Source organism: Flavobacterium azizsancarii, from assembly GCF_027980145.1.
In the GTDB taxonomy this organism is placed as follows: Bacteria; Bacteroidota; Bacteroidia; order Flavobacteriales; family Flavobacteriaceae; genus Flavobacterium; species Flavobacterium azizsancarii.
This window is the reverse complement of sequence record NZ_JAMZNK010000027.1, coordinates 1-57671: the sequence shown is the minus strand read 5'-3', so window position 1 is coordinate 57671 and position 57671 is coordinate 1. Positions and strand designations below refer to the sequence as shown.

Annotated in this window: 44 protein-coding genes and 1 pseudogene (1 of these 45 running past the window's edge); 24 read left to right on the top strand and 21 right to left on the bottom strand. The window is 35.2% G+C overall.

Going from position 1 to position 57671, the window contains the following annotated elements:
* From NJT12_RS15680 to NJT12_RS15665, 4 genes are all read right to left on the bottom strand, one after another.
* On the bottom strand, positions 1-3759 hold the 5' portion of the coding sequence (locus NJT12_RS15680; protein WP_271336863.1) for a tail fiber domain-containing protein. The gene continues 192 nt to the left of window position 1, outside the view; the window shows 3759 of its 3951 coding nt (coding positions 1-3759); its start codon is at positions 3757-3759; its stop codon lies beyond the left edge, outside the window.
* Between the two features lie 752 nt (positions 3760-4511).
* Positions 4512-5507: a helix-turn-helix domain-containing protein gene (locus tag NJT12_RS15675; protein WP_271336862.1), complete on the bottom strand. Its 996-nt coding sequence runs from the start codon at positions 5505-5507 to the stop codon at positions 4512-4514.
* Positions 5508-6007: 500 nt separating this feature from the next.
* Positions 6008-7003, bottom strand: coding sequence for a helix-turn-helix domain-containing protein (locus NJT12_RS15670; protein ID WP_271336861.1), 996 nt, complete (start codon positions 7001-7003; stop codon positions 6008-6010).
* Positions 7003-7986 carry a helix-turn-helix transcriptional regulator gene (locus NJT12_RS15665; protein WP_271336860.1) on the bottom strand — a complete coding sequence of 328 codons (984 nt, stop codon included), beginning with the start codon at positions 7984-7986 and terminating at the stop codon, positions 7003-7005. The genes NJT12_RS15670 and NJT12_RS15665 overlap by 1 nt, the downstream gene beginning before the upstream one ends.
* Positions 7987-8670: 684 nt before the next feature.
* Here NJT12_RS15665 and chrA point away from each other — a divergent pair.
* On the top strand, positions 8671-10002 hold the full coding sequence (chrA, locus tag NJT12_RS15660) for a chromate efflux transporter (RefSeq protein ID WP_271336858.1): 1332 nt from the start codon (positions 8671-8673) through the stop codon (positions 10000-10002).
* A 26-nt stretch (positions 10003-10028) separates the two neighbouring features.
* Here the strand turns inward: chrA and NJT12_RS15655 are convergent, their stop codons facing one another.
* Positions 10029-10880 carry an AraC family transcriptional regulator gene (locus tag NJT12_RS15655; RefSeq protein ID WP_271336857.1) on the bottom strand — a complete coding sequence of 284 codons (852 nt, stop codon included), beginning with the start codon at positions 10878-10880 and terminating at the stop codon, positions 10029-10031.
* A 98-nt stretch (positions 10881-10978) separates the two neighbouring features.
* Between NJT12_RS15655 and NJT12_RS15650 the strand changes: the two genes are divergently transcribed.
* From NJT12_RS15650 to NJT12_RS15635, 4 genes are all read left to right on the top strand, one after another.
* A complete protein-coding gene (locus NJT12_RS15650; protein ID WP_271336856.1) occupies positions 10979-12145 on the top strand; it encodes an MFS transporter in 1167 nt (388 codons plus the stop codon).
* Between the two features lie 64 nt (positions 12146-12209).
* Entirely contained in the window at positions 12210-12938 is a 729-nt protein-coding gene (locus NJT12_RS15645) for a metallophosphoesterase family protein (protein WP_271336855.1), read from the top strand.
* Positions 12939-13062: 124 nt separating this feature from the next.
* Entirely contained in the window at positions 13063-13686 is a 624-nt protein-coding gene (locus tag NJT12_RS15640; protein ID WP_271336854.1) for a carbonic anhydrase family protein, read from the top strand.
* Between the two features lie 109 nt (positions 13687-13795).
* Positions 13796-15328 (top strand): MFS transporter, encoded by a 1533-nt coding sequence (locus NJT12_RS15635; protein ID WP_271336853.1) that lies wholly within the window; start codon positions 13796-13798, stop codon positions 15326-15328.
* Here the strand turns inward: NJT12_RS15635 and NJT12_RS15630 are convergent.
* A complete protein-coding gene (locus tag NJT12_RS15630; protein WP_271336852.1) occupies positions 15317-16090 on the bottom strand; it encodes a response regulator transcription factor in 774 nt (257 codons plus the stop codon). The two genes, NJT12_RS15635 and NJT12_RS15630, sit on opposite strands and share 12 nt — an antisense overlap.
* Before the next feature lie 164 nt (positions 16091-16254).
* Here NJT12_RS15630 and NJT12_RS15625 point away from each other — a divergent pair, with 164 nt between their 5' ends.
* The 4 genes from NJT12_RS15625 (at position 16255) to NJT12_RS15610 (ending at position 18978) form a co-directional block, all read left to right on the top strand.
* Positions 16255-16905, top strand: coding sequence for a DUF1349 domain-containing protein (locus NJT12_RS15625; protein ID WP_271336851.1), 651 nt, complete (start codon positions 16255-16257; stop codon positions 16903-16905).
* Between the two features lie 89 nt (positions 16906-16994).
* Positions 16995-17207 (top strand): hypothetical protein, encoded by a 213-nt coding sequence (locus NJT12_RS15620; protein WP_271336850.1) that lies wholly within the window; start codon positions 16995-16997, stop codon positions 17205-17207.
* Between the two features lie 10 nt (positions 17208-17217).
* Entirely contained in the window at positions 17218-17502 is a 285-nt protein-coding gene (locus NJT12_RS15615; protein WP_271336849.1) for a hypothetical protein, read from the top strand.
* A gap of 255 nt (positions 17503-17757) precedes the next feature.
* Positions 17758-18978, top strand: coding sequence for a DUF763 domain-containing protein (locus NJT12_RS15610; RefSeq protein ID WP_271336848.1), 1221 nt, complete (start codon positions 17758-17760; stop codon positions 18976-18978).
* A gap of 136 nt (positions 18979-19114) precedes the next feature.
* Here NJT12_RS15610 and NJT12_RS15605 read toward each other — a convergent pair whose 3' ends face one another.
* The 3 genes from NJT12_RS15605 to NJT12_RS15595 form a co-directional block, all read right to left on the bottom strand.
* On the bottom strand, positions 19115-19933 hold the full coding sequence (locus NJT12_RS15605) for a 1-acyl-sn-glycerol-3-phosphate acyltransferase (RefSeq protein ID WP_271336847.1): 819 nt from the start codon (positions 19931-19933) through the stop codon (positions 19115-19117).
* Between the two features lie 389 nt (positions 19934-20322).
* Positions 20323-20775: a hypothetical protein gene (locus NJT12_RS15600; RefSeq protein WP_271336846.1), complete on the bottom strand. Its 453-nt coding sequence runs from the start codon at positions 20773-20775 to the stop codon at positions 20323-20325.
* A 160-nt stretch (positions 20776-20935) separates the two neighbouring features.
* Positions 20936-21571, bottom strand: a complete 636-nt coding sequence (locus NJT12_RS15595; protein ID WP_271336845.1) for a hypothetical protein — start codon at positions 21569-21571, stop codon at positions 20936-20938.
* Between the two features lie 290 nt (positions 21572-21861).
* Between NJT12_RS15595 and NJT12_RS15590 the strand changes: the two genes are divergently transcribed.
* Positions 21862-23853 (top strand): ATP-binding protein, encoded by a 1992-nt coding sequence (locus NJT12_RS15590; protein ID WP_271336844.1) that lies wholly within the window; start codon positions 21862-21864, stop codon positions 23851-23853.
* A 234-nt stretch (positions 23854-24087) separates the two neighbouring features.
* Here the strand turns inward: NJT12_RS15590 and NJT12_RS15585 are convergent, their stop codons facing one another.
* Positions 24088-24738 carry a GNAT family N-acetyltransferase gene (locus NJT12_RS15585; RefSeq protein WP_271336843.1) on the bottom strand — a complete coding sequence of 217 codons (651 nt, stop codon included), beginning with the start codon at positions 24736-24738 and terminating at the stop codon, positions 24088-24090.
* 387 nt (positions 24739-25125) lie between these two features.
* Here NJT12_RS15585 and NJT12_RS15580 point away from each other — a divergent pair, with 387 nt between their 5' ends.
* The 3 genes and pseudogenes from NJT12_RS15580 to NJT12_RS15570 all read left to right on the top strand — a co-directional run.
* The gene (locus tag NJT12_RS15580; protein WP_271336842.1) at positions 25126-25536 is read left to right on the top strand and encodes a hypothetical protein; all 411 of its coding nucleotides are present in this window, start codon (positions 25126-25128) and stop codon (positions 25534-25536) included.
* A 9-nt stretch (positions 25537-25545) separates the two neighbouring features.
* A complete protein-coding gene (locus tag NJT12_RS15575) occupies positions 25546-26340 on the top strand; it encodes a glycoside hydrolase family 88 protein (protein ID WP_271336841.1) in 795 nt (264 codons plus the stop codon).
* A gap of 126 nt (positions 26341-26466) precedes the next feature.
* A pseudogene (locus NJT12_RS15570) lies at positions 26467-26933 on the top strand (glucosamine-6-phosphate deaminase); the annotation flags it as partial.
* A gap of 261 nt (positions 26934-27194) precedes the next feature.
* Here the strand turns inward: NJT12_RS15570 and NJT12_RS15565 are convergent.
* The 9 genes from NJT12_RS15565 to NJT12_RS15525 all read right to left on the bottom strand — a co-directional run bounded on the left by NJT12_RS15565 (position 27195) and on the right by NJT12_RS15525 (position 39143).
* A complete protein-coding gene (locus NJT12_RS15565) occupies positions 27195-27971 on the bottom strand; it encodes a carbonic anhydrase family protein (RefSeq protein ID WP_271336840.1) in 777 nt (258 codons plus the stop codon).
* Between the two features lie 154 nt (positions 27972-28125).
* Positions 28126-29535: an efflux transporter outer membrane subunit gene (locus NJT12_RS15560; RefSeq protein ID WP_271336839.1), complete on the bottom strand. Its 1410-nt coding sequence runs from the start codon at positions 29533-29535 to the stop codon at positions 28126-28128.
* Positions 29535-32690 carry an efflux RND transporter permease subunit gene (locus NJT12_RS15555; protein WP_271336838.1) on the bottom strand — a complete coding sequence of 1052 codons (3156 nt, stop codon included), beginning with the start codon at positions 32688-32690 and terminating at the stop codon, positions 29535-29537. Before NJT12_RS15555 ends, NJT12_RS15560 begins: the two co-directional genes overlap by 1 nt.
* A gap of 32 nt (positions 32691-32722) precedes the next feature.
* Complete coding sequence (locus NJT12_RS15550) at positions 32723-33862, bottom strand: efflux RND transporter periplasmic adaptor subunit (RefSeq protein WP_271336837.1); 1140 nt, start codon at positions 33860-33862, stop codon at positions 32723-32725.
* A gap of 170 nt (positions 33863-34032) precedes the next feature.
* A complete protein-coding gene (locus tag NJT12_RS15545; RefSeq protein ID WP_271336836.1) occupies positions 34033-35103 on the bottom strand; it encodes a hypothetical protein in 1071 nt (356 codons plus the stop codon).
* 172 nt (positions 35104-35275) lie between these two features.
* Entirely contained in the window at positions 35276-36031 is a 756-nt protein-coding gene (locus tag NJT12_RS15540; RefSeq protein WP_271336835.1) for a LytR/AlgR family response regulator transcription factor, read from the bottom strand.
* Positions 36032-36035: 4 nt separating this feature from the next.
* Entirely contained in the window at positions 36036-37130 is a 1095-nt protein-coding gene (locus NJT12_RS15535) for a sensor histidine kinase (RefSeq protein WP_271336833.1), read from the bottom strand.
* A gap of 54 nt (positions 37131-37184) precedes the next feature.
* Positions 37185-38234 carry a beta-ketoacyl-ACP synthase III gene (locus NJT12_RS15530; RefSeq protein WP_271336832.1) on the bottom strand — a complete coding sequence of 350 codons (1050 nt, stop codon included), beginning with the start codon at positions 38232-38234 and terminating at the stop codon, positions 37185-37187.
* Between the two features lie 75 nt (positions 38235-38309).
* Positions 38310-39143 carry a universal stress protein gene (locus tag NJT12_RS15525; protein ID WP_271336831.1) on the bottom strand — a complete coding sequence of 278 codons (834 nt, stop codon included), beginning with the start codon at positions 39141-39143 and terminating at the stop codon, positions 38310-38312.
* A gap of 331 nt (positions 39144-39474) precedes the next feature.
* On the opposite strand from NJT12_RS15525, the gene NJT12_RS15520 reads away from it, so the two are divergent.
* The 7 genes from NJT12_RS15520 (at position 39475) to NJT12_RS15490 (ending at position 48810) form a co-directional block, all read left to right on the top strand.
* A complete protein-coding gene (locus tag NJT12_RS15520; RefSeq protein ID WP_271336830.1) occupies positions 39475-40155 on the top strand; it encodes a response regulator transcription factor in 681 nt (226 codons plus the stop codon).
* Positions 40152-41537, top strand: a complete 1386-nt coding sequence (locus NJT12_RS15515; protein WP_271336829.1) for a sensor histidine kinase — start codon at positions 40152-40154, stop codon at positions 41535-41537. Before NJT12_RS15520 ends, NJT12_RS15515 begins: the two co-directional genes overlap by 4 nt.
* Positions 41538-42512: 975 nt before the next feature.
* Complete coding sequence (locus tag NJT12_RS15510) at positions 42513-43685, top strand: efflux RND transporter periplasmic adaptor subunit (protein ID WP_271336828.1); 1173 nt, start codon at positions 42513-42515, stop codon at positions 43683-43685.
* Positions 43686-43799: 114 nt separating this feature from the next.
* On the top strand, positions 43800-46928 hold the full coding sequence (locus tag NJT12_RS15505) for an efflux RND transporter permease subunit (RefSeq protein WP_271336827.1): 3129 nt from the start codon (positions 43800-43802) through the stop codon (positions 46926-46928).
* Positions 46925-48217, top strand: a complete 1293-nt coding sequence (locus NJT12_RS15500; RefSeq protein ID WP_271336826.1) for a TolC family protein — start codon at positions 46925-46927, stop codon at positions 48215-48217. The genes NJT12_RS15505 and NJT12_RS15500 overlap by 4 nt, the downstream gene beginning before the upstream one ends.
* Before the next feature lie 15 nt (positions 48218-48232).
* Positions 48233-48652: a hypothetical protein gene (locus NJT12_RS15495; protein WP_271336825.1), complete on the top strand. Its 420-nt coding sequence runs from the start codon at positions 48233-48235 to the stop codon at positions 48650-48652.
* On the top strand, positions 48634-48810 hold the full coding sequence (locus tag NJT12_RS15490) for a hypothetical protein (protein ID WP_271336824.1): 177 nt from the start codon (positions 48634-48636) through the stop codon (positions 48808-48810). The genes NJT12_RS15495 and NJT12_RS15490 overlap by 19 nt, the downstream gene beginning before the upstream one ends.
* Before the next feature lie 147 nt (positions 48811-48957).
* Here the strand turns inward: NJT12_RS15490 and NJT12_RS15485 are convergent, their stop codons facing one another.
* The gene (locus NJT12_RS15485) at positions 48958-49986 is read right to left on the bottom strand and encodes a rod shape-determining protein (RefSeq protein ID WP_271336823.1); all 1029 of its coding nucleotides are present in this window, start codon (positions 49984-49986) and stop codon (positions 48958-48960) included.
* 423 nt (positions 49987-50409) lie between these two features.
* On the opposite strand from NJT12_RS15485, the gene NJT12_RS15480 reads away from it, so the two are divergent.
* The 4 genes from NJT12_RS15480 to NJT12_RS15465 all read left to right on the top strand — a co-directional run bounded on the left by NJT12_RS15480 (position 50410) and on the right by NJT12_RS15465 (position 56759).
* The gene (locus tag NJT12_RS15480; RefSeq protein ID WP_271336822.1) at positions 50410-50772 is read left to right on the top strand and encodes a hypothetical protein; all 363 of its coding nucleotides are present in this window, start codon (positions 50410-50412) and stop codon (positions 50770-50772) included.
* A gap of 226 nt (positions 50773-50998) precedes the next feature.
* Entirely contained in the window at positions 50999-52105 is a 1107-nt protein-coding gene (locus NJT12_RS15475) for an efflux RND transporter periplasmic adaptor subunit (RefSeq protein ID WP_271336821.1), read from the top strand.
* 25 nt (positions 52106-52130) lie between these two features.
* Complete coding sequence (locus NJT12_RS15470; protein WP_271336820.1) at positions 52131-55244, top strand: efflux RND transporter permease subunit; 3114 nt, start codon at positions 52131-52133, stop codon at positions 55242-55244.
* A 9-nt stretch (positions 55245-55253) separates the two neighbouring features.
* Positions 55254-56759 (top strand): TolC family protein, encoded by a 1506-nt coding sequence (locus NJT12_RS15465; RefSeq protein ID WP_271336819.1) that lies wholly within the window; start codon positions 55254-55256, stop codon positions 56757-56759.
* Positions 56760-56990: 231 nt separating this feature from the next.
* Here NJT12_RS15465 and NJT12_RS15460 read toward each other — a convergent pair.
* Positions 56991-57671 (bottom strand): transposase (locus NJT12_RS15460; RefSeq protein WP_271336818.1); only part of this gene is annotated, 681 nt, incomplete at its 5' end.

Sequence of the window (57671 nt, the reverse complement as noted above, 5' to 3'; positions counted from 1 at the left end):
GACTGTTACTGCCTCTGGTAAAACTGTTTCAATATCCTGAGCAATAACACCCAATTGGTGTTTGTTATCAAAAGTCATATCTTTAAATTCATCAGCTCTCCAGTTATAACCAACTCCATTTATTTTCATGATTTTATCTAACGCATTTACAATTGGCGTTATATCTTTTTTATATCTTCTGTCAGAAGTGGAATTCCAGGCAGATGTTCCGCCCGCAGCGCCGTTTACATAAAATCTATATGAATCATTTGTATCTGCCTGATTAATTGCCATACTATTATTAGTCCTGTTATAAACAAGGACTCTATTGGTAAAAATACCTCCACCACTTATGTGAGCCAGTTCGAAAAAATCATTGCCTCTTCCATTAAGTGATGATCCCATAACCCATCTGTCATTTGCTGCACTTCGAATAAAGTTTAATTCAGTTGTTCCACCGTAATTTCCTGATATGCTTCCACTATTAATATGCATAACAGTTCCTCTAATTACTCCTGCAACGTCTAATTTTTGACCTGCATCGAGCCTGCCAATACCTACATTACCATTATTAAGTACAGACACACGTTTATTATTTCCAGCCCAGAAATCTAATCCGCTTACATTACCATTAGCAGAAGTTGTTCTGTTAGAAGTTATACCTTCTCCGGAGGTACCAGGTCCAAAAAACAATCCTGTTCTTACGGTTCCGTCTCCTGTGGCTGTACCATCAATTTGTAACGTATTCGAAAACAAACCACTTCCTACTACAGATAATTCTTTTCCTGGAGTGGTTGTCCCAATTCCTAATCTGCCACTTTGCACGTCAAAAGTTGCAATAGTACTTTTTACGCCGGCAGTTACTCCATATATATCTAATCTGTTATTACCTGATGCTGCGGGGCTATTAAATTCCAATCCGCCTCCCCAGGTATTTTCTGCTCCAGCTTCCCAAAAACTGATTGCTCCTTGCGCATTAGCATTTGTATTACCTGTACCATTGCTAAGAAAATTCAATGTTGGTGTAACTGATCCTCCGATTAATTGATTACCACCAGAAACATTTAATCTATAGGTCGATGCAGCAGTAGTTCCGATACCGATATTCCCCATTTGATATATACTTTGAGTATTTGCGTTGGCTTCATTTATAGTTCCGGCTACCCTCCATGGTTCGTTAAGTGCTATAGTTGCAGGCGACCAATTTGTACCATTCCACGCTAAAACCTGATTAGAAGTTGGAGCGGCTGTATTTATTGGTCTGCCTTGTAATTGATTCGCATTCCATAGATTTGTTGTGTTTTGAGCTGATATTACATGATTTGTATTGTCAACGACTATACCTGTTCCGGCTGTATAAACCGGCGCAGAATTACCAGCGTCTCCTTTTGCTCCTGCCGGACCAGTTAATCCTATAGCACCAACATCTCCTTTGGGACCTTGAGTTCCAGTAGTTCCGGCTAATCCTGTCGCACCAACATCTCCTTTGGGACCAGCGGCTCCTGTCAATCCTATTGGACCTTGAGTTCCGGTAGTTCCAGGTAATCCTGTTGCGCCAACATCTCCTATTGGACCTTGAGCTCCTGCAGTTCCAGGTAATCCTGTTGCACCAACATCTCCTTTGGGACCTTGAGCTCCTGCAGTTCCAGCTAATCCTGTCGCGCCAACATCTCCTTTGGGACCTTGTGCTCCTGCAGTTCCAGCTAATCCTGTCGCGCCAACATCTCCTTTGGGACCAGCGGCTCCTGTCAATCCTATTGGACCTTGAGTTCCGGTAGCTCCAACATCACCTTTTGGGCCTGCAACTCCGTCAGTTCCGGCTAGACCTTGTGGTCCAACTGCTCCATCTGTTCCAGCAATTCCTTGAGGTCCAACTGCCCCATCAATACCATTTGTTCCGTCAACTCCAGGTAATCCCTGAGATCCTGTAGCTCCATCAACTCCATTTGTTCCTGCAATTCCCTGCGGTCCAACTGCCCCATCAATACCATTTGTTCCTGCAATTCCTTGTGGTCCAGTTAATCCAACTAATTGTTCTGGTGTAAAATCTTCATATTTAAAATCTTTTCCATCAATACCATTTGATCCGTCAGTTCCGGCTAGACCTTGTGGTCCAACTGCTCCATCTGTTCCTGCAATTCCTTGAGGTCCTGCAGCTCCATCAATACCATTTGTTCCTGCAATTCCTTGCGGTCCAACTGCTCCATCTGTTCCAGCAATTCCTTGAGGTCCAACTGCCCCATCAATACCATTTGTTCCGTCAACTCCAGGTAATCCCTGAGATCCTGTAGCTCCATCAACTCCATTTGTTCCTGCAATTCCCTGCGGTCCAGTTAATCCAACTAATTGTTCTGGTGTAAAATCTTCATACTTAAAATCTTTTCCATCAATACCGTTTGTTCCATTTGATCCGTCAACTCCGGCTAGACCTTGTGGTCCAACTGCCCCATCTGTTCCTGCGATTCCTTGTGGTCCTGCAACTCCATCAATACCATTTGTTCCGTCAACTCCTGCTAATCCTTGAGATCCTCTCGCTCCATCAATACCATTTGTTCCTGCAATTCCTTGTGGTCCTGTTAAACCAACTAATTGTTCTGGTGTAAAATCTTCATATTTGAAATCTTTTCCATCAAGACCGTTTGTTCCATTTGATCCAGCTACACCTTGTGCTCCATCTGTTCCTGCGATTCCTTGTGGTCCTGCAACTCCATCAACTCCATTTGTTCCGTCAACTCCAGGTAATCCCTGAGATCCTCTCGCTCCATCAATACCATTTGTTCCTGCAATTCCCTGAGGTCCAACTGCTCCATCAATACCATTTGTTCCTGCAATTCCTTGTGGTCCCGTTAAACCAACTAATTGTTCTGGTGTAAAATCTTCATACTTAAAATCTTTTCCATCAAGACCGTTTGTTCCACTTGATCCGTCAACTCCGGCTAGACCTTGCGGTCCAACTGCTCCATCTGTTCCTGCGATTCCTTGTGGTCCTGCAGCTCCATCAATACCATTTGTTCCTGCAATTCCTTGAGGTCCCGTTAATCCAACTAATTGTTCTGGTGTAAAATCTTCATATTTAAAATCTTTTCCATCAAGACCATTTGCGCCATTTGATCCGTCAGTTCCTGCAATTCCCTGAGGTCCTGCAGCTCCATCAATACCATTTGTTCCGTCAACTCCGGGTAATCCCTGAGATCCTGTAGCTCCATCAACTCCATTTGTTCCTGCAATTCCTTGTGGTCCTGTAGCTCCATCAACTCCATTTGTTCCTGCAATTCCCTGCGGTCCAGTTAATCCAACTAATTGTTCTGGTGTAAAATCCTCATACTTAAAATCTTTTCCATCAATACCGTTTGTTCCACTTGATCCGTCAACTCCGGCTAGACCTTGCGGTCCAACTGCTCCATCTGTTCCTGCGATTCCTTGTGGTCCTGCAGCTCCATCAATACCATTTGTTCCGTCAACTCCGGGTAATCCCTGAGATCCTGTAGCTCCATCAATACCATTTGTTCCTGCAATTCCTTGAGGTCCTACAGCTCCATCAAGACCATTTGTTCCCGAGATTCCTTGTGGTCCCGTTAATCCAACTAATTGTTCTGGTGTAAAATCTTCATATTTAAAATCTTTTCCATCAAGACCGTTTGTTCCATTTGATCCGTCAGTTCCGGTTAGACCTTGTGGTCCTGTTAAACCAACTAATTGTTCTGGTGTAAAATCTTCATACTTAAAATCTTTTCCATCAAGACCATTTGTACCATCAACTCCAGGATTTCTTATTTGCATAGTATTAGCCATTAATTATTAAAATGAAATATTAATTCTCAAAACCAATATGTTAAAGCACTTAATACCTTCAAAATCGTTAAAGAAATGATAGATATTTATAACATACTTAGCTTTAATGCATAACATAAATAATTTATGGTACAAAGGAAATTAATCCGCTATCCACTAAACGTCAAAAAAATAACACATTAAGACATAATTACAGTTTATGATAGATAATTGCTAACCGAAAAGAAAAGCAGCATTTGTAAAATGTGAATTATTTAACATTATAAACAAGTATTACCTATAGTATGTCTAGCAGAAAAAGAAAAGCACATTAGAAGGCTTTATATTTTGCTATTTCTTTTTTCTAAAAAATACAATTAGCAGTAGAAAATCAGTAAAACCACCATAGGCTACTTATACAAATCATTGACATACAAGACAAAAAAACAAAAAACTTGTCGTTTCAATCACCTGACAAAAAAATTAAAGTATTATTCTTATCTCTAAACTTCTATCATTTTACCTTAACAGAAAAAACCTAATAGCTAAATTTATTTAGTTATTAGGTTTTGTTGATTTCTCCAAAAATCTCAAGAACAATAATAGCAACACTTTTTAATTCATAATAAGGAATACTTGTTTAGGTTATAATTTCGATTAAACAGATAACAAAGTAAGGTGATTTTTTTATCCATCGAGGTCATATAAATACCATATTAAGACACATTATTATTCAGATTTTAATTGGTTTTTCTCAATTTTCAATAATTTGAGCTTATAAAATCTTCACACGGTTTTCTTTTAAACTGTTGAAAGTACACCATAGTAAGTAAACTTGTCTTTGTATACCCTAATTCCCTTGCTATATCTGATATTTTTTCAAAATTTTCGCTTTTAAGGAGCTCGTTGGCTAAAATCATTTTTTCTCTCAAAAAAAAGTGTTTAGGAGTACTAACAAACATCTTTTTAAATAAAAATTTAAACTTTGTAACTGACATTCCAGCAATTTCGGCCAAAAACACAACTCCGGGAAATGCACTAAATAAATTATTCAATAAATATTCCTTAGCCAGATTTAAAGCCTCAACTTCTTTTTCGGAAATGTGATGAAGCATTGGAGTAAGGTTAGAATATCGATCAATAAACTTTGCAAGCAATCTTAAACTTACTCCTTTTAAATAAATTTCGAATGCAGGATCTAAGAATGATTTGTTTTTTATCGCATGCATAATCAACTTGCTTTTACTATCGATATGATCGTAAAAAAACAGCGTATTTTTGTCACTTTTTATTTTTCGTTTAACACTGTTTTCTTCATCTGCATTAGCAATCGATGTACTTAATAAATCTTTGGTAACCATTAGCCTCATTGCAAAAACACGCTCACCAATTACGGGCTGAAAAACATTTTCGATCGCATTATCAAAAACCCCAAGTCCCAGATTGGCTTTATATCCAATACTGTGTTTGACACCATCAATATAGATCAGATTCATCTCATCGCTAAAATCATAATGTATAATGAATAAATTATTATCTGATTTAAGTCTTCTTAAATGAATATTTTGATTAAATGTTATATCTAAAAGCACAACCGAAAGTCCGGGCGTTATTGTTGTGAAAAAAAATCCGCCATCGGCAAATTCTTTTGGTATAATCAGTAATTTTTCATCAATTAATTCTACTCCAAATTGCCCTGCAAGTTCCCTTAGCCATTCTGAGGATAAAGAGTATCTGTGGTTAATTTCAATCATCATTTTAAATGTTTAATAAAGATTTCTCAAGACATTTAAAGAATCTTACAGCCCATAAAAAAACAGGACTATTGCTAATAAATTAAAGTATGAGAAAGCGGGACAATAGTTTATTGTACAGCTTTAATGGGTAAATTATCCAGAAGAAAAAAAGGAAAATTGAGGTATGAAAATGATTTGCTATTGATGGAAATAACATAAAATCATATTCAAATTTAAAATCTTACCAAAATTACCGGAACATAATAATTTCAATAAAAACATTCTATAACTCAATTGTAAATAAATTTTCAGAAGGTATTTTCGACCTTAATCTTACTAAATAATTATGATGCAAATAGAAGTAAACTTTTAGCCTGAATACGTCATATAAATATCATAATAAGACATTTTTAAGACTACTGTAAAAATAAATGTGAAGTGTTTGCTGTTTAGATTAACAGCCGAAATATCCTTTAATGAATTGAAAAGGACTTGATACAAATAAAAACTTATATGCAATATTAAAATTCTGATTTTAAAAAATCATCCGCAGGTTTTCTCCCAAATTGCCGGGAATATGTAAAAGAGAACTTGCTTACTTTGACATAATTTAATTTATGGGCAATCTCTGATATATCATTAAAATTTTCGCTTTTAAGAAACTCATTGGCCAAAATCATTTTTTGTCTTGTAAAAAAATGGTTGGGTGTGGTGGTAAAAATTTTTCTAAATAAATACTTATATTTTGTAACTGACATTCCTGACATCTCTGCCAACATATCTACTCCGGGAAATCCGTGAAGCAAATTGCCCAGCATAAAATTCTTTGTCAGGTCTAAAGCTGTAACTTCTTTTTCAGGTATATGATGCAGCATTTGAGCAAGATTAGAATATCGATCAATAAACTTCGCCAACAATCTCAAACTAACTCCCTGTAAATAAATTTCGAACGCAGGATCTAAAAAAGATTTGTTTTTTATAGCGTGCATTATGAGCTTGCTTTTACTATCGATATGATCATAAAAAAACAGTGTATTTTTATCACTTTTAATTTTACGTTTATTATCGCTTTTTTTGTTTTTATTGTTGATCGAAACACTTAATAACTCTTTAGTCACCAATAAACGTAACGCAAAAACGCGCTCACCAACAACGGGCTGAAAAATATTTTCGATAGCATTATCTACAACTCCTAATCCCAGATTAGCCTTATATCCTATTTTGTGTTTTACGCCATCGATATGAATTAGATTTATTTCATCGCTAAAATCATAATGTATGATATATAAATCATTATCTGATCGAAGTCTTCTGATTTGAATAGGTTCCTTAAAAGTTAAATCTAAAAGCACAGCCGAAAGACCGGGTGAAACTTGTGTAAAGAAAAAGCCACCTTCAGCCAGTTCTGGCATTATTGTTAATCTTCCGTCAATTACCTCCGCTCCTTCTCCTAGCTGTTCTACATTATCGTAGAGCCATTCAGAAGTGAGAGAATATATATGACGAACCTCTTTCATTATTCAAGTTGTTTGACAAAATCCTTTGGTGACATTCCGAAAAATTCTCTGAACTTTACAGCAAAGTAGGAACTATTCGTAAAACTTAAGCTATCAGAAACCTCTGCAATATTTAGTTGTCTCTCTTGCAAAAGCCGTTTTGCTTCAACAAGTTTATTGTTTAAGAAGAATGAATTTGGCGTCATTCCGGTAATTTTTTTAAACAGACTTTTATATTTAGACTCAGACATATTCGCCTGTTGCGACAGAAATTCGATACTGGGAAATAGTTGATTCAGATTTTCTACTAAATAAGATTGAGACTTTATAATAACCGATAAATCATTTTCATTGATCTTATCAATTACAATTTCTTCAAAAGTCATTTTTTCGATGTACTCCGCTAATAAATTTTGAACCGTTCCTCTTAAATATAAGTCAAAAACTGTTCCTCCAACTTCATGACTTCTCAAATTCGTTAAAAGATTATAACTGTCGTTACTCATTCTCGTAAACTTAACGATAGTATTTAGTTCAGGGTTAAGAATTTCGTCAGCATGTTCTTTTAGAGAGGGATTATCCTGAAAATATTCTTTTATCAGATCCTTTTTTATAAAAATGCAAAGAGCAAAAGTTTTACTGCCTGCTTTAACAATATAATCTGAAGATAAAGTACTGTCTAAAATTGCCAAATTGTAATTCCATCTCCCAATCGGATTCGCTACATCATCAGATAATAAAACAGCTTCTCCTTCTGTAAGATTGTAATAAAGCCCAATAAAATCATCTGTTTTGTTTTCTTGCCTTAAATGAATTTCTGAATTGTACACAACGTCTATATACATAACCGAGATACTTGAACCCAGACCTAAAAAATATCTGTCTCCGGTATGAATATGATCCGGCACTACAATAAAATTGCCTTCAACCTTTCCTTCAAGTTCTAAAGTTAATGGTTCAACCCAATCCAATTCTACTCCGTAATGATGCGTAATTTTTTTCATTCTTAAATTAAAATGTTTTTTGGTATAATTCTTACTAACAAAAATAAATGTTTTTTTATACACTTCTTCTATACATCTGTTATTATCGCCAATTAAATAAAATTTAGATTTAGAATAAAAATAAAAATGGGATTATATAATCGAAATAATTAATTAGAATTCACACCCTTTTTTTCTTTTATTTTTACCAGATTAGCATCATGTCTAACCTTAAAACTTATTCATACGACTAACCAATAAGTAATAAAAATGCCACCTCTCAATAAATGGGATTTTTTTATGCTTTTGAGCACTTTTTGGCAACTAAAGAATTGGACTACAAAAATATTAAAACAGCTATACTATTGCCCAATAAGAAAAATGGGAACAAACATAGAGACAAGGAAAAGCAGAATTTTCAAATTTGCTTTAATATCCAATTACATCTTTTTATATCTTTTTTTTTTTGTGTAACACATCTAATACCCTAACATAAAAACTTAGAAACAATCCTGTAATACACTCCTTCTTTTTAATTAAAAAATCAAATTTTATAAGTTTCATTTTAGGTTTTACCCCTACTATTTTTTAATTTAGCAACTAAGAAATCCCTACTCTGAATCAGTTATAATCCAACTTAATAAAACAAAACAACTTCTGATAATAGAGTCACTTAAGAAGCCCAATTAGAAGAGATAATCATTCATGCATACAATTAAAGAGAATAAAATTCAGCAACCTAAATTTTCAGAGGCATTTCGTTTTTGGTTTATATTAGGCTGGATTAGTTTTGGAGGTACAACAGGACACGTAACAATTATGCACGATTTTCTTGTCGAAAAAAAGAAATGGGTAAGCAACAGTAAATTTTTCTCTGCGCTTAATGCCTGTATGATCCTGCCGGGACCTGAAGCGCATCAGCTGGCCATTTATCTGGGATGGAAACTTCACGGAATAAAAGGTGGTATTATATCTGGTTTGTTCTTTATTTTGCCTTCTATTTTTATCCTCTTATGCCTTAGCATTATTTATGCTCTTTATGGGAACACTCCAATACTAACTTCAGTATTTGATGGATTAAAGCCTGCAGTTTTGGCTATTATCATATTTGCTACCTGGAAAGTAAGCCAAAAATCACTCCTGAGTTTTTTACATTATTTTGTCGCTTTTTCCTCGTTTATCTGTTCGTGGTTTCTAAACGTTCCAACACCATGGATCATTATCAGCGTAATCTTTTTTTCTATTATAATTAGCCTTGTATCTCCTGGTCTTATGATCTTAAAAAAGAGAAAAAATGAAATCGACAATTACGAAAATTCATACTACGTTAATAGTAATACGGCTCCCCATAAAACACCTGCAAAAACAATAATAAAACAGCTCTCAGTTTTTGCGCTCCTTTGGCTTATTCCTTTTTTAGGAGTTACCTATTTTCTTGCAGATAGCTTATTTTGGCAAAAACTCTCCCTGCTTTTTACAAAATCTGCATTTTTAACAATTGGCGGATCGTATACTGTAATTCCATACGTTGCCGGTTTGGTCACAAGCAAATTGGCCTGGCTCTCAAAAACCCAGATGGTAGACGGTTTTGCCCTGGCTGAAACTACTCCGGGGCCACTTGTCATTGTTTTATCGTATGTTGGCTTTATGGCGGGATTAAACCATTTTAACGGTTCACTTTTAATGGGAACTCTGGGACTTTTGACAGCCAGTTATTTTACATTTCTTCCTAATTTTATTATGATTTTTACAGGAGCTCCTTTAATTGAAAAATCTCAAAAAAATCAAACAGTTCAGGCTATTCTATCACTCGTTACCGCCTCTGTTGTTGGGGTTATTGTTAATCTTGCATTTTACCTAGGAGAAAGCATTTTATTTTTGGGTAAAATGATTTCATTACCCAATATAAATTGGCTGGCACTGGGATGGGTTTTGTTCTCTTTGTTTTTACTTATAAGATATAAATTAAACATGGTATACCTCATACTAATCAGTCTTCTATATGGTTTGCTGCGCTATTTTCTTATAAGTATTTAGCATTACTTTTCATAAAATATACAATCCTATAATGGGTTTACTTTAGTTTCTTTTCGATAACCTAACGGATTTATAGCTGTATGTTTTTGAAAAAATTTATTAAAATGACTTGAATCCGTAAAACCAAATTCCAATGCAATTTCAGATAATGAACACTCACTGTTCCTAATTCTGTTTTTGATCATTTCAATCTTCAGAGAACTGATATAGGTACCAAGAGACATCTCCATATTCTTTTTAAAAATGCCCCTTAAACCTGATTCAGAAAGTCTAAAAGTATTGCTTAAATTTTTCACCGTTAATTTTTCTGGAAAATGAATATGTGAATGAATATAATTTTGGATTCTCTCGATCTGCGTCATGCCATATTGAGCCGTCGTATCGTTGGCATTTTTCATTCTTTTATCAATCAGCAACAACAAACTTCTCAAAAGGTTAGTGTGAATTTCTGTCACTTGCTGATTGTTATCCTGCCATTCAGAAATCATAAGTTGCATAATAGTACTGATCTTGTTTAAAAACTGTACGTCATTATTGATCTCCACGGCATATAAATGCCACTTTCTCGTTAAACTGGTTAAGAGATTATCCCAATAATCTGTAGTACTCGAATTAATACCTGCTTTTAATACACCGGGCAGGAATTTGATCACGCTAAATTGGCATTCTTCTGCAATATAAAAATCGTGATGATCTTCAGGAGCCAGAAAAAACATTGTATCTCCCTTATATTCAGTGCTTATTTTATTCAGTTCATGCGTACCGCTTCCTCCTGCTACAAACATAAACTCATAATGATTGTGATTGTGCAAAGGAAAAGGCCATACTGATGTGCTGAAATACCTTATAAAGAGCGGCTCAAACTGAACTAATTTCATTTTGCAAATATCGGCAAAATATACAAATTGTTTATCGCATTATACCATTTTGTACATTTTCAACTACCTAAGTTTGCATTATTAATACAAGAATAAATATGTTAATCAAAGATAAAAGTAAATACGCCATTCCGGTTATGGCTTTTTCAGCCGGCACAATTGTCGCAAATGTTTATTACAGTCAGCCCATTCTCCAAAATATCGCAGGAGCATTGCACAAGTCAGAAAATGCTGTTGGCAAGATTGCCATGCTTGCTCAGATTGGTTATGGTGTAGGAATGTTTTTTTTGTTGCCGTTAGGAGATAAAATGAACAGAAAACGATTAATTATCGGAATCTGTTTTTTATTAGTACTTACATTAATACTCATCGCCAATACCTCTCACCTTGAATCCCTATTGGTCCTTAGTTTCTTTGCCGGTATTTTTTCTACTCCCGCACAAATTATTCTTCCAATGGCAGCCTCTTTAAATAAAGAAAACCGTGGGAAAAACGTAGGCGTTGTGTTTAGCGGTATTTTATGTGGTATCCTTGGATCACGTTTAATAAGCGGTTGGCTTACTGATATTTGGGGGTGGCAAAGTGTTTATTGGTTCTCTGCTTTGCTAGTCACAATCAGTATTGTATTGTTATGGTTATTCCTGCCCGAAGTACCCGTTAAATTTAAAGGAAGTTATCTCAACCTCTTACGCTCAACCATGCAATTGGTAAAGCGGTATAAAATATTAAGACAAGCAGCATTATTGGGTGCTTTTTCTTTTGGAATATTCTGCTCGTTCTGGACCACCTTGACATTTCATTTAAGCGGTACTCCGTTTAAGTATTCATCGTCAACTATTGGGCTTTTTGGAGTCATCGCAATTGGCGGCGCTTTAGTTGCTCCTTATTTTGGAAAATTAGCGGACAAAGGACAAATTTTCAAAAATCTCGCCCTTACTATTGGCCTTATTATGGGCAGCATTATTGCCATGATCCTGTTTCCTGAATCTGTTGCGGTATTAATTGGCGCAATCTTCTTTTTGGATATTGGTGTTCAGGCAACACAAATCACAAACTTTACAAGAATTTATGCCTTAGACGAAGAAGCACATAGTCGTTTGAATACTGTATATATGACCACCTACTTTATTGGTGCAGGAATAGGAACATTTTTCGGATTAATTAGCTGGACTTTAGGCGGCTGGCACTTTGCATTGCTGCAAATGTTATTATGGAGTATAATCGCAGCTGCAATTGTATGGCTTTCCAGTAAAAATAAACTTTAAAAATAAACAGATCTAAAATCAACATTAGATGCTGTTTTGATCTCTTATTAAAAACTTAAAACAAATGATACAAATTGCAATAATAAGTGATATTCACGCCAATCTTATCGCGCTGAACGAGGTATTAAATGATATTAAAAACAGGTCAATACACCAGACTTATTGCCTTGGCGACCTGGTTGATTTTGCCCCATGGGGAAATGAAGTTATTGAAAAAATTAAAAATAAAGGAATCCCCTGTTTATTAGGGAATCACGACGAAAGAATCGCTTTTGATATTCCTATCGTGCCGTTAGTTCATCACGACCAAAAAGAAACCGCCAACAGACTCATCGCTATTAATCACAGTAAAACCGAAATTGCTGCAGCAAATAAAAATTGGCTGGCTTCATTGCCTTATAATTTAGAACTGACATACAGGATCAATGAGGTAACAAAAAAAATACTTCTCGTACATGCAGGTCTGCTCAGTAATGATACTTATATTTATGAATCAGATTTAAAAAATGATACTGCAAAAGAATTAAAGGATAAAGGTATAGATGCAGTTATAATGGGGCACACACATCTTTCTTACATACAAAACCATTCGAATGTATTATTTGTTAATTCAGGTTCTGTAGGACGAAGCAGAGAAACCGACAGAAAAGCCACCTATTGTATATTGACTATTACCGAAAAAGGAATTGAAGCAGAAATAGTAAAAGTAGACTACAATATAAACGAAGTGGCCCAACAGATTTACAAAAGTGATATCCCTGATTTCTATGGTGATTTTTTATTAAACAAGTAATTTTAGCATTGCCTGAGTTTATTTTCCATTCAATTTCTGTATTCAATTAAAAATGGCTGGATAATTTATAAATTTGTACTTTAATTAAAATCCACACTTATATAAAAATAAGATAATTAAAATTATGTATACACATTCCAAAGAAACTCAAAGCAACTTAACCCCAACAGCTGCCCTCGATTTTTTAAAACTGGGTAACGAAAGATTTGTAAACAATCTAAAAGCAAACCGTAATTTATTACAGCAGGTAAATGAAACTTCTAACGGGCAATTTCCTTTTGCTACTATTTTAAGCTGTATCGACAGCAGGACTTCTGCCGAACTTATTTTTGATCAGGGATTAGGGGATATTTTCAGCATTCGTATCGCAGGAAACATCCTCAACGAAGACATTTTGGGCAGTATGGAATTTGCCACAAAAATGGCAGGTACTAAGGTTTTAATAATACTGGGCCATACTAATTGTGGTGCTATTACCGGCGCTTGTAATCATGTTGAAATGGGAAATTTAACGACTTTACTCCATAAGATACAACCAGCCATTTTAAACGAAAAAACTACAAAAGAAAACAGAGATGGTTCGAATGCAGATTTTGTAAAAAATGTTACTGAAATCAACGTACATCTTACTATCGAAAGAGTAAGAAAAGAAAGTCCTATTATTGCTGAATTAGAGCAACAGGAAAAAATTAAAATAATTGGGGCACTTTATGACGTAGAAACAGGAAAAGTGAAGTTTTACGAATAGTTCAAAAAGAACCAAATCTCTTTTGGAGCTAGTGATTTTGGTGTTTTTAATAACCTGTTCCCTTTATTTTAACCTTACTTTGTATTTATAATATAAAGAGAGCAGGATTATGAATAAATTAATTGGATCGCCAAAGAAAAAAGCTAAAATAAACGAATGGCTGATACTTGCAATTATTATTCTTGCGCTTATTCCCGTAACCATAGATGCAACTATTTTGCATATAGCGATTCCTTCACTTACGCTTTCTTTAGGCGCAACAGGCAATGAAGTAATCTGGATTATAGATACATATCCCTTAATAATGGCAGGTTTACTTTTGCCAATGGGTGTATTGGGAGATAAAATTGGTCATAAAAAAATCTTGATTTTTGGAGTCAGTATATTTGCTTTAGCCTCTTTATTTGCCGGCTTATCTACCCAGCCTCTCTATTTAATTTTATCCCGCGCATTACTAGCATTGGGAGGTTCAATGATTATGCCCGTAACACTCGCTATTATCCGTCAGACTTTTCCGGACCAGGAAAAATGTGGCCGTGCTTTAGGAATTTGGGCTGCTGTAGGAACTATGGGAGCCGCAATAGGACCGTTAATTGGCGGGATACTTGTAGAGTATTATTCATGGGAAGCCGTATTTCTTATTAATATTCCGTTATTGTTAATCGTTATTCCGTTAATTTGGTTTGGTGTTCCCAATGGCATTTCAGATCCTAAAAAACCCTGGATTTTTAAAGATGCCTGTTTGTTATTAATTGGCGTGATTGTTTTCGTGTACGCACTAAAAAGTATTTTTAAAGAAAATCAGTCTTTATATGTTTCTGCGATAGCCGGATTATTTGGTTTTTTATTATTAAGATGGTTCTTCAAAAAACAAAAGAATACAGATACCGCAATGATCGATATATCCTTACTGCAAAACAAGCAGATTTTGTTTGCTATGTTATTGTGTTTTGTACCGATGGCTGTTATTGTTGGATTCGAATTTTTATTAGCACAAGAATTGCAGTTTGTACATAAGTTTAGCCCCATAAACGCAGGATTATTCATGATTCCTTTTGCTTTTTCTTCAGCTTTGGCAGGACCCTTAACCGGTTATTTAATTGGTAAAATAGGTTTTCGAAAACTAATTATTACGGTGCTTTTCATATCCTCATTTTCGTTTTTTATGCTGAGTACTCTAAATTTCAGCTCTTTGACCATTCCCGTATTTGGCTGGCTGGTTGTTTTAGGTTTTAGTCTGGGAATGATTTTAATGGCCGCTACAAATTCAATCATGGCGACTGCACCAATAGACAAAGCCGGAACTGCAGGTTCTATGGAATCAATTGCATATGAGCTGGGTACAGGTTTAGGAATTGCCTTTTTTGGAATCGTACTATCACAGGTTTTTATTAGAAAATTCTCTATAAGCAAAGATTTATTATCAGAGATTGGTAATAAGTCATATAATTCAATTAGCGATGTACTTATTATAGCCAATAACCTTGACGCTGCCAAACAACAGGAAATGAAAAATGCGGCAATGATCGCTTTCCAGGGCGCGCACAATATAGTATTAATTGTAGCAGGATCAATTTTAGGAATATTAGCACTTGCAATTATATTCTCCGGATCAAAGAAGACAACAAAACTAAATCTGTAACAAATTCAAAGCATCTGCAGTTCGTACCGCTTCAATAGAATTATTTACCTGAAGTTTTTCTAATATATTCTGTCTGTGCCTGTTTACAGTATTGATACTTATATTCAACTGAGCCGCAATTTCCTTGCTGATTTCGCCTTTACTAATCAATGATAAAATTTCTTTTTCACGCAGTGTCAGCAAATTAATACAGTTTATATACGTGTCAACATGAAAACTTTCCCCTGTTTTGGTATTCACGATCTTCCCGTCAATGCCGGTTGCAGATCCATTTTTTTCAAATAAATAATTGTAGAGACAAACCGCAAGCCACAAACCGCCTTCTGAACTGTTTTTTAGATAAAAACTACGATGCAAAATACGCTGGTATTCCTTTTTTGCATTCAAAGTCCTGATTTTACATTTAGTAGCATAAGCCAATCTCTCTTCAGGCGCTACCGTTTTTAAGAAATTAAAAAACTCCAATTCTAAAAGATGTCTCTCAAAAAGATCTTCAGGATGAATGCGCTGATAAATATCCTCTTCCCAAATAGAATCAATAGTTAAAAATCCCGAAGTATCCATTTCAAAAAAACTTCCAAAATCACCCGTAAAAATGTAACTTTTGTTATCTGCCAAATCAGATAGTACAGCTACTGAATGATCTATTTTTACATATTCCTTCATTGTATTAATAGCTTCTTCCAGCGCTTCTCTTCGCGTATCCGGGCTGTCAATAAATTCAAAAGAAAAATTATCTTCTAATTTCGAGATGGGATTCATAATAGTAATTCATTTATTTTCTAATAGTATCGAATTACTATAAAGATCGTTAAAAATAGAAAAATATTTCGTTCTGACGTAAAATGGTTATAAATAACTATTGTTAGAAAAATAACGAATCCCCTACTTTGTAAATTATTAATAAAATTCAAATTTAAGAAATCATGAACAGAATGCACTTAGTTTTAATCTTTATAGGCATTATGGCTGTAAAAGTAAATGCTCAAAAATTAAATTCAATGAACTGGCTCAATGAGCCGGCTGAGTGGGAAATAAAAGACAATAAGCTTACCATGCAGGTTACGCCGCAATCTGATTACTGGAACAAAAGCCATTACGGATTCACAGTTTACGACGGACCATTTCGTTATACAGAAAGAAGCGGCGAATTTGAAGTAGTTGTAAAAATGAGCGGCGTTTATAAAACCAGATTCGACCAGGTTTGCCTGATGTTACGAATAGATGAAAACAATTATATCAAAACAGGGGTCGAATATGTAGACGGTGTTTATAATATCAGTACCGTTCATACGATCGATAAAAGTTCCTGGAGTGTAATGGGATTAAAAGAAAAACCTAAAAACGTATGGATGAAAGCGGTACGCCGACTTGATGCGGTTGAAATTTTTTATTCAATCGACGGAATCAACTATACGATGACAAACACAGTATATTTTCCGGAATATAAAACCGTACAAGTTGGTATGATGGCGGCAAGCCCTGACGGAAAAGGTTTTACTGCTATTTTTGAAGATTTTAAAATTACCCATCTTCCGGACCAAAGACGTTTAGAATGGTTAAAGAATAATCAATAATTATTCGGGCAATATTTACAACGATATACAGTCTCTCCTTCAGTATTCATAATAATGATTCTTAACTAAGCATTTAATAAACTCTAATTATGATCACAAAATTTTTATTATACCTTTTATTAATAATCCTTGCCATTTGTCAAAAAGCTTTTTGCCAACAAACACAAGGCAGCGTAATTCGTGAATCTGTAAAAGAGGAAACAAATAGCATGTGGAGCAAGTTTGTTGATATTAGGAGAGATGAGCATCACAATCCGGAATTAGTATACGAAAATATTTTTCCTGTAAATGGCAATTCATAAAATATCAACCATGAACGGTAAACATTTAATGTATAGTTTTGTAAAAATAACAACTGCATTTCAAAAAAAAATAAAACGGATGAGAGATAAGGATAAATTTCTGGAAGCTTTAATAAAAAGTAACGGACATCATAATGTTATTGATCTTGGTATACAAATTGGTCTGGATGAAAATGCTACAATGGAAATAATTACGCAACTTCTGTCCGAATACAAAATAGAATATACTGTAAACGGGGTTTGTGATTACAGCTTAATGAGAAGTCAAAACCGAATGAAAGGGTCTGGAAAGTAAGTGACCTGAATTGGCAATTATACAGTTATAAAACTGATATAAGACCAAGTATTTTTTATTAACTATTTGTATGCTTTTTAGAAAATATCCGCATCACTTTTTATTTCTATCTATTGCTAAAAATAAGATTCTTAATTGCTGCTTTTCAAGTGACAAAAAAGAATTGCTACAGCTATTGCTAAATAATCAATGTACAATGCATTAATTATTTAGCAATATTTTTGCTTATTTTTGTACCAATACAAATCCCATCAGATGAAACGTTCCGGTACAGCAGATCTTCCCTTACATTATGGACACGTTCCGTTATGGCTTGCTGAGCGTATGTCTAAACTTGGTTTGGCTATTGTAGAAACAATTGCTATGGAATTTTCTACTTCTGAGGTAATCAGCAAACTAAGTAATCCCTTCTGGTTTCAGAGTTTTGGTGCTGTAATGGGCATGGACTGGCATTCGTCCGGGATTACAACATCTGTACTTGGAGCACTAAAAAAATCAGTAAATCCACATTCAAAAGAACTTGGAATATACATTTGCGGGGGCAAAGGCAAAAATTCTCTGCTAACACCTCAGGAACTTTTATTTGTAGGCGAAAAAACCGGACTTGATGGTAATAATCTCGCAAATTGCAGCAGGTTAACTGCCAAAGTTGATAATACAGCCATTCAGGACGGATTTCAATTGTACCAGCATAATTTTATTGTCGACAATAAAGGGCAATGGGCCGTTATTCAGCAAGGAATGAATCCCAACTCACAAACAGCCAGGAGATACCATTGGCATTCGCAAGATTTAAAATCTTTTATAAATGAACCACATACCTTTATTTATGGCGAAAATCAAGGCACTATTTTAAATCTTACTGCTCAGGCTGCCACAAAATCCAGAGAAGGTATCTTAGAATTATCAAAAGAATCTCCAACAAAAATTATCAAGGAGATGCAATATCTTTCGATGCCGGCGCATCACGATGTCAGGATGGAAGATGTAAATATGAAAAGACTTGGTGCCATGCTTTGGGCAACACATGAAAATAAGCCGGAGGATTTTGAAGAACTATTACTTTTAAAAGGAATGGGACCAAGAGCCTTGCAATCATTAGCATTGGTTAGTGAAATAATTTACGGTACTCCTACCCGATTTGATGATCCTGCTCGTTTTTCATTCGCGCACGGAGGAAAAGACGGACATCCGTTTCCTGTTCCGGTAAAAATCTATGATGAAACAATAGACACTTTACAAAGAGCAATTAATCGTGCTAAAATAGGAAACAGTGACAAAATACAAGCCATTCAGAAACTATCTGAAATATCAAGAAAAGCGGAAGAAAGCTTTACGCCCAACACTAACTTTGATGCATTGATTCAGAGAGAACGCGATGAATCGCACAAATATGGCGGAAGAACTATTTTTGGAGATGCTAAACCTCCCAAAAAGAAACCTGCAAACCCTAATAATCAACTGGAATTATTCTAGGTATTCTTTTAAAACAAAAAAACCTCCTAATCAAATGATTTTGGAAGTTTCTTTATTTTGATGTTTTTATCTTCTAAATCGATCTCAATTTTCCTTGCCGTTATTTATAAATACCGGCATAAAAATCCAGAATCAATTAATTATGCAATTGATTTTTAAGTGCGTACAACTTGCTTCTAAGGTTATTTAATAATAAAGGATCAAACGCTTTTCCTTTTCCTTCATTTAAAAAAATCTTTTCACCAATTGTAATTTTCAAAATATGCCCTTGCTTATTAAAAAGTTCAGAGATTAGTTTTGAAGTCTGCAGCATAGGATGAATCGACTTTAGCATACTAAAGAAAAAACCATTGTTACCATGAAAGTATATAGGTAAAATAGGCACATTGGCTTTACTTATAATTTTGCCAACTACAGGATGCCATTCCGGATCTGTAATCTGACTCGTTTTAAAATTATACGAAGAAACTTCTCCCGCAGGAAATATGGCGACCGGAGTTCCTTCTCCAAGAGCTTTCAGTGTCATTTTAAGTCCTGTAATACTTGCAGAATTTTGCACGTTTTCAAACGGATTTACTGCAATAATACATTTTTCAAGATTTGGAATTTTCTTCAATAAGAAATTCCCCATGTACATTGTGTCAGGACGTATTTTTGCAAGAGTACTTAATAATGCCAATGATTCGATACCTCCGTAAGGATGGTTTGCAACTACTATAAAAGCTCCTTCGGTGGGAATATTTAATAATTCGGTGGCGTCTAACTGCACTTCTACACCAATTTTCTCTAAGACATGATTAGCAAAATCTGCACCTTCAAGATTTCCTGCCTCTTTTACAATCGTATTGAGATTGTTTATTTTCATTACTTTCATTAAATAAGAAGGTAATCCCGGAATAGGAATTTTAGAGAGACCAGCAATTTCAGAAAATTTTTCTTTGGATATCAATGTCATATAGTGTACAGTTGTTAAGGTTGAGTGTGGAACTAATTAAAGCCTAATAAGGGGTTTGAACTAATAATGAAGATTATTAATTCATTAAATTTTGTTTATGATAATATGTTGAATCAAAATGAAAATTCTGAATTGTAAAAAGAAGAGCCGGTAATATTCTTATTTTAATCATGCCCAAAGATACTCGGATTTTATATGCAAACATCTGAATATAAAAATAAAACAAATATCAGAAAAAATGGCTGTCAGGCTTAAATACACGATTGTATCTTATTAATTATGAACTAACAAAAGGAATAACGGATTCAGGGTTTATTTATTATATAAAAGCAAAAATCCCATTTCAAACGAAATGGGATTTTTGTTTTTCTTTTATTTCTATTGCTTAATTACATTTCATTCAATTCATTGAACTCGTGCAAAGATTTTAATGTATTTTCATAAAATAAGATGGCTGCGATAAGATTTCCTTTATCAGAATATGGCATCATCTTTCTCTGAAATTCTACTGTAGTATCTAAGAAAGTCGTAGTTCCGGCTGCCTGAGATTCTAATATCTTTTTGTGTACACCATCGTCCGGAATACCTAAGTCTGCCATTGTAACACCCGGTTTAGTAACCAAAGCAATATAAGGCAGGGTTTTTACTAAAACTTTAATACGCTCAATGTATAATTCTAAAAGTTCTCCTTTTTGCATACCACTCAATTCTTTTTGATCATGATATTTGCGAATTAGAGCTGTTGTACTGATAATACTTCTTGGAGCATTTTTTGCTTGTGCTGAAATAGCGCCAGTTGTCAGGAAGAAAAGGACACCTAGTAAAATAATCTTACTCTTCATTTTTTTTGTGTAATTGGTTGTTGATAAAAACAAAAATATATAAATTAACTTAAAATACAACTGTATTAAATTCTTTTTTTTTAAATTTAAAGAATTGCTATTCCCCTATTCCGTCAGCCTGCGTAAATAAGATACGATCTACAGGTTTAAAAAATGATTGCTAGGACTTGATTATTCTAAAACGTCCCGGATATTTTATCCATATACTTTTTTTGTTTCCATAATAATCCATAAACTCTTCACAAACAAAAACTGCGTGTGCTGTAGACCAGGCAACAACGCCGCAAAACTCACTGCCTGATTGTCGTTTTAGTTTTTCTATTTGTTTGCCTATTTTAAATCCTAAATATTTATAAATAGTCGGTGTATATACTGCACCATCCTCAAGATCCTCTAATGCCTTATTAAAAGTAGCCTCCTTGTCGATAATTTGCTTATATTTTGCCATCACAGCATAAGTCAATATTGCATAATCTGTTATTTTTTCACTCTCGCAATTGTCCTTTATAAATACAAAACCGGCAGAAATTTTAGCTTTATTGATTTCATCATTTTTCAAATTAAATGATGCATCATTCTTTAGTGTTATTTTATTTAAGCTGTCGTTTACCTTTTCAACTATAAAAAGATCGTTTAATCCGTAAACATTTAGAGCAGCCTTGATAAAAGCAATCGACGAACAGTTTGTGCGTTCTCCTTGTTTAAAGCTTTCGAATATTTTATCTGAACTCAGTTGTGCATATGAATTTGAATGGACAAACATTAAAAATAAAAAAATTGAAGTAACAGATTTCATTGTCTTTAAATTTTATAATTGTTTCCCAATCGGTTTTTGGGAATGTACAGATTTTACAAATCTATAAAAATCAACCGATAATTGTTTTTTCAGTTCTTAACTTTTTTCAAAAATAGCTAATAAGCACAATAATATTAAAAAACAGCAGCTGATCCGGCTGGTAAAAATAAAGCCTTACTGTTTTTTGAAAGATAAATACATGTTAAGTTTTTCCTTTACAGGCCATTTCATGCGAGATTTAAAGAAAATATCAATATTATTTCTATTTTTGTATTTTACCGCCCCAAATAATGAATAATCCTGAAAGTCCCCTACCGCATAATGAGTCAGAACGTCTGGCAGCATTAAAGCGATACAATATCCTTGATACGCTTCCTGAATATGCTTTTGATGATGCAACTAAACTGGTTGCCTACATCTGTAATGTTCCTATTGCGCATATTTCTTTTATAGATAAAAACAGACAATGGTTTAAATCTGAAATTGGACTTGGTGCATCAGAAGTACCACGCGAAATTACTTTCTGCCGATATACCATTATGGAATCAAAAACGGTTGAAATTCGTGATACGTATTTAAACGAACGTTTTAAAAATGATCCAAATGTTGTTGACGGTCTCAAAGTCAGATTCTATGCAGGTATTCCGCTAACCACGCCTGATGGCTATAACATCGGAACTATTTGTGCTATCGACCATGTTTCTAAAGAGCTGAGCGAAAACCAGCTCAATGCGCTCTCTATTGTTGCAAAGCATGTGATCAACCAACTGGAACTAAGAACTAAGAACCTTGAATTAGCTGCTCAGAAAAAAATTGTCCAGCGTGCTGTATTGGCAAAAGATAGTTTTTTAGCTAATATGAGTCACGAGATCAGGACGCCACTTAATGCGATAATGGGTTTTACAGATCTTTTAGACCAAACAAATCTAAATGCTGTTCAGCGCGATTATATTGAAAGTATGCAAATTGCACAGGAAAACTTACTCTTAATCGTAAATGATATTCTTGATCTTTCGAAAATCGAATCTGGTAATTTAACGATTGATGAACAGCCCTTTAATCTAAAAAACTCGCTTAAACACATCTATAATTTACTAAAAGTAAAAGTGCCTGCAGCGGTCGAATTTAATCTCTTTCTTGATGCTGATATGCCTGAAATCGTTATTGGTGATCAGGGAAGACTTAACCAGATTTTAGTAAACCTAACCGGCAATGCCCTTAAATTTACTGAAGAAGGCGAAGTAACTGTTTCCGTAAAAAATATCGAAGAAACTGCCGAACATTATTCGCTTAAATTCTCTATAAAAGATACCGGTATTGGAATACCAGAGCAAAAGCTTGAGCATATTTTTGAACGATTTACCCAGGCAGAAGAAAGTACTACCAGAAGATTTGGCGGTACGGGACTTGGCCTTAATATTGTAAAACAATTAATTGAATTGCAAAATGGCGAAATTCAGGTAAAAAGTAAACCTGGACGCGGTTCTGAATTTTTCTTTGTGCTTAACTATAAAAAAGCAAATTATATTGAGACAGTAAACCTGCCGTTATCAGATTATAATTTAGGAAAACTAAAAATCCTTCTTTGCGAAGACAATTTTCTTAATCAAAAACTGGTAAAAAACGTTATCCGTAATTTTGGTTTTGAATTGGATATTGCAGGAAATGGAGAAATAGGAATAGAATTTTTATCAAAAAATAAATATGATCTAATTCTAATGGATCTTCAGATGCCTGTCAAAGATGGTTATCAAACTACACAGTACATCAGGAATACAATGAAATTAAACATTCCTATTATTGCCATGACCGCGCACTCTCTTGTTGGCGAACAGGAACGCTGTTATAATGAAGGAATGAATGCTTATGTACCAAAACCTTTTAAACAGGAAGCGCTTTTAGAGGCTATAAAAATGGCGTTGAGCAAAGATGTTACCCTTGTATTGAAAAGGAAAATAGATCTTTCTTTCTTAGAAGAAGTATCTTTTGGTGATTTAGGTTTTAGACAAGATATGATTGACCTTTTTTTAGAAAAAATCCCCAATGAAATAACCCTTTTAGGATTGGCAATTAATAATAATGATATAGATACCGTTAAAAGACTTTCGCATAACATGAAGTCAAGTCTTGATATATTCCTGCTTAAGGATTTAAGTAATTATGTATCTATTATTGAGAAAGAAGCCTTCCGCGGACAATTTAGTTCTGAAACCCTGGATAAGATCAATATTTTGCATAATGAAATCATTGAAGTCACTACAATTCTAAAAAAAATTCGATAAAATAAATATACCAATAGAAATCATCTGTTCAGGATTTTAATTTCCCAGAATAGATTTCAAATTCTAAAAAGTCCGTCTTTTTACAAATTTTCCAATCAGGATTTCGTAAAAAAACGGACTTTTTTATGCCTTCTGAATTTTATTCTCTCACTCCGACACAAAATTCAATGAATAACCAGCAAATCAAAGAGCAGCAATCCTGAATATTTGTGTCTTCAATTTGTTCCTTTCGTCTTAGATAGTATGTTTAGGATTATAAACCATCGCTGTACACAAACAGTTTTTTCTCTCTTTACTCATTAATATCGGGCAATTGATACAAGACTTACATCCTTCCCAAAAAACATCATCAGTAGTTAACTCTGAATAAGTAGCGGGTTCAAAACCCAGTTCATGGTTCATTTTCATAACTGCCAGCCCGGTAGTCAGACTAAATATCCTTGCGTCAGGATATTTCTGGCGGCTTAACTCAAAAATCTTTCTTTTAATCTTTTTTGCCAGACCTGTGTGTCTAAATTCAGGCGCTACAATCAATCCGGAATTAGAAACAAACTGACCATTATCCCAGGAAGAGATAAAAGAGAAACCTGCCCATCGCCCATCTGTTGCAAAAGCGATAATTGCTTCGCCTTTTTTAATTTTTTCCTCAAGCAATTCCGCAGAACGGCCGGAGATACCAGTTCCGCGAGCTAAAGCAGATGCTAATGTCATATCGCTTATTTCTTTGATCCACAAAACGTGGCTCGCATTCGTTGCTTCAATCGTAAAATCGAGCAGCTTTTCAGCAATCTGATTGTTGCTTAGTAAAGTTGTTTTATTTTGAAATGGCTCTGATAGCAGGAAATCCTTTCCTGCAAAATCTATAATATTCTGTTGGGTTTTCATATTTGGTTTAACGTATTTCCCGTTTTATTAATAATGTTAAGTATTGAATTTATTAGAAATACAGCATCTTATATTCAAATTAGATACCAAATACAACATCCTAAACAAGTCACACAAATTAACTACTGATTATCAAACACTTAAAAAAAACACAGTATTTTATAGACGATTAATACAGCTATCAAAATGATAAAATCTTCTCATTTTGATAACAAAACAATTATTGCTCAATAACTGGGATTTCGTCTCTTAAAATCCTCCGGAGACAATATTTACACAAATTCAAAACATTTATAATAAAAACTGAAAGTCCTTTTTCAACCTCCCGTTTAACTTCGCTTTATAAAATATTCAAACAAAAAGAGTACAGATATAAACGATTCAACTATGAAAAAAACCTTTAACCTATTTCTTGCCATTTTCACCGTTACCTTAAGTGCTTTTGCCCAGCCCAATCCTGATGATACTTCTTTGGCTTGGTTTAAAAAAACAACTGGGGTAATTCAGTTTCAATTAAACAAAGCGGCACAAACCTATAAACCGGGAAAAAATCCGCGTTCTGTAAATCCCGACGGAACGGTAAGATTAGCCGGCTTAACCGATTGGACAACGGGTTTCTTTCCCGGAAGTCTTTGGTACGGATATGAACTTACAGGAGACAAAACATTAGAAAACGAAGCAAAAAAGTTTACACTCGCACTGGATTCTATTCGAAATATAAAAAATACCCATGATGTGGGTTTCATGCTTTTTTGTTCTTACGGAAATGCATACAGAATTATGGGAGACAAAATTTAACTTCCCGTTTTGGCAGATGGCGCTGCAAAACTTTATGCCCGTTTTAGTCCAACAGTGGGTAAAATTCGTTCCTGGGACTTTGCATGGTGGCATTATCCTGTAATTATCGATAATATGATGAACCTCGAATATTTATATTGGAGTGCCAATCAGTTTAACAAACCCGAATATACTGATGCCGCTACTACGCACGCTTTAACCACTATGAAAAACCATTTTAGAAAAGATTACAGTTCTTATCATTTGGTTGATTATGATCCCAAAACAGGCAAAGTATTGCGCAAAGCAACACATCAGGGTGTTACAGACGAATCGGCTTGGGCGCGTGGTCAGGCTTGGGGATTATATGGGTATACCTTGTGTTATGCCAATACTAAAAATCCAAAGTTTCTGGAACAAGCAGAACATATTGCCTCTTTTATTATGAACCATCCGCGAATGCCAAAAGATAAAGTTCCCGTTTGGGATTTTGATGTACACAATGCCTTAGATATTGCTGAACGTGCGCCAAGAGATGCGTCTGCTGCTGCTGTAATAGCATCCGCTTTATTAGATTTGAGTACTCAGGCAAAAGACGGAAAAAAGTACGCAAACTATGCCGAGGATATATTAAAATCGCTATCATCAGATGCTTATTTAGCAAAACCGGGTGAGAATAGCTTCTTTTTACTAAAACATAGCGTAGGTGCTTTTTTATACAATTCAGAGATTGATACACCACTTGGTTACGCTGATTATTACTATCTGGAAGCTTTAAAAAGATACGCTACAATCAAAAAAATTGATTTCTCGCAGAAATCGTAATTTAGCCAACTGAGATGAAAATTATAAAAAACCACATTTATTTTTGTATTTATCATACTTCTTGCTCAAAACACTTTTGCGCAGGAAGCAAAAATCGATAAATCAAGTTTTGCCGCTATTAACTTAGAAACCGGAACTATTGAGAAAAATCTTTAGGTCAGGAAGACATTCAATTGACGATGGATTTAATCGAAAAAATAAAACCACACCAAATCTATGCAGCCGGAGATTTGGCAGATCCGCACGGAACTCACAAAGTTTGTCTGGATGCAATTTTTGAAGCTGTAAAAACATTAAAACCAAAACCATTTATGAACGATTGCTGGGTTTGGTTGTATCGAGGTGCCTGGCAGGAATGGGGAATTGGCGAGGTTGAAATGGCGGTACCAATGAGTCCGGATCAGGTTCTGGCAAAACGTCACGAAATTTTCAAACATCAATCGCAAAAAGATGGTGTTGTTTTTCAGGGAACAGATGCAAGGGAATTTTGGCAAAGAGCCGAAGACAGAAACAGCGAAACTGCTGAACTCTACAATCAATTGGGGTTATCCCGTTATGCTGCTATGGAAGCTTTTGTGAGATGGGAGTTTTAATTAGAATGATTTTCCCGGGATTAATCAATGAAATCCCTTCGCATAATTAAAAAAAGAGCTTTGAAAACCCAGTCTGTGTGCACAAATATTAGAGAACAATTTTGAACCCAAATTTCACAAACTAAATTAACCACTTACAATTTGTGCTAATTAGTGAAATTCGTGTTTTTTTTATACTAGTATTCACAGACTGGGTTTTTAAAACTCTTTTTAAATTTATAATGGCTTGACATTCATAAAAATAATCATTCGTTTATAGCTTTACCTTCTATGAACAGTTTTATCAGCATCAAAAAACTGTACTTCTCCTGTTTGCATATTGTAAACAGCGCCAACTAATAATATTTCGCCTTTTTGTTCCATTTCCTTTAGAATACTGCTTCTCTCACGAATTTGATCGATATCTAATAAAACATTTGCATCACATACCGCTTCTACGAACGCTTCGTTCGAAGCTGTTTTTTCACCTTTAAAATTCAAACTTGCTTCTTTAACTGCAGGTTGTATTTTATCCAGCAAAGTAGTTATATTACCTAACTTGACATTACTTATAGCAGATTTGATAGCACCGCAATATTCATGGCCCAAAACTAAAACTACTTTTGCTCCTGAAACTTTGCACGCATATTCCAGACTTCCTAAAATATCATCGTTTACGATATTTCCTGCTACTCTGGCAACAAATAGATTTCCGATACCACTATGAAAAACATCTTCGACAGGAACGCGAGAATCCAGACAAGAAAGAATTACCGCTTTTGGATACTGCCCTAAAGATGCTTTCCTGACTCTTTTTGTAGTATTACGAATCGTAAGATTATCTTCAACAAAAGCTTTGTTACCGCTTTTTAATCGTTCCAATACTTCAATGGGAGTGAGTTTTGCCTGTTGTTCAGACGTTAAGATATCTGAAGAAATAATATTTTTCTTGTCAATCGACATGATTTCATTTGTCTTTTCCTGACTCCCTACTGCAGAATGATAGTTTTGGCAGCCAATAATAAAAAATAAAGAAAAGATAACTACACTTTTTTTCATGAGATAATCATTAAAATTAAATAATGGTTTTGGTATTAATTCACTTTTAAATAGTGAAAAGTATCCCCGTCAACTGCTTTTTCACTAATTACAACCCATAAAAATCCATCACCTATAAAAAACAGATGATGGATTTTTTTCTAAAATAGTAAGCTTACTCTACCCCGCCGCCTAAAGCACGATATAAATTTATTGCTGCATTCAATTTTTCTAATTTGATGGTCACAACATCAAGATCATTTTGCAAAGCACCATTTTGTGCTACAATAACATCCAGATAAGTTACCATTCCGCTCTTATAAAGTAAATTGGCATCGCTGGTTGCCTTATCTAATGAAACTGATTTTTCTGTAGCAAGTTCTATACGTTCATCAGCATTTTTTAATCTTGACATCGCGTCTGAAACTTCTCCTACAGCTACAATAAATGATTGTTTAAACTGAACAACGGCTTTCTCTTGTTCTAAAACAGCAATTTCATAAGCTGTTTTTAAAGCACGTTTTTTAAAGATAGGCTGTACCAAATTTGCCGCAATGGTTTTTGTTACTGAACCCGGGAAATTAAACCAGGTATCAAATTCAAAAGAATTCACTCCAATAGATGGACTAAGACTCAACGTTGGATACATGGTTGCTTTTGCCAAACCTGTTTTAGCATTGGCAGACATAACGGCATACTCAGCAGCCTTGACATCTGGTCTTCGGCTTAAAAGTGATACGGGAATTCCTGACGGCAAAGCAACAGCAAATTCTGCTACATCAAGATTTCCTGTTCGTGTAATACTGTTAGGATATTCACCACATAAAATTTGCAATGCATTTTCCTGAACCGCTATATTTGCCTTTGCTAAAGGAACCAACAATTCCGCTGTTTTCTTTTGTGCCTCCGTTTGGTAAACTGCCAATGAACTTATCATACCGGATTTATATTGCATTTGCATCATACTTAAAGTATTATTACTCAAATCAATATTTTTCTGCGCTATTTTAAGCTGTTCGTCTAATCCTAAAAGGTTATAATAAGATTGGGCAACCTGCACTATAATTCTTGTTTTTAGGGCCGAAAGATTTTCTTTCTGAGCAAAATAACCTGCTTTGGCATCTCTTTTTTGCATGGCCGCTTTTCCCCATATATCAGCTTCCCAGGATAATCTAAGATTTGCACTGTAATCGTCCATATAATCCTTGCCAATAAATTGTGCACTCAAAGAACCATTAAGCGAATTTTTAGACTGATAACTACGGCTCGCACCTGCATCAAAATCAAGCGTTGGCAATAACGATAATTTTGCCTGTTTGTAAGTAAGATCAAGCTGTTCCATACTTTTCATGGCGATAAGCACCTCGTTGTTTTTAACGAGGGCTTTTTCGATCAAATCAACCAGTAGCGGATCTTTATAATAACTTTTCCAGGGATGCAAAACTGTATCTCCGGTTAATGCGACTTCTTCACGATATTTTTCAGGTGCATTTAAATCTGTGCGAGCATATTTTTTCCCTACCACACATGATGTTAGCAAAACACCCGTAAATAAAGAAACTCCAATTTTAAATAGTACTCTCATTATTCTTCTTTTATAGGTTGAATTACACTCTTTTTACCGGATACTTTTTCTTGTAGATATTGGAAGAGTATAAAAAGTAACGGAATTACAAAAACTCCCAAAACTACTCCGCTAAACATTCCAATAGCAGCACTTACACTAATAGATCTGTTTCCAATTGCTGTACCTCCAGAGGCAAACATCAAAGGAATCATACCTGCAATAAATGCCAGGGATGTCATTATAATAGGTCTTAATCTTGACTTTGCTCCTTCTATGGCGGCTTCGGTTATTGACAAACCGGCGTTACGCCTCTGAAGGGCAAACTCTACAATAAGAATGGCGTTCTTTGCCAGAAGACCTACAAGCATGATTAATCCTACCTGAACATAAATATTATTGTCAAGTCCCACCGCTTTGACTCCTGCAAAAGCACCTAATATTCCGGTTGGGATAGAAAGTAAAACTGCAAGCGGCAATAAATAACTTTCGTACTGGGCTGCCAGTAAAAAGAACACAAAAAGAAGACATAATCCAAAAATGGCAATAGTCTGGTTTCCTCCTGCTTTTTCTTCAAGACTCAATCCTGTCCATTCGTAGCTGTAATCAGATGGAAGTTTATCCAGAACCGTTTCAAGATTTCCCATAATTTGTCCGTTACTAAATCCCGGTAATGCTACCGCCGTAATATTAACCGAATTATAAAGATTATAACGATTAACAGATTCCGGTCCGTAAACTTTACGAAGTTTTACCAGGGATTTTACAGGAACCATTTCCATTTTGGCATTACGAACAAAGATTTCGTTAAAGGCATCCTGATCAGTTCTAAAAACACCATCGGCCTTAACATTTACTCTGTAAAATTTTCCAAATCTTGAAAAATCTGCTGACTGGTCTCCGGCAAAATAAGTCTGAATATTATTCAGGAGATCTCGAACATTGATTCCCATTTGGCTCGCTTTTTCCTCATCTACTTCAAGTTCAAACTGCGGATAATCTGCCCTGAAAGTCGTATAAGCATATTCCACTCCGGGCTGTTGCATTATTTGCCCTATTACTTTATCAGCCATCGCTTTTAATGTTGCCGGATCACGTGCTGTTCTATCCTGAAGCACTATTTCTGCTCCACTTGTAACACCAAATCCTTCAACGGGAGGCATTCTAAGCACCATTATAGAACCTTCTTTTATCTTCGATAATTTACCGCTTACGTTATTCAGGATCGTTTCGATATCCTTTACTTCTCCTCTTTCTTTTTTAGGTTTTAATTTTATAAATCCTAATCCGTAGGCAGTACTGGCACTATTACTCAAAATGTTAAAACCTGTAATACTGGTATTGTTCGCAATTGCTTCTACTGTAGAAAGTTCTTTCTCCATTTTCTTTACCACTTCTGTAGTACGATCTAATGCTGTACCAGGTGGCATCGATAAACTGTAAATCATAAAACCATCATCTTCAAGAGGTACAAAACTTTTAGGAGTAGATATCATCATCATGATAGCAATCGCACTGATTCCTACAACTAATCCTCCTGCAAGCCATTTTCTGCCAATTAGAAAACGAACTCCTTTGATATACTTTCCTGTTAAGTTATTGAAGCTTGTATTAAAACCTATAAAAAAACGTTCTTTAAATCCTGTTTTATGACTATTGTCTTTATGTTCTCCATTATGATTGTTCTTTAGCAAAAGCGCACATAATGCCGGCGTAAGGGTAAGTGCATTTACTGCCGAAATAATAATTGCAATCGCAAGTGTATAGGCAAATTGCTTATAGAAAATACCTGATGATCCTGTCATAAAACCAATTGGAATAAATACAGCTGACATTACTAAGGTTATCGAGATAACTGCTCCCGTAATTTCTGTCATCGCGCTATGAGTCGCCTCTTTAGCAGTAAGACCGGAATCTTCTTCCATTTTACTGTGCACAGCTTCGACGACCACAATAGCATCATCGACGACAATCCCAATGGCAAGTACCAAGGCAAAAAGCGTTAGGATATTTATGGTAAATCCAAATACGAGCAGGAAGAAAAATGTTCCTATAATAGCAACAGGAACTGCAATTGCCGGAATAATTGTAGATCGAATGTCCTGAAGGAAAATAAAAACTACTATAAAAACCAGAACGAATGCTTCCATCAAAGTAGATTTTACCTGTCCCGTGGCTTCATCAAGCCGCTCTTTGGTACTCATTACGTTAACGTACTTGATACCGGGAGGAAAAGATTTAGACAATCTTTCTACTTCCTGATTAATACCTATCTCGATATCATTTGCATTCGAACCTGATGTTTGTAAGATTGCCATTGTTACGGCATTTTTACCGCTGGATTTATTATCTCCACTGTATGAAATAGAACCAAACTCTACTCTTGCAACATCTTTAAGCCTTAAGATATTATTACCATCGTTTTTAACAACAATGTTTTCATATTGTTCCGGTTTGTTTTTCTTTCCTTTATATCGGATAACGTACTCTAATGCTGCTTTTGATTCTTCGCCCAGTTTTCCCGGAGCTGACTCTAAACTTTGACTGGCAATTGCCTGCGTTACATCTAAAGGTACAAGTCCGGCATTGGCCATTTTTCGAGGATCAAGCCATACTCGCATTGCATAATCTTTCTGTCCAAAAATTTGTACCTGTCCTACACCGGGAACACGCTTAATTTGGGGAACAAGATTGATATTGGCATAATTTTGCAAAAACAACTCATCGTATTTATTGTTGTCATCTGTATAAAGATTAAAAACAACAATCATACTATTTTGCTGCTTCGAAGTTGTAAGTCCCATTCTTACAACTTCCTGAGGTAGTTTTGGCGTCGCTTGCTGTACTCTGTTCTGAACGTTTACCGCAGCCTGATCCGGATCTACACCTTGTTTAAAAATGACACTGATCGAAAAAGATCCGTCATTACTGGCTGTAGATTTTATATACTGCATGTTTTCAACACCATTAATCTGCTCCTCGAGAGGTGTTACCACAGAACGAATAACAGTTTCACTATTTCCTCCGGGATAAGAACCACTTACCATTACGGTTGGCGGCGAAATATCAGGAAACCTCGTTACCGATAATCTTGTAAGACCTATGATACCTAATATCACCAAAACAATGGAGATAACCGTAGCCAATACAGGCCTGTCTATTATTTTTTTTAACATGGAAAATGTTATTTAATATTAAAACCAAAAAATTATTTATTGCTGAGTGCTTTCGCAGCAATTTTAGGAACTACTTCGACATTATCGTACAGCAAATCAATACTGTTCAATGCGATCTTGTCACCTGATTTTACACCACTTTTTACAAAATAATCCGTTCCGGTGCTACCGGCAATTTCAATAGGAACCATCCCTACTTTGTTGCCCGTTTTTAGAACGTAAACAAAAAATTTGTCCTGAATATCCTTTACACTTGCCATTGGAACTGTAATTACTGAGTTCAGACTATTGTTTAATACTACTCGCGCTGAACCTCCTGAACGCAATTGTTTTTTAGGGTTTGGAAAAATGGCTTTTAAAGCTATGGTTCCTGTCGTACGATCAATATTACCACTCGCAACTTCTAATTTTCCCTGATGCTCGTATACACTATCGTCAGCCAGAATCAGACTAACTGTTTGGTTTGATTTTGAGTCTTTTAAGAAAGACAGATAATCGGCTTCACTTAATGAGAAATAAACAAATACAGTATTAATCTCAGAAAGAATAGTCAACGGAACAGGATCTGTTGGCGTAACAAGATTACCTACGCGATTAGGAATTCTGCTGATATAACCGCTTACGGGAGCTTTTATCAAAGAAAAATCGGCATTGATCTGTGATGATCCCAGTGCTGCTTTTGCTTGTGCTGCCTGTGCAGATGCTGCTTCATAATTTGCCTGTGCCGTTTTTAGCTGCATGTCAGAATATACTTTTGCATCAACAAGCGGTTTGATCTTTTCGATTTCTAACTTGGCATTTGCAAGATTTGCCAGGGCATTTTTATAAGCTGCCTGACTGTTGTTTACTTGCTCTTTAAAAACATCTGCCTTGATTTTAAACAACGATTGCCCTTTGTTGACATAATCGCCCTCTTTTACATAAATTGCTTCAAGATATCCTGACACCTGAGGTTTGATGTCAACGTTTACTGAACCTTCAATAATTCCCGGATATTTTTTTTCTACTTCACCTGTAATGATTGCAGCCTGAAAAAAATCTACTTCTGGTTTTGGAGGTGCAAAAGCTTCTGCGCCTGGTCCGCTTTTGCCACATGAAGAAAAGCTAATTATAATTAATAAAACTACCATATTGCTAAGTGTCTTATTATTCTGGAAAAACTGTTTTGTCATTTTATTTCATTTTAATGAATACATCGAATTTGACGGCAAAATAACAACTCAAATGCCTTTTTAATTTTTGGAACTTTACCCAAACGTATTATTTTGATACTGAAACGAACAATAGCACAACTGAGAAAAACAGCACACTTGCCTCTATTTAAGAAGTAGAATTATATTTTTTATCCGTTGGATTTATAGATAACAACGGGTCTTTTTTTGCCGCGTAAAACAGTTGTTTCAATCTCCGTGAAGTTATCCTGCTCCAAAAATGATAATTGTTTAAAAAATGCCTGCGTAATGAGAAGATTTCCCTGATCGCGGCACAAATCACGAACACTTGCTGTCGTACTTAATACATCACCATGATAAGCAATTTCTGTTTTTATCTGGCCTATTTCGGCAACAGTTACAAGCCCCTCATTAATTGAAGCTTTGAATTTGGGAACTAAACCAAATTTCTTTTGATATAAATCTTTCTTTTCTAATAGTCTGGAAGAAAAAATAGTATAGAGGGCTATGCATTGCTTTCTTTCAAATCCTTGTTTGACTTTCCATGTCAGGATTACTCCATCATTAACATATTGATATACTTCTGCATTCTGTTCTGTCACTATTTCGGATAAATCAATAAAACATTCCTGCAATAAGTGACTGTATTGATAATGTTCAACTTCTGCTATTGTTCTTGAAGGATACATATCGAGGAACATAAAAATCCGATATTCTATAACCGGACTCATATAATTGCCGTGCAGCAGACTTTTACAGTAATTACCGCCTAACCTTTGGCGAAAAGCCTGTACCAGTGTAATGAAGAGGTGAACTATCAAACAATAAATGGTAAAACATGTGAGCCACTTTGCATTAAACCGTAATGCAATTAAATTATTGATTCTGATATAATGCACTTTACTAAGCTGAAGAACAATTATAAATACAATATAACAGACCATTATAAACAAGAGACTTTGGAGTAAACTGGCCATCAGAATACCGTAACCATGAAAAAAACGAGGATAGATATATTCTTGTAAAAGATAAAAAACAAACCCCATGAATACTCCTGTCGATAAAGCTCTGGAAAGTTCTGATACTAAAAAATCTGCCGTAGTAAGCTGTTGATTTAGAAAATAAGAATCATCGATTATGCTATAGCTGATAAAGACATAGAAAAAAAAAGCAGTGACCCAAAGCGCAATAAATTGCAAGCACTGTTTAAGTCTTAAAAATGTCCTGACGGAGTATTTCATTATTAATAATTTTGATGCAATCAATCCTGAACAATAAACATTAGGTCAGAAAATGATATAACAACAAAATTAAAACGAGTGTATCTGTAAATTCAGGTAAGTCTTACCCAAACAGCGATTATATGAACCCAATAGTAGGTTACGTCTTCTAAAATGAATTTTAATCACTGTTTTAGCGATCCATCCATTGCTTAAAAAAAGGGGCTTTTTCTCTGCTTATAATAACCTCGCGCTCGGGATCTGCCTGAAGCTGAATTTTAAGTTTGGCATTAAAATAATTGGCAATTGATTTTATGCTTTCGGCGCGAATAAAAAATTGTCTGTTGGCTCGAAAAAAAACATCGGGATCAAGTTCTTCTTCAAGTTCCTCCATGGTTTGAGGAATTGGTATTATGGTTTCATTTTTCAGAAAAAGGTGCGAGGTTTTAAATTCTGAATATACAAAATCAATATCTGCAACATCAACGCTTTTATAACCATCACGATAGGTTACTAAAAAACGCAATCTAAAAGAAGGTTTATTCATGAAACCTTTTAATATTCCGGCAATATCATCAGTATCATTTTTAACTTTTGCTAAAGATTTAAATTTGGTAAGTGCCTGTTCGAGTTCATTTTTCTCGATTGGTTTCATCAAATAATCAATACTGTTTACCTTAAAAGCCCTTACCGCATACTCGTCATACGCTGTAGTAAATATTACAGGACAGCTGATCTTTGTTTCTTCAAAAATCGAAAAGCTTATACCATCTGCCAGCCTGATATCCATTGTGATTAAATCCGGCATTTCATTGCTGTTCAGCCATTTTACTGTTTCGTGAACAGTATCTATTATTCCTAAGATCTCGCACTCAGGCTCTAGTTCTTCCAACAGTCTTTTAAGACGGTTGGCGTTGATACTTTCATCTTCTACAATTAAAATTTTCATAGTATTATATTAAGGGCAGACGTACACAATAAAAACCATTGGACTCAGAAAAAACAGGCATTCTGTCGAATAAAATTTTATATCTAAACTCTATATTTTTATTACCAACTCCAGTAGAAACAAAGCTTTTTCCGGATGTTGATTGCAAATTATTACGAACAACAAGATCTCCAACATCTGAATAAATCGCAATAATAAGTGGATTTGACAATGTTGCACTATTGTGTTTTACAGCATTTTCTACCAGCAATTGCAATGTTAAAGGCGGCAAATGAAAATCTAAACATCCCATATCTACTTGTAGTTTCAATTCTACCTTTTCGCCAAGACGCTTTTTTAGAAGATAAAAATATGCATTCAAAAATTCTATTTCTTCCCTTACGGTAATGGTATCCTTATCAAGATTTGAAATCATATAACGGTAAACCCGTGTAATATTCTCGAGAAATGAAGCTGCTGATTGCTGGTCTTCATGAATTAATTCTGTCAGGGTGCTGAAATTATTAAATACAAAATGCGGATCAAGCTGCAACTTCAAAGAATCTAATTCTGAGCGCATTACAGCTTGCTGTAATTGAGAGGCCTGAATTTTTAATTCAGCGGCTTCTTCAGAAGTAACGCGCCAACGATTAAGTAAAAATATACTGGTGTGGATAAAGCTTATAAAAAGAGACAATATAGCAGCCATTAAATTTGACTGCCATATTTGTACAAGTTCACTCTCTTTTAGTGGTGTCCAGGAATAGAAAAAATGCCACAACCATGAAAAGAAATAATTTAAAAGAATATTCCCTACAATAAGACATACAAATTGTGCAAAGGCCCTGAAAATAGGCTTTTGATCCCAACTTATCCAATGATTCAAACTACGGCCAACAAAAAGACTTAATTCCGTAAGTACCGCGCAATACATTAAAATTATAAAAATATCGACTGTCCAATCTAAAACTAACAAAGTATTCTGTTCAAAATCCTGATAAGGATTCAAAAAATAATACGAGGAGAGATAGAGCAAAAAGACAACCGGTATCACTATAATTCTATAATACTTATAGAAAAAATTCTTACCAGCAGTTTTATTTGGCGTATTTGAATTCATAGGCTACTATAATGACAGTTGGTAAATTAAGATGATCAAGGCAAAAATGCTTTTCTATTGATACATCAAATCGTGCTCTAGTAAGTTGTCATTTTTAGATTCTTTTACAGCTTTAAGTTCACGCATAACTCCCCATTTTACACAAGTTGCTCCCCATGAAAATCCAGCTCCAAAAGTAGTAATCAATACGTTTTGACCTTCCTTAAAATCAGCTGCAAAATCCCATAAACATAACGGAATAGTTGCTGATGTTGTATTCCCGTATTTTTCGATATTTACTTTTACCTTTTCAATACTAATATTCAAATGCTCGCTTACAGACTTGATAATTCTAAGATTAGCCTGATGTGGCACAACCCAGTCAACATCTTCTACACTTAAACCATTACTTAACAAAGCATCTTGTGAAACGCTTGTCATAGATTCAACTGCTTTTTTAAATACAAATGAACCTTCTTGTTTGATAAAATGCTCTCTATGCAAAATACTTTGCATACTGGATGGTACTTTAGAACCGCCTGCAGGCACTAATAGTGATGATGTACCACTACCGTCAGTTCTCAGGATGCTTTTCATTACCCCGTATTCAGATTCTGTTTTTTCTAAAAGAACTGCTCCTGCTCCGTCACCAAAAAGAATACAAGTATTTCTATCTTCATAATCTACGATAGAACTCATTGTATCTGCTCCCACAACGATAACCTTTTTGTAGCGTCCGCTTTCGATCATTGTAGTCGCCATTTCCAACGCATATAAAAATCCGCTGCAGGCACCGTTTAAGTCGAAACCAAATGCATTTGCAAATCCGTTCTTTTCACATACTTTACTGGCTGTTGGGGTAAGAAGATGATCAGGCGTTGCAGTAGCTAATACTAAGCCATCTATTTCTAAACGATCAACTTCATATGTATCTAATAAGTTTTCAATTGCTGCACTTGCAAGATCCGAAGTAGACAGATTTTCATCAGTAGCTATTCTTCGTTCCTTTATTCCGGTTCTTTTTTCAATCCATTCTCCGGTTGTATCAACCATTCTTGAAATCATCTCATTACTAAGTATAGAACTTGGTACGAAGCCACCTATAGCTGTAATTGTTGCCTTCATTGTTTTTGTTTTTGTTATTTTGATTTTCTTTTTTTGCTGTTTTTTATATAATAAAAAAGATACTGCAAAATAACGTCAGAAATTTGGAAAAGACAACAATGGAACGCTTAAACCTGCAGCCATAATTCTAGTTTTACTTTTATGCACCAAAGAATCCCAAAAACCATATTTTTGTGGCACCATTACTAAGATATCCGCATCATAATTGTTAATTTCTTTCTTTATCTCATTAATGACTGAATTCGATTTTACCGTCTTATACAGGTATTTGACCTCTTGAAACTCTTCTTCGAGTGTAGAATTCAATAATAAACGCTCTTGTTCCTGCTTTAGATCGTCTATTTTTTCATTTACACTAAAAAATTCTACCTCCGCTCCAATGTTCCCAACCATGTCTCTTAACCAGCTAAATCTTTTAATAGAAGAAAAGCTTAAAGTGTCGCAGGCATATAGTATTTTTTTGATATTTTGAAAACGGGCATTCAAAGGAACAGCCAATACCGGTGTATGCAAATTCTTTATCACAGACGTAGTTGAATTACCCAGCAACTCCTGTTCAAAAGAGCGTTCTGCCATACCCATAACAATAAGTTCAGCTTTGGTAGTATCAATTAAAACAGCAAGCTCATCTTCTAAAAAAGAATAACTGCAAACACAGCTTACTTCGATATTAAAAAGTGCAGAAAGATCTTTTCCTAAAGCATTGAGCTTCTCTGTAGCCTGATCCAGCTGCTTTTGCAGACCGTGGGCTGTAATTTGCGAATTGGCACTGTGAACACTTAACGAAAAGGAATTGAAAAGTATAAGTTTAGCATTTGCGCTTTTTGCAAGTCCGGCAGCATAATTCACCGCATTATTTGCAATAGCAGAAAAATTAGTTGCTGCTATAATGGTAGGAGTTAAAGTCATAAAGTATCAATTAAGCAATTATTCTCGTAAAATTGATTAATTAATAATTTCGGTCTCTTATAAAAAGTACTGTAAGATCATTTTTTAATGCTCAACCGTAGTTTTAAGCTACCGAAAATAATACCGAACATCCTTTCTAAGTCTGAAAAAAGAGAATAGTGTTTTATAATCTTCATTTGAGTTGAAAAATCTTAAAAACAGGTCTTAATGTTGTCAAATTATAAAAATCAACGCATTCCATTAAATTTGATTTTATAATGTTTTATGATGGTAAATATTATTATTTATTAATTTTCCCCTAATCTACTTTCAATATTATAACTTTGTATCGATGAAAATTTTAATAATAGAAGACGACCAAAGGGTAGCTGAATTAATACAACGGGGACTAAATGAGCACGGTTTTATTCCAACGATGGCCTATGACGGAGTCTCCGGAAAAAAATTGATTCTTAATAATCCGTATGATCTGGTTATTACTGATATTATTTTACCAAAGCTTGATGGTCTTGATTTGTGCAGGGAAATACGCCAGGTAAAACCGGACTTACCCATTATAATGTTGACTGCGCTAGGCACTACAGATGATAAAGTAGAAGGTTTTGATGCCGGTGCAGATGATTATCTTACCAAACCTTTTGAAATGCGTGAACTTTTGGTTCGCATCAGGGCTTTATTGAAACGAACGAATGGTGCTGTAAACAATACCGGATTCATTTTAAAATATGACGATCTTGAAATGAATATGCAAACCAAAAATGTAAAGAGAAACGATACTGAAATAAATCTTACTCCTAAAGAATTTAAACTTTTAGAGTATATGCTTCAAAACTCTGATCGTGTTTTATCACGAACCGAAATTGCAGAAAAAGTATGGGACACTCATTTTGATACTGGTACAAATTTTATCGACGTATATATTAATTACCTAAGAAAAAAAGTCGACAAAGATTTTGACAAAAAACTTATTCATACCCGATCTGGAATGGGATTTATTTTGAAAGCGGAATGAAAATAAGAACACGATTAACCATATTGTTTACACTTACAACAGCTACTATTTTACTAATATTTGCTGCTATTATCCTGATTTCTGCTAACAAAAACAGAGAAAAAGAGTTCTACACCTTACTCAAAAAAGAAGCCATTACTAAAGCGAATCTGTTTTTTAATGCCAAAGTAGACAGCAAAACTTTACAAAACATATACAGAAACAATCGCGCTACCTTAAATGAAGTTGAAGTCGCAATTTATACCAGTTCTTTTCAGTTATTATACCACGATGCTGTTGATATTGACGTTGTAAAGGAAACAAAATCAATGATTGATGAAATCGAGCAGAAAAATGAAATCAAATTTTATCAGGATGATTGGCAGGTTATAGGCATGAAATATAAATTTCAGGGCAAAGAATATGTGGTAACAGCAGCAGCTTACGATGGTTTTGGATACATAAAACTACATAACTTGCTCAAAACCTGTATTATTGTTTTTATTATCTCTATTTTATTTCTCTATATTGCAGGTTGGTTTTTTTCTAAAAAAACATTTGAACCTATTGTGAGAATGACGGATAAAGCAAAAACTATTTCGGCTACAAATCTTGATTTACGATTGTATACCAACGAAAGCAAAGACGAGATTTCTGAACTGGCAACTACTTTTAATAAAATGCTGAATCGATTAGAAAACTCTTTTGATTCGCAAAAACAATTTGTTTCTAATATTTCTCACGAATTGCGCACGCCGCTTTCTGCAATTATTACAGAACTGGAACTATCGACTAACAAGGAACGCAATAATGAAGAATATAAAGTTGCTATTCTTAACACTTTGCAAGATGCTAAAAAACTCGCAAAATTGTCGAATGGTTTACTTGATTTTGCCAAAGCTAATTATGATCCTTCGGAGATTGCATTCAAACAAGTTCGTGTCGACGAAATTTTGTTAGATGCCAGACAACAAGTTCAAAAGTCAAATGCAAATTATACCATCACAATACATTTTGAAGAGGATTTTGAAGACGATGATCAAATTACAATTAATGGGAATGAATATCTGCTAAAAGTCGCTTTTGTCAACTTGTTTGAAAATGGCTGTAAATTCTCAGAAAACAAACAGAGTAAAGTTATAGTATCATTAAAAAAAGAGAAAATTATTTTGCAATTTATCGATAATGGTATTGGTATACTGGAAGAGGATTTAAAACATATTTTCAGGCCATTCTACAGAGGATTAAATAGAATCTATGCTGACGGAAATGGCATTGGATTATCACTGACCCAAAAAATCATCTTTCTGCATCATGGAAACATTTCTGTTGCATCAGATAAAAAATTAGGAACCATATTTACGGTTGAACTTTATCATGGTATCAATAATACCATCGTATAAAACTCTTTTTTTTTGTTTTTTTAGCCACGAATTCCTCGAATTTTCACTAATTATTCTGTGGTATTTATTACGCTATCCTAACAGGTTTTAGAAACCTGTTAGGTATTTTTTCTGCATTAATCAAAAGAATTATTTCTCATTTTTTTAGCCACGAATTCCTCGAATTTTCACTAATTTATTCTGTTATATTATTACAATATCCTAACTGGTTTCTAAAACCTGTTAGGTATTTTTTTCTCCATTGGTCAAAAGAATTGTTTTCATTTTTTTAGCCACAAATTCCTCGAATTTTCACGAATTTATTCTGTAATATTTATTACGCTATGCTAACAGGTTTCTAAAACCTGTTAGATATTTTTTTCTCCATTGATCAAAAGAATTGTTGCCATTTTTTTTACCACAAATTCCGCACATTATCATATATATATATATATATTCCCTAACACTTTAAATGGGCAAAAAAATGCTATAAACATATTGTCCCGCCGGGACTTTGGAATCAATAACTTAAAAACATAAACATTACTATTATTCCAATTTACTTTAAACGTATCGGAAATTTCTGAATGGATTATATCGGTCTCTAATAAAATTCTAATTTTTTTCTAAAACATCTCTAATGGCTCCTCTTCGGGGCTTGTTCTATTTTTGCACCATCATAAACGGAAAATATTTTACGAAACAAAAAATTAAAAAAATGGATATCCCTCCTCTTCCCGGTAAACAAAAAATATAAATTTCACTTCTGCAGACATGTCATTGACTTTTTCGCAGCAGCGAATTAAAACCAAAAAAAATCATGTCGAAATCCTTTTTTTAAATTCCTCCACAAACGAAATGCTGATTAAATATTAGCAGAAAAAACCACAAAATTCAATCCTTAATGAGACTTGTACCTCAGCATTTTATAAGATATAGTCTTGTTATTGCCTAATAACAACAATCGCAGAACATATTATTTAAATCAATACTATTATGACAAATAAAAGAAAAACCAGCTGTAGAATACAGAGAACAAAAATCCAAAATCTAAAATTTGGATACCAAAAAATTTTATTAATCTTAATTACTGCAACCGCTTTTACAGCTTGTGGCAACAAAACGGAAACAAAAGGAACTGAAAATTTTTCTTTACAAAAAGATACCATTACTATTCCTGTAACCTCGATAATTGCTCCTAAAATAAAACTAGAAACTGTTAAAAACGAACCCTTTCAATTAGAATTAATAACAGCCGGAACAGTAAAAGCAATTCCAAATTCTTATGCCGAAATCGCGCCTCCATTTTCCGGCAGGGTTACAAAAATTTATTTAAAACTGGGAATAAAAACACAACCCGGAACGCCTCTTTTTGAGATGGTTTCCCCCGATTTTATTGATGCTCAAAAAAACTTTTTTCAGTCAAAATCTGCTTATCAAATTGCTAAACTTTCATTAAAACGCCAACAGGATTTAAAGACCAATGGTGTTGGTTCTCAAAAAGATCTTGAAGAAGCAGAAACAAATTTTGAGGTGAGTGAAAAAGAATATCAAAATGCGATAGCAAGCTTAAAAATATTTGGAGTCAATATCGATAAACTTGTTTTTGGTCAATCACTTGTAATCACCTCTCCTATTGCCGGAGAAATTATAACAAATGAAGTCGTAATGGGACAATACATAAAAGATGATGATGCCCCGAAAGCTAAAGTCGCCAATTTAAAAAAAGTTTGGGTTGTGGGTCAGGTTAAAGAAAAAGACATCCGTTTTATTCACGAATTAGATGGTGCAGAAATTCAGGTCGCTTCTTACCCTAATAAAAAAATTACAGGAAAGGTATACCATGTAGAAGAAATTGTGGACGAAGCTACCCGAAGCGTACAGGTTTTAATCGAATGTATTAATAATGATCACACCCTGAAACCGGGAATGTATGTAACCGTAAAATTTATCGACACACCCGTGAATACGCTCTTTGTTCCTGCTAAAGCTGTATTACAGTTTAATGACAAAAGCTTTGTTTTTGTTCAGATTGCAAAAGGAAAATATATGAGACGTTATGTCGAAACAGGAATTTCTGACAAAGGAAAAATAGCAATCTTATCCGGATTACAACCAAATGAAACCATCATAAGCGAAGGTGCTTTTTATCTGCTGGAAGCGAAATAGACTAAAAAGTATTCAGTCGCAGTGCTCAGTGTTCAGTGCTCAGTCACAGTCTCAAAAACTTAGCAACTCAGCAAATCAACAACTTAGAACCTTAGCAACTTAACAAACACTCGTATGAAAAAAAATATATTTGAAACAACAATAGCAAAACGCTGGCTCATTCTGGCTTTGTTTTTACTTCTATCCCTATTTGGCTACTATTCCTGGACAAAGCTCTCTGTAGAAGCTTACCCGGATATTGGCGATGTAACCTCGCAAGTAGTCACACAGGTCCCGGGTTTAGCTGCGGAAGAGATAGAACAACAAATCACGATTCCAATAGAACGCGCTATAAATGGTTTACCGGGCATGCATGTGATGCGAAGCAAAAGCACTTTTGGCCTATCTATGGTAACTATCGTTTTTGATGATGGAATCGAGGATTACTTCGCCCGAACCAGAATTCAGGAACGTTTGAACGATGTCGAATTACCTTATGGAGCAAAGCCTGGTTTAGACCCGCTTACCTCTCCTACAGGAGAAATATATCGTTACATCATTGAAAGTAAAAGCCATGACTTACGTGAATTAAGCGAGTTACAAGAATATACTATTATTCCAAGAATAAAACAGGTTTCAGGCATTGCCGATGTTACTAATTTTGGAGGGATCACAACTCAATATCAAATTGAATTGGATCCTCGAAAAATAGAACAATACGGTTTATCGCTAAGTGAAATAACGGAAACTATCGAAAAAAACAATGCCAATGTTGGCGGAAGTGTCATCGATCGTGGTGATCAGTCGTATGTAGTACGCGGAATTGGTTTAGTAAAAAATCTGGACGATATCGGTCGTATTGTAGTAAAATCAGTAAATGGTGTTCCTGTTTATTTAAATGATCTGGGGAAATTAAAATACGGCAATCTGGAGCGTAAAGGCGCCTTGGGATATACAGACAAACGTGGTGCAGATTATTCGGATAATATCGAAGGGATTGTGCTTTTGCTAAAAAACCAAAATCCATCAGTAGTGCTGAAAGGTGTAAACGAAGCTGTTGATGATTTAAACAAAAATTATCTTCCTGAAGGGGTTCAGATTCATGCCTTTTTAGACAGAACTGATTTAGTAGATACTACACTTACCACCGTTTCTCATACTTTATTAGAAGGAATGGCTTTGGTAATCATCGTATTAATTATTTTTCTAGGCAGCTGGAGAGGTGCATTATTAGTTGCAATTACAATCCCTATTTCGCTTTTAATTGCTTTTATCCTTATGAAACTTACCAATATTCCCGCCAACTTGCTTTCACTTGGAGCTATTGACTTTGGAATTATTGTAGATGGAGCTATTGTAATGATGGAAACCATCCTGAAAAAACGGGAAGACAATGAAAAGGAAGAACTCACCGAAAAAAGCGTAGCCTTTAGTGTAAAAAGCGTTGCGCGGCCTATCTTTTTTGCCACCTTGATTATCATAACAGCTTACCTGCCATTGTTTGCTTTTGAGCGGGTAGAGAAAAAGTTATTTACACCCATGGCATTTACCGTTGGCTACGCCCTTTTTGGTGCTTTATTGGCTGCATTACTACTAATTCCGGGACTGGCTTATTTTATCTATCGTAAGCCACAAAAAATGTATCATAATAAATGGCTGGATAAACTTACCGTTTCTTATCACAACGGAATTTTAAAAATAATGCAGGCTCCAAAAAAAGTTTTTGCTCCTTTGATTGCAGTACTGACTCTTGCCTTTATTCTTACCGTAATGGTAGGAAAAGATTTTTTACCGCCACTCGATGAAGGTTCCGTCTGGTTACAGGTTTCGTTGCCACCGGGGATAACTTTAGAGAAATCAAAAGAAATGAGTGATACACTTCGTCATAGGACTTTAAAACATGAAGAAGTGACTTATATGATGGTACAATCAGGACGCAATGATGATGGAACTGATGCCTGGACACCTTCTCATTTCGAATGCAGTATTGGATTAAAACCTTATAGGGAATGGAAATCAGGTAAAACCAAAGCAGATTTAATCAAAGAGCTTGCTGCTGAATATGCGGCTATGCCAGGATACAATGTTGGTTTCTCGCAACCTATGATTGATGGTGTAATGGATAAAATCTCCGGAGCACACAGCGAATTGGTGGTAAAAATATACGGGGAAGATTATAAAGAAACCCGTCGAATTGCCGAAGATGTCATCAAAACGCTGGAAAGTGTAAAAGGGGCCGTTGACCTTGCTATCGATCAGGAACCTCCTTTACCGCAAATACAAGTTATTGCCGATCGCCAGAAAATCGCACAATACGGATTGAATGTAGACGATGTATCAGAATTAATAGAAGTAGCAATGGGCGGAAAAGCGGTTTCTCAGATTTTTGTAGGCAATAAAGTCTACGATATCATCACACGCTACAATGAAGAAAGCCGGAACACTCCTGAAAAAATTGGAAACCTGATGTTGACGAATTCCGAGGGTATTAAAATTCCGTTATCTCAGGTATGCGATATCAAACTCAATACAGGAGAAAGTACTATTGCCAGAGAAATGAACAAACGTCATCTTACGGTTCGGGTGAACTTAAGAGGTGCCGATTTAAGTTCTTTCCTCAGCGAAGCACAAGATAAAATCGAAAAGAATGTAAAATATGATCACGAACACTATAAAATAAAATGGGGCGGACAATTTGAAAATCAGGAACGGGCTTACAGTCATCTGGCAGTTATTGTACCGCTGGCACTTGCCTTAATGTTTGTGTTATTGTATGGGGCTTTTGGGAAATTTCGTCAGGCAGGATTGCTAATGAGTATTGTTCCTTTGGCATTATTTGGCGGAATGTTAGCACTTAATATTCGAGGTATGACCCTTAATGTATCATCGGCAGTTGGTTTTATTGCTTTGTTTGGCGTTGCAATCCAAAATGGGGTTATTATGATTTCACACATCAATCAGCTTCGAAAAAACGGAATGGCTTTACTCATCGCCGTAACAAATGGAGCAAAACAACGCTTTCGTCCCGTATTGATGACAGCAACTGTTGCCGTATTAGGATTATTACCTGCATCATTAGCAACAGGCATCGGCAGTGATGTACAAAGACCTTTGGCAACCGTAATTGTATACGGATTATTATTCTCTACAATCCTGACACTATTTGTTTTACCCGCTCTTTATTACCTCATCGAGAAGAAATTTGGTCAGGAAAACGAAGTATTAGAAAATAAAATCGACAATCAGAAAAATAATATATTATGATTAAAAATATAAAAACCAAATGGGTGATACTTTCGGTATTACTCACTATTTCGACTGTGTCAAATGCTCAGATTGACACCACATTTATACGAGTAAAAATGAATTATCCCGAGTTCTTATCCTTAGTAAATAAAAACAATTTAGGATATGCTGCCGAAAAATTTAATGTCAATATTGCCGAAGCGAATATCGAGGCCTCAAAAGTATTCCCTGATCCTGAACTGGCCATAGGCGCTAGTGATAACGGGCAGCGAAGAATGCAAATGGGTTATGGCTTTTCCACTGAAATAACTTGGACATTAGAACTGGGCGGAAAACGCAAAGCCCGAATAAACGTTGCAAAAAGTACCAACGAACTGACCAAAGCTTTACTGGAAGATTATTTTCGTAACCTGCGTGCCGATGCTACTTTAGAATACTTAACCAGCTTAAAACAAAAAGAAATATTCAAGGTGCAATTAAACTCCTATACTATTCTTAAAAACATTGCTGTAGCAGATAGTATTCGATTTAAGTTGGGAAGTATAGCCGAAATAGATGCGCGCCAAAGTAAACTCGAAGCCCATACTATGCTTAATGATGTGTACCAAAGTGAAGCGGATTGGAAAACTGCTTTACTCGAACTTGCTACTTTGACGGGGAATCAAAAAGCAGACACGCTGTATTCTCCCATTGGGGATTTAACAAATTTTGATCGCTTATTTAATTTGAACGAGCTTATTATTTCTGCCAAAAACAATCGAACTGATCTATTGGCAGCACTTAAAAACAAAAACGTATCGCAGGATGTTTTAAAACTAACTAAAGCAAACAGAATGCTGGACCTCGGCGTAAATATGGGTGTTGAAAGTACTTCTGTAGTTACTAATGTTGTAGCTCCTACTCCATCTACGAATGCAGTTTCTGCCGGTATTTCTATTCCTCTTAAATTTTCTAATCGGAATAAAGGAGAATTAAAAGCAGCCGAATATACGGTACAACAAGCCGAGATTTTGTACCAACAAACTGAATTGCAGATTCAGACAGAAGTTCGAAAGGCATGGTTAAATTATCTCACTACACAAAAACAAGTCCGACAATTTAATACCGGCTTACTGGCCGATGCGCAACGCCTCCTTGATGGAAAAATATACAGTTACAAACGTGGAGAAACCAGTTTACTCGAAGTTTTAAATGCCCAACGAACTTATAATGAAACACAACTTAATTATTATGAAACTCTCTACAATTATGCTGCTGCACTGGTTGAACTCGAAAAAACAGCTGGAATTTGGGATATTAATTTTTAGAAAAATATAGAAATAATGAAAAACACATATACAATCTGCTTTATGCTCTTTTTTATACTAAAAATCAGCGCGCAACAAGAAGGGTTAACTTTTGGAATAAGTGGCGGTATTAACCGAACTTCTTTGACGGGGAAAAATATAGATAATTTATCCAGTAATGGTTCTCAAAAAAGTATAACAGGACAGATTATAGGAATTACAATCGATAATAAAACATCCAAATATTTTGGTTTAAAACATGAACTATTCTATAGTCGGCAATTGATGACAATCAAAATTGATGATGGGATAAATCCTGAGTTTTCAAGCAAATTTAAACGTCAGTATATTGATATCTTTCCCGTTAGCCCCACTTTTTATTACAGAGGAAATCTATTTATGGCAATGGCACAGCTTCAGAAAATTACAGCCAGAAAATGGATGCCGGATTTGTAACTGGTATTAATTATGAATTATCAAACGGAATCACTATTGGAGGAAGATTTATTCGCGGCTTTGTCCCCATACTAGAAAATGCCGATACCCAACAACAATGGAAAATTTATAATGAAAGCTTCTCTGTTACACTCGGATACAGGTTTAAGGATAATTGATTGCTTTTGCCAATGAGTATAAATTAAACACGAATTTCACTAATTATCACTAATTTACTGTGGATTAACCCAGTTTGTGAAAATTCTTGAAATTCGTGTTCAATTTATATGCAGGCAGTGTTTTTTTTAAAACTCATACACTTGCATTTATTTTATCAGTACACTTTTATACTTCGCTATATTTTTCAGGACAATTCCAGTACCAACAACTACAGCCCTTAAAGGATCTTCGGCAATATAAACCGGTAAATCTGTTTTTTGTGATAATCTTTTGTCAAGGCCTCGTAACATTGCTCCTCCGCCTGCGAGATACAATCCCGTATTATAAATATCCGCTGATAATTCCGGTGGCGTCAAAGAAAGCGTTACCATAATAGCATCTTCAATTCTTTGTATTGACTTATCCAGCGCTCTTGCAATTTCTCTGTAAGTAATCTTAATCTCTTTAGGTTTTCCGGTAAGCAAATCCCTTCCGCGAACCGTCATGTCATCAGGGGCGTGTTCCAGTTCTTCCATTGCAGAACCAACCTGAATCTTTATCATCTCTGCAGAAGCATCTCCAATATACAAATTGTGCTGCGTTCTCATGTAATACAAAATATCATTAGTAAAAACATCACCTGCAATTTTTATCGACTTATCGCAAATTATTCCGCCAAGCGCAATCACTGCAATTTCTGTAGTTCCCCCGCCAATATCAACAATAAGATTTCCTTTAGGCAGCATTACATCCAGACCAATCCCAATCGCAGCCGCCATAGGTTCATGAATTAAAAAGACTTCTTTCCCGTTTACCCGTTCGCACGATTCCTTTACGGCTCTCATTTCTACCTCAGTAATACCACTTGGAATACAGACTACCATTCGCAATGCGGGAGTAAAAAAGTTCTTCTTTAATTCAGGTATGTTTTTTATAAACCAGCTGATCATTTTCTCCGAAGCATCAAAATCTGCAATAACCCCATCTTTAAGCGGTCGGATTGTTTTTATATTTTCATGCGTTTTTCCCTGCATTAAACTTGCCTCTTTGCCTACCGCAATAATTTTTCCGTTTCTAATATCTCTTGCGACGATCGAAGGGCTGTCTACTACTATCTTTCCGTCATATATTATTAAAGTGTTAGCAGTACCCAAATCCATCGCTATCTCCGCCATCATAAAATCAAATAAACCCATAATATCGTTTTGTTTAAGAACGTCATTATAACTGTTTTATTCTCTGTATTATAAAATACAGGCACACAATATTATATTTAAGATATTCTTTAACATATTAGAAAATTAAAATTCCTACATATACTTGCCTGCCAAACAAAATTGTACTGCATAAAATTTGAAGCCTAAAATATAGAGAACCAATAAAAAATAAAAAATTATCCTATGAACTAAAAAATTGGACTATAAAAAGAGAAAACTATCAAAATTAAAGAAAACGTTAAGATGCTATAAATAAGTTAATTTAATATTATCATCTTTCTAATTGTGATTTTTTAAAGAAAATTTAATAAACATTCAATTCCCAAATTACTATATTTGGCGCCATATTACCTATAAGCACATCTATTTAGATATCCAAAAGCAAAGAATGCCCGTTCAACTATGAAACATCTTAAGTTCATATCTCTTATTTTAGTATTCGTGCTTACATTTGTTGGCTGCATAGAATATTATCAATATCCTTCTGAACTGCATTACAATCAGTCACAGGATCTTTTTATGGCTTCTGATATTCCTCAGGTAGAATCTTCTACAATCTCATTATCCAGCGATCTGGACATTCATTTTGTAGTAAAGAAAAACCTTAAAAATCGTAATGGAAGCTCAGTAAGCTGCATCTTAAAAAACTTTTACAACAACAAGTTAGTTCAGTTTAAGATCTTAAAAAATGGTCTGATCTACGGTATTACCTCAATATACCAGTGTCAGCAACACACCCACCTCCATCTGTATCAACTTTTCTAGAATTTTATTATTTCCTGTTTTTAGCTATAGAATCCTTTCTGTAATGGCATTTTATGTTCTTTATTTTTAAAGAATATATAAGCTCTAAAAATAGTTTTCAAGAACCGTACTGCCTGTAAAGGCAGCATCCGGCGCGCTTTCCATTTTCAAAATTCAGTTCACTACGACTCCCTGTAAATCATTATAAGGGAGGCGATATATTTATATAAAATTTTAAAAATCAATTATGATCATTAGTAAAAATCAAAGTCTCTTGTACAGTTTATCATTCTTAGTTCTAATCTCTTGCGGGGATAAAACAAAAAAAGATTCCGACAATATAAAAACACTGCCAGTATATAAAATTACCTTAACAGACACTATAGTTTCAAACAAGTTTGTTGCTGATGTTCATGCAAAAAACAATGTCGAAATCCATGTGCGCATACCGGGATTGCTGGATAAAGTTTTTATCAGCGAAGGTCAAAAAGTAAAAAAAGGGCAACTTCTTTTTAAAATCAGCGACGCAGAACTCCAAATACAGCTTCTAAAAGCTCAGGCAGTGTATAAAAACACAATGGCCGATCTTCGAATTGCAACTGTAGAACTTGAACAGGCACAAACGCTGTACAATAAAAAAGTAATTGTGAGTCAGGAATTAGAATTATCCAAAGCAAAACACGATGCCGCATCAGCTAAAGTGGCTCATGCTGCCGCAGAAAAAAAATCGATCAATCAGCAAATAAGTTTTACTACAATACGTGCTCCTTTCGAAGGAACAATAGACCGTATTCCGTTTAAGGAAGGAAGTCTTGTCGAAAACGGTTCGCTCCTTACAACACTTTCGCAGCTAGACGATGTATATGCCTATTTCTCTATCCCTGAAAATACTTATTTCGAAATGATGGCAGACAAAAGCCTTAATACCAATGGAGATATCAAACTGGTATTGCCAAACGGAAAAGTATACGATCATAAAGGAGAACTGAAAACTGCCGATGGAGATATTGACAGACAAACCGGTTCTATTCAATACAAAGCTAAATTCAGTAATCCACAAGGATTTATAAAACACGGAACATCCGGAAATTTAATTATTTCAGAACCAAGAACTAATGTTGTTTTAATACCTCACAAAGCTGTTTTTTCTATTCAGGACAAGCAATTTGTCTTCGTTGTCAACAAAGAAGGCATCGTAAAGATGACCAATATAACCATTGCAAGCACTCTTGATGATGTCTACATTCTAAACAAAGGTTTGAAAAAAGATGACCTTATTGTTCAGGAAGGAACACAATCACTAAGAGACGGCGACAAAATAAACATGAAACAAATGCAAAGCGTAAGCTTGTAATTAATTACAATTAAAAAGATATAAAATGATAGAGTTATTTATCAGGAGAAAAATATTATCATTAATCATTTCGGTTATGATAGTTCTCCTCGGAATATTAGCCTTGTTCCAATTGCCTATAACACAATTTCCGGATATTGTTCCCCCGTCAGTAACCGTAACAGCAAAATATACCGGAGCCAATGCCGAAGTATCCGTCAATGCCGTTGCATTACCTCTAGAGCGCGCCATAAACGGTGTGCCGGGAATGACGTATATGTCTACTGTAACATCAAATGATGGTCTCACCCTTATACAGGTGTTTTTTGAAGTAGGAACTGATCCTGATCTGGCTGCGGTAAACGTACAAAACAGGGTAACGACCATACTCGATGAACTTCCCGAAGAAGTGATTCGGGCCGGAGTAACTACAGAAAAAGAAGTAAACAGTATGTTGATGTACCTGAATATTACCAGTACGGATGACATTCAGGACGAACAGTTTATTTTTAATTTCACAGATATCAACATTCTTCAGGAACTAAAGCGTATTGATGGTGTAGGACGTGCCGAAATAATGGGACAAAAAGAGTACTCGATGAGGGTATGGCTTGATCCTCAAAAAATGCTTTCGTATAATATCTCTGCAAATGAAGTTATAAGTTCACTGCAAAAGCAAAACATCTCTGCTGCTCCCGGTAAAGTGGGTGAAGGATCAGGACAATTGGACAGTCAGCTGCAATATGTAATCAAATATGGCGGAAAATTCTATGAGCCAAAACAGTATGAAGAAATACCACTTAGAGCAAATTCAGATGGTACGGTTTTAAAATTAAAAGATATCTCAAAGATCGAATTAGGATCTATGAGTTACGGAATGGTTTCAAAAACTGACGGAAAACCTTCTGCTTCGATCATGCTAAAACAGCGCCCGGGCTCTAATGCCTCTGAAGTAATTGCAAGCGTAAAAGCGAAAATGGCAGAACTAAAAGGAACTTCTTTTCCTCCGGGAATGAATTATAATATTGCTTATGATGTATCCCGTTTTCTTGACGCTTCTATCGACGAAGTTTTAAAAACACTTATAGAAGCTTTTATTCTTGTAGCCTTTGTGGTTTTTATATTCCTGCAAGACTGGCGTTCTACGCTTATTCCCGTATTGGCCGTACCTGTGGCATTAATTGGTTCTTTTACTTTTATGTCAATGATGGGATTTTCTATCAACCTTTTGACACTTTTTGCCTTGGTACTATCGATAGGAATCGTCGTCGACAATGCCATCGTGGTAGTTGAAGCCGTTCACGTTAAAATTACCGAAGAACATATGGATCCGTTGCCGGCCACCATAAGCGCCATGAAAGAAATCACGGGTGCTGTTATTGCAATTACAATTGTTATGGCTGCCGTATTTATACCTGTAGCTTTCCTGAGCGGTCCAGTTGGGGTTTTCTATAGGCAATTTTCGCTGACAATGGCGATTAGTATTGTAATTTCTGGTATTAATGCCCTTACTCTTACCCCTGCTTTATGTGCCATAATGCTTAGGCCGCATGATCCTAATAAACCGAAAACGTCTCTATTGGATCGTTTCTTTGCCCGATTTAATAAATGGTTCGACAAAATCACTTCACAATACATCAGAGTACTTTCAAAATTTGCAGATCGCAGTTCTATAACCATAGGTCTTTTGGTTTTATTCTGCGCGCTTACCTGGGGAACATCTGTATTTTTGCCTTCAGGATTTATCCCGTCAGAAGATCAGGGAATGGTCTATGTGAATGTTACTACTCCGCAAGGCGCAACAGTAGAACGTACAGAAAAAGTACTTGATGAGGTAACACGTATTGCAAAAGAAATCGAAGGTGTAGATAATGTCACAACACTTGCCGGTTACAGCATTGTAACAGAAATTGCAGGAGCTTCTTATGGTATGGGAATGATCAACCTGAAAGACTGGAGTGACAGAAATATATCTGTAAATGAATTCATTACCAAACTAACCCAGAAAACAAAAGGAATTTCTGATGCGCAGATCGAGGTTTTTGCCCCTCCTACAGTTCCCGGATTTGGTAATACCAGTGGTTTTGAATTGCGTTTGCTTGATAAATCAGGTGGTCCAATCAGTAACACAGATGAGGTAACGAGAAACTTTATAAAAGAATTAAATGCGTCTCCGGAAATACAAAACTCATTTACAAGTTTTGATGCCACTTTTCCTCAATATCTCATACATATTGATTATGATCAGGCCGCCAAAAAAGGAATTTCTGTAGACAATGCCATGTCAACTTTACAAACTATGTTAGGTTCCTTTTATGCGACAAACTTTATCCGTTTTTCTCAAATGTATAAAGTAATGGTGCAAGCGAGTCCTCAGTTTCGAAAAAATCCCGAAAGTATCCTGGACATGTATCTTAAAAATGATTCCGGAGAAATGGTTCCGTTCTCGACCTTCGTAAAACTCGAACGCGTTTATGGTCCTGAAGTGCTTACTCGTTATAATATGTACATGTCTGCCATGATTAATGGTGAACCGGCTGCAGGTTATAGCTCAGGAGATGCCATTGCAGCTGTTGAGAAACTTGCCGCAGAAAAACTCCCAAATAAGTTCGAACTCGAATGGTCCGGTATGACACGCGAAGAAATTCTGTCAGGAAACCAGACCATATACATTTTTGCATTGTGTCTGCTTTTTGTCTACTTATTGCTTGCCGCCCAATACGAAAGTTTATTACTTCCGTTTCCTGTACTTTTATCTCTTCCTGTGGGTGTTTTTGGTTCTTATCTCGCCCTTGTCATCGTGGGATTAGACAATAATATTTATGCTCAGGTCGCACTGGTAATGCTTATAGGACTGCTGGCCAAAAATGCAATTCTTATTGTTGAGTTTGCAATGGCTCAGAACAAAGAAGGTCAAGGCATTACTGAGGCTGCAATAGAAGGCGCGAGACTTCGTTTCAGACCTATTTTAATGACTTCATTTGCTTTTATCTCCGGGCTTATTCCTTTGTGTATCGCTTCAGGAGCAGGTGCAATTGGTAACCGTTCTATTGGTACCGCCGCAGCCGGAGGAATGTTCATAGGAACTGTTTTTGGGCTTATTATTATCCCGGGACTTTATATCCTGTTTGCTAAAATGGAAAAAGCTATGAAAAAATAAACATAAACAATGAAAAATTCAATCAATAGATCCCTCACAATGATAAGACCTTTGGTACGTACTAAAGAGAACTTAAATTATTTTTTAATACTAACATCCTTCATGCTTTTATTAGCCTGTTCTGCCCCTAAAGTGGCAGAACAGCAAAAGGCAAAAGCACTGCCTGCAAACTTTGATGCCAAAAATAAAAAAACAGCAGACAGTCTTGAAGCCTTTATTCCTTTAAAAACAGATACCTATTTTAAAGATCCCAAATTAAAAAAATTACTCGATAAAGCCGTTGCTCAAAATCCTGACTATCTCATCATGCAGGAAAGAATAGCAATTGCCAATTCACATCTAAAAGTGGCTAAACTTGCTTTATTACCTTCATTTGACATTCAGGCAGATTTGTCAGGAACACGTTATGGTAAATATACAATGGATGGCGTAGGAAATTTTGATACCAATCTTTCGCAAAATATAACCGATAAACAAAGGATTGCCACAGATGTAACCCCAAACTTATTTCTGGCAGGAAAAGTATCCTGGGAAGCGGATATATGGGGAAAATTAAGCAACCGCAAAAAAGCAGCACGTCAGAGGTATTTTGCATCAAAAGAAGGAATGAGGTTATTGCAAACCAAACTCTTAACAGACATTGCAGAGCTTTACTATAAACTTGTTGCGCTCGATAAGCAGGCGATTATTTATAAAAAAAACCTAGTCACCCAGCAACACGCCCTTGATATTATTTCGGCCCAAAGATCAGTTGGTAAAGCAACAGAATTAGCCGTACAGCAATTTAATGCGCAAAATAATAATATCCTTGCCGAAGCTGATCAATTGTACCTGAGCATAGACCAGACTGAAAAAGCTTTATTGAACCTTCTGGGAGAATATGGCGGTACTATCGAAAGAAGTACTGATTTTTTATCAGGACATCTCGAAGTATTAAATCAAAAAATTAGTGTAGATTCCATCATCCATAACAGGCCTGATGTGTCTGAAGCTTATTTTGAATTATCGGCCACAAATGCAGATGCCAAAGCGGCGCGTGCTGCTTTTTTCCCAAGTCTGAATCTTGGAGCTTACGGCGGACTTAACTCTTTTTCTTTTTCTACCTTTTTTGAACCCAAATCGCTCGCCTGGCAAATGCTTGGAGGTCTTTCTGCACCAATTTTTAACAAAGGACAAATCAAACAAGAGTTTTTTATCGCTAACAAAAAACAGCAGATTACATTTCTTCAGTATCAAAATACGATCACAATTGCTTATAATGAACTAAGTGCTTTGTTGCATCGAACAGAAGCATTTCAGAATGTATTAGCGCATAAATCAAAAGAGATCGAACATCTTGAAATAGCAGTAAATGTTTCAAATGATTTGTATTTGAGCGGTTCCGCCAATTATCTCGAAATAATTAGTGCCCAGAAAAACAAACTTCAGGCTGAACTTGATTTTGTTGAGATACAATTAAAGAATGCCGACTCGCAGGTTTTACTGTACAAAGCTTTAGGAGGAGGAATAAATTAAACGATTAAGATTGCTTCAAAAGCACTTTTTTTTAATTAAATTTGAAGTTATAAAAGAGGAACTCTCAATACCCTGAGAGTTCCTCTTTTTGTTTTTTTACAGGAAAACCGAAAAATATTGGTTCATATCCAAACGGAAATACTAGTGGAATCGCTTCTTCGGAAATGACAAAAATTGAGAGTATGATCATCTTTGTCAAAGTTCAAAACCAAGAGTGTAAGGAACTTTCTTTCATGTATTGAATGTTTCTAATTTACTAGGATCCCCACCACAATGTATTACTACTTGTTGAATGATTTCATTTTGTAATTGATTACAAAATGAAATTTTGGGGATCTTATATCCTTTTAAGCCATTGAGTTTTATGTAACTCAAAAGTAAAATGGATGCAATTAGAATAATATATATCATTACTTGAATTCCATTCCATTGTCTTGAAAAATAGTGTTTAAAATTAAGTTCTTGTTTTATAAATCTAAAGAAACGCTCAATATCCCAGCGCTTTTTGTAAATTTTTGCTATTTGATCTGCCGTAAATTCTTCTTCGGGCAAGTTGCTTAAAAATAATATTTTTTCTCCATCAGATTTCAATATCCCTTCTACTAATCTAAAAACTATTTTAGTCTTTTTTTGATTGGCATAAAGATAAACTTTACTGTGTTTTATCAACTTAATAGTTTCATCTTCAAAATCCAACGGTATAACTTTACTGCCTTTTTCTATTTCATACTTAGATGATTTGTAAATTCGAGTAACAAAATATTTATCCTTATTGGAGAGCTCAACCATTGTTTTTCTTTCCTTCATTCCTCGATCAAAAACCGCAATATCTTTTTTATTACTTATGTGTTCTTGAAGAATATTACCCAAAGCCAAATCTTCACTAATCATTTTTTGATCTTTGTGAAAATT

Excerpts from the sequence above, each read along its gene's own strand:
- NJT12_RS15675 (WP_271336862.1), bottom strand. The coding sequence starts at position 5,507 with ATGATGATTGAAATTAACCACAGATACTCTTTATCCTCAGAATGGCTA.
- NJT12_RS15670 (WP_271336861.1), bottom strand. The coding sequence starts at position 7,003 with ATGAAAGAGGTTCGTCATATATATTCTCTCACTTCTGAATGGCTCTAC.
- NJT12_RS15665 (WP_271336860.1), bottom strand. The coding sequence starts at position 7,986 with ATGAAAAAAATTACGCATCATTACGGAGTAGAATTGGATTGGGTTGAA.
- chrA (WP_271336858.1), top strand. The coding sequence starts at position 8,671 with ATGCATACAATTAAAGAGAATAAAATTCAGCAACCTAAATTTTCAGAG.
- NJT12_RS15655 (WP_271336857.1), bottom strand. The coding sequence starts at position 10,880 with ATGAAATTAGTTCAGTTTGAGCCGCTCTTTATAAGGTATTTCAGCACA.
- NJT12_RS15650 (WP_271336856.1), top strand. The coding sequence starts at position 10,979 with ATGTTAATCAAAGATAAAAGTAAATACGCCATTCCGGTTATGGCTTTT.
- NJT12_RS15645 (WP_271336855.1), top strand. The coding sequence starts at position 12,210 with ATGATACAAATTGCAATAATAAGTGATATTCACGCCAATCTTATCGCG.
- NJT12_RS15640 (WP_271336854.1), top strand. The coding sequence starts at position 13,063 with ATGTATACACATTCCAAAGAAACTCAAAGCAACTTAACCCCAACAGCT.
- NJT12_RS15635 (WP_271336853.1), top strand. The coding sequence starts at position 13,796 with ATGAATAAATTAATTGGATCGCCAAAGAAAAAAGCTAAAATAAACGAA.
- NJT12_RS15630 (WP_271336852.1), bottom strand. The coding sequence starts at position 16,090 with ATGAATCCCATCTCGAAATTAGAAGATAATTTTTCTTTTGAATTTATT.
- NJT12_RS15625 (WP_271336851.1), top strand. The coding sequence starts at position 16,255 with ATGAACAGAATGCACTTAGTTTTAATCTTTATAGGCATTATGGCTGTA.
- NJT12_RS15620 (WP_271336850.1), top strand. The coding sequence starts at position 16,995 with ATGATCACAAAATTTTTATTATACCTTTTATTAATAATCCTTGCCATT.
- NJT12_RS15615 (WP_271336849.1), top strand. The coding sequence starts at position 17,218 with ATGAACGGTAAACATTTAATGTATAGTTTTGTAAAAATAACAACTGCA.
- NJT12_RS15610 (WP_271336848.1), top strand. The coding sequence starts at position 17,758 with ATGAAACGTTCCGGTACAGCAGATCTTCCCTTACATTATGGACACGTT.
- NJT12_RS15605 (WP_271336847.1), bottom strand. The coding sequence starts at position 19,933 with ATGACATTGATATCCAAAGAAAAATTTTCTGAAATTGCTGGTCTCTCT.
- NJT12_RS15600 (WP_271336846.1), bottom strand. The coding sequence starts at position 20,775 with ATGAAGAGTAAGATTATTTTACTAGGTGTCCTTTTCTTCCTGACAACT.
- NJT12_RS15595 (WP_271336845.1), bottom strand. The coding sequence starts at position 21,571 with ATGAAATCTGTTACTTCAATTTTTTTATTTTTAATGTTTGTCCATTCA.
- NJT12_RS15590 (WP_271336844.1), top strand. The coding sequence starts at position 21,862 with ATGAATAATCCTGAAAGTCCCCTACCGCATAATGAGTCAGAACGTCTG.
- NJT12_RS15585 (WP_271336843.1), bottom strand. The coding sequence starts at position 24,738 with ATGAAAACCCAACAGAATATTATAGATTTTGCAGGAAAGGATTTCCTG.
- NJT12_RS15580 (WP_271336842.1), top strand. The coding sequence starts at position 25,126 with ATGAAAAAAACCTTTAACCTATTTCTTGCCATTTTCACCGTTACCTTA.
- NJT12_RS15565 (WP_271336840.1), bottom strand. The coding sequence starts at position 27,971 with ATGAAAAAAAGTGTAGTTATCTTTTCTTTATTTTTTATTATTGGCTGC.
- NJT12_RS15560 (WP_271336839.1), bottom strand. The coding sequence starts at position 29,535 with ATGAGAGTACTATTTAAAATTGGAGTTTCTTTATTTACGGGTGTTTTG.
- NJT12_RS15555 (WP_271336838.1), bottom strand. The coding sequence starts at position 32,690 with ATGTTAAAAAAAATAATAGACAGGCCTGTATTGGCTACGGTTATCTCC.
- NJT12_RS15550 (WP_271336837.1), bottom strand. The coding sequence starts at position 33,862 with ATGACAAAACAGTTTTTCCAGAATAATAAGACACTTAGCAATATGGTA.
- NJT12_RS15545 (WP_271336836.1), bottom strand. The coding sequence starts at position 35,103 with ATGAAATACTCCGTCAGGACATTTTTAAGACTTAAACAGTGCTTGCAA.
- NJT12_RS15540 (WP_271336835.1), bottom strand. The coding sequence starts at position 36,031 with ATGAAAATTTTAATTGTAGAAGATGAAAGTATCAACGCCAACCGTCTT.
- NJT12_RS15535 (WP_271336833.1), bottom strand. The coding sequence starts at position 37,130 with ATGAATTCAAATACGCCAAATAAAACTGCTGGTAAGAATTTTTTCTAT.
- NJT12_RS15530 (WP_271336832.1), bottom strand. The coding sequence starts at position 38,234 with ATGAAGGCAACAATTACAGCTATAGGTGGCTTCGTACCAAGTTCTATA.
- NJT12_RS15525 (WP_271336831.1), bottom strand. The coding sequence starts at position 39,143 with ATGACTTTAACTCCTACCATTATAGCAGCAACTAATTTTTCTGCTATT.
- NJT12_RS15520 (WP_271336830.1), top strand. The coding sequence starts at position 39,475 with ATGAAAATTTTAATAATAGAAGACGACCAAAGGGTAGCTGAATTAATA.
- NJT12_RS15515 (WP_271336829.1), top strand. The coding sequence starts at position 40,152 with ATGAAAATAAGAACACGATTAACCATATTGTTTACACTTACAACAGCT.
- NJT12_RS15510 (WP_271336828.1), top strand. The coding sequence starts at position 42,513 with ATGACAAATAAAAGAAAAACCAGCTGTAGAATACAGAGAACAAAAATC.
- NJT12_RS15505 (WP_271336827.1), top strand. The coding sequence starts at position 43,800 with ATGAAAAAAAATATATTTGAAACAACAATAGCAAAACGCTGGCTCATT.
- NJT12_RS15500 (WP_271336826.1), top strand. The coding sequence starts at position 46,925 with ATGATTAAAAATATAAAAACCAAATGGGTGATACTTTCGGTATTACTC.
- NJT12_RS15495 (WP_271336825.1), top strand. The coding sequence starts at position 48,233 with ATGAAAAACACATATACAATCTGCTTTATGCTCTTTTTTATACTAAAA.
- NJT12_RS15490 (WP_271336824.1), top strand. The coding sequence starts at position 48,634 with ATGGATGCCGGATTTGTAACTGGTATTAATTATGAATTATCAAACGGA.
- NJT12_RS15485 (WP_271336823.1), bottom strand. The coding sequence starts at position 49,986 with ATGGGTTTATTTGATTTTATGATGGCGGAGATAGCGATGGATTTGGGT.
- NJT12_RS15480 (WP_271336822.1), top strand. The coding sequence starts at position 50,410 with ATGAAACATCTTAAGTTCATATCTCTTATTTTAGTATTCGTGCTTACA.
- NJT12_RS15475 (WP_271336821.1), top strand. The coding sequence starts at position 50,999 with ATGATCATTAGTAAAAATCAAAGTCTCTTGTACAGTTTATCATTCTTA.
- NJT12_RS15470 (WP_271336820.1), top strand. The coding sequence starts at position 52,131 with ATGATAGAGTTATTTATCAGGAGAAAAATATTATCATTAATCATTTCG.
- NJT12_RS15465 (WP_271336819.1), top strand. The coding sequence starts at position 55,254 with ATGAAAAATTCAATCAATAGATCCCTCACAATGATAAGACCTTTGGTA.